Source organism: Arundinibacter roseus, assembly GCF_004348825.1.
GTDB lineage: Bacteria > Bacteroidota > Bacteroidia > Cytophagales > Spirosomataceae > Arundinibacter > Arundinibacter roseus.
Window position 1 is genome coordinate 288,358 of sequence record NZ_SMJU01000007.1, and the last position, 57,671, is coordinate 346,028.

Genomic DNA, 57,671 nt, shown 5'->3' on the forward strand with positions numbered 1-57,671 from the left:
CGATTGCATCCACCACCGGTTTGGACGAAACCGAAGAGCCGTCTTCGATTACTAATACCTCAAAATTTCGGTACGTTTGTCGAGTCAGGCTTGAAAGAAGTTCGGATAATTCGTCGGGGCGGTTGTAAACAGGAACAATCACCGAAAAAAATAGCATATCGGGGATAATTTTTCTTAATTAAAAGACCTTCGTTCAGGCCAGAATTTCATTTAGCGCATCGTCATTGGCCTGAATGACCTGTTCCAGAAGCGCATCGTTAAGAGCGGTGGACAGAAACATACTTTCAAATTGGGAAGGTCCCAAATAAACACCCCTTCGGAGCATCGCATGGAAATATCGGCCGTATAGCGAAAGATCAGAAGTTTTGGCCGAAGTAAAATTGTAAACTTTTTCATTGGTAAAAAACAAAGTGTACATCGATCCAATTTGATTGATACTGTATTCGACCCCCAGCTTTTCCATACTTTTTCGGAAACCCTGCGTGAGTTTTACGCCTGAGTTGTCCAGTGTCAGGTACACCTCCGCATGATCGTGGAGGTATTCGAGCATCGCGAGGCCGGCAGACATGGCAATCGGATTGCCCGAAAGCGTTCCGGCCTGATAGACAGGCCCGGCCGGCGACACACAGTTCATGATTTCTTCTTTCCCGCCATATGCACCTACGGGCATTCCTCCTCCGATAATTTTCCCAAGCGTCGTCATGTCCGGAATGACACCGAAGCGTTCCTGAGCACCACCTTTTGAAAGCCGGAAACCCGTCATTACTTCGTCAAAAATCAAGACGATGCCCTCCTTGTCGCAAAGCGAACGAAGCCCTTCCAAGAATCCGGGTTCGGGCAAAACGCAGCCCATGTTGCCGACAACGGGCTCAATAATGAGCGCAGCAATTTGTTTCGGGTTAGCATCCACCAGCTGTTGTACTGCTTCCAGGTCGTTATACGGAGCCGTGAGCGTATCTTGTGCAACGCCTTTAGTAACACCGGGACTATCGGGCGCTCCAAAGGTGGCAGCACCGCTTCCAGCGGCAATCAGGAAGCTATCGCCGTGGCCGTGGTAGCACCCTTCAAATTTGATGATCTTGTCTCGGCCTGTAAAGCCGCGTGCCACCCGAATAGCCGACATCGTGGCCTCAGTTCCCGAATTTACCATCCGTACTTTTTCGACCGAAGGCACCATCGACACAATACGCTCGGCCATTTCTACTTCCTTGCGCGTAGGTGCACCAAATGAAAATGAGTGTTGTAGAGCATCAGAAACTGCTTTTTCAATGAGTTCATTGCAGTGTCCAAGGATCATCGGCCCCCAGGAGTTGATTAGCTCAATGTATTGATTATCATCCTCATCGTAAATGTATGGCCCGCGGGCAGACTTAATAAAAAGCGGCGTACCGCCTACTGCCTTAAAGGCCCGTACGGGGGAATTTACGCCGCCGGGAATAAATTGATTGGCTTTTTCAAATAAAGCTTCGCTCGAATGTATATTCATACGTTTTTATGTACAGAGAAATCGGTTATTGGGAAGTAAGAATTCTTGAAAAAAGTTTAATCACTAAAATTGTACCGGAACCCACCTTGAATCTTCATAGTGAAGAATGCAGGAAACCGAATTTTCCCGGGATTTTGTGTAGTCAAAGCCTGAAAGCAGGTAATCTTCATCGTACTTACGCATCGTGATTCCCGTTTGGACGCGTTCGTTGTATTTTGCTATCATTCGTCCAAAAAACAGGAGCTGATCATACCCCTGATACGAATACACCGAGGGTAAGGTATTTGTTTTATCGTAGTACGTTTTCTGAAATTCCCGAATGGACTCTTTGGTAAGTTCAATAAAATCCGGCTCAATCAGGTAGAGTTTCCCGCCATAACCCGATGGGCGAAACCGATTAAAATCAAAACTATTGGCAACTGCGAATACCGGAATATCGGTGAGTTTTCGCCCGGCCACTACATTCATCAGTCCCGGTCCGGACTTGGCATCGTTTGAGAACAGGACAATATGAGATGGTTTCGCACCTTCAAAGAGCGAGACTCTTGCGTTAATTTCAGCGGCTCCTCCACTTACTTTTTTTATTTCAACAACTTTGCCACCACTGCTAAGCAAATTCCGGCGGTAAGTTGCTGCCATAAGTGAATCTTTGGGAGAAGTTCCATAGTAAATAGCTGCCGAAAGGCTACGATCTTTGGCCTTGGCAAGTTTTAGCGTTTCGCTGATTTGTAAATCAATGGAAGGATGTGCCAGAAAAATGGATTCGCCCGATTGTAGCAAACTCCCATCCGTTGCCAACGGATTAATTAACGGAATAGCGTTTTCGTTGGCGTAGGCAGAAATCAAATCAAAGGTTTTGGAATACAGAGGTCCAAAAATAAGGTCACTTTGCCGAAAAAGGCCATTATTCAACATTTCCAGCACTTTATCTTCTTCGTTACTTACATCGTAGGCCTGAATGTTAACCAAAACTCCTTCTGACTTCAATCGCTGACGTGCCAGTTGCATGCCTTCGAAGTAATCATATGCAAACTGATTCGGTAAGTTCCGCTTGGAAGCTCTTGCGTCTTCCAGTCGGTAGGGAAACAAAACAGCCACATTGTAAAACCCTTTTGTCCATTTCCTGTCATTTGGATTTGGGGTAGTAGATTTTTTGGTTTCCCTTTTGGGCGAATCAGCTGTTGCCTGTATGCCAAATTGATTGGTCAATCGGTCCGATAACTCCAAATCAGCTTTATTGGTCGATTTGCTCTGAATAGCAGCCACAAGCATCTCGGCCACGATTCGGTCGTTGCGAAACTCAGCATTCAACGTTTTCAATTGCTGTATATCGGTCAGATTTGCCAGATAATGCTGCTTTAATCCCTGAATGTCTTTTCCCAAAGCAGGATCTCCTACCCGATTCAAAAAGTCCAGCCCTGCCCGATAATCACTCAGTGAAAAATAATTGGCTCCTAACAAATAGTAGGCTTCATCCTTATGATTCCAGGTTGAAAAGCGAGTCAGCAGTTGTTTGAGCATCAAATTACTCTCATTAAACTTTTTGAGTTTATGAGCTGATAGCGCATGATAATAGTGGGCAACAGGTGAAAAGCCCGGATCAGCATTGGCTGTTGTCAGGCTCGACATCGCCTCCATAGCCAACTGATATTTTCCCTGATTATATAGGTTAACCCCTTCTTTAAATTTCCTCTCTGTTTGTTCAAATAGCTGAGCATGACCCGCCTGCGCAGTTATCATTAGAAGAATTATTAACACATATTTAGAGGATTGCATACGTTTTGTTTTGGTTAAAAATCCGGGGACAAAATACAAAAAGCCTTCCATTCTAAAAAAAGAAGGGTAACGTTTCACAAAGAAAACGTTACCCTTGCTCAGGGATTGTTTACGCAAACGCCTTCTTATTTCCGTTTTCCCTGTTTCTTTTCCAATTCAGCCTGTTTTTTACGAGCTTCTTCTCCTGCCTGCAAGGTCTTTTCGAGGTATTGCTGAAACTTATTTTGCTTCTTGGGGGCCGTGGCATTTTTCACTCTGTTTTCATCCAAAATCCGCTTGATCTTGTCCTCATCCACAAATCGGCGAATGATTTGCTGTTGAAGAATCGTCGCAATATTGGATACAAAGTAATAGAAAGTCAGACCTGCCGGGAAATTATTTAATACAAACATAAACATAACAGGCATCAGATAGCTCAGAAACTTCATGTTTACAGGACCCGGCTGAGTGGGCGTCATCTGATTATTGAAATAGGCATATCCAATACTTGAAATCGTCATCAGAACCGTAAACAAACTGACGTGGTCGCCATAGAATGGAATCGTGAACGGTAATTTCAGGAAGGAATCGTACGTAGAAAGGTCGTTTGCCCACAAAAATGACTGCTGCCGAAGTTCAATCAGGTTTGGAAAAAGAAAGAACAGCGAAAACAGAATTGGCATCGTGGCTAATACAGGAACACAACCGCTCAGGGGACTTACGCCTACTTGTTGGTAAAGCTTCATCTGATCCTGTTGTTGCTTGGCCATATCGTCAGGATTCTTCTTTTTGAGTTCTTCCAATTCCGGCGCCAAAACCCGCATTTTTGCCATACTTACGTACGATTTGTAGGTAAGTGGTGTCAATAATAGTTTAACGATAAACACCAGGCAAATAATCAATAAACCGTAGTTGGTAAATAGCTTTTCAAGCTGATTAAACAGCGGCACCAAAAAGAATTCATTGATTGGTTTCAGGAAAGCATACCCCAAATATACGTTATCATCAAAATGTTCGGCAGCTACTTCCCGAACAATATGGTAGTCGTTAGGACCCATAAAGTACTGAAAACGAGCCGTTCCATTTTGTAAGGCAGCAGATGGAATTGTTCCTTCTACCGAAAGTGTTTTGACAATAGTCGAGTCGGCAGGGTTAACTTCTGCGACAAACTTCATGCCTTGAAGCGGTGAATTCCCGGCAATCAAACCCGCCAGAAAATATTTATGCTTCATCGTAAACCATTTCACAGGGTTTTCGGCAGTTTCTTCCACGTTGCTATCCGTGGCCGGTGAAAGACTGAGCATTTCGTCGGTATAATAGTTAATGGTAACCACTTTACGGTTTTCCATCATATCATTCTCCAATTGCAACAGCTCGTTTTTCCAGCCGTAGGCAAGTGGTTTGTTGGGAACGCCTACACCCTGAGTTTGAATGCCGTAGTCAATCACAAAACCCGAGCCTCTAACTACATATGTTTGCTCAACGAACTGATTTTCAGCGACAGAAAGACGATACGTAATCACGGCGGAGTCTTTTTCGCTCAGGGTTTTACTTGTAGCTGAGGTAGAAAAGTACAGATTGGCCAGATTTATCGTCCCTTTCTGCGTGGGGAGATCCAGCTGAAAACGGCTGTGCTCTTCTGAAATCAGATAGAGGGGTTTTTGATCGTAGGTTTTATAATTTTTCAACAAAACCTCCTTCATAAGTCCTCCTTTATTGGAGAAAGTGATGCTGATATCTTTTGTATCAATGGTAATATCCTGAGATTCACCGGTAGCAGCTGCGGCAAAATCGCCATAAAGAGCGGCAGTTTGAGCCGAATCCGGAACTACCTCAGCGGGAGTTTCCGGGCTTGTTGTTGAAGAAGGTTTAACTTGTTCCTGAGCAACAGGCGTAGGTTCTTCGGGCTGTGGAACCAACACCTGATACCCTATCAGCATGAGTAAAATAAGTACTAAGCCGATGACTTGATTTCTTTCCATTAGGTAGCAAAGTAGTAAAAAATGTAGCCCCAAATTTTGGAAGACAGGAATAATTTGTTTTTGAAAAACCAAACAAAAAATGGCAAAAACAGCCTGGATTGCTCAGAATGGCCAAAAATCAAAAATCTATCTTGTCAAATTTGGGACTGCAAAGGTAATGAAGATTTATTTGGATTGAGATTATTCTTAGTAATGATTCATTCGGGTTACTGCATTACCTCTCGTTTTTGCAGCGAATGTGCCAGCGCTGATTTAACAAAATGCACAAAAAGCGGATGCGGGTTCATCACCGTACTCTTTAATTCGGGGTGAAACTGAACTCCAATAAAATAGGGATGATTGGGCAGTTCCATCATTTCCACGAGGTTATTTTCCGGGTTAATTCCAGTGGCTTTCATACCTCCGTCTTCAAAAGATTTAAGGTAAGCGCTATTGAACTCGTACCGATGCCGGTGACGTTCTGAAATAGTAGTTTTGCCGTAAATCCGGTGTGCCATTGATTCTTTTTTGATCTTGCACGCATATGCCCCCAACCGCATCGTACCTCCCTTATTCGTAACATCTTTTTGATCCTGCATGAGGTGAATCACCGGATGCGGCGTGTCACGATCCATCTCGAACGAGTGCGCGCCTTCAAGCCCCAATACATTCCGGGCGTATTCAATGACAGCCATCTGCATCCCCAGACAAATTCCGAAGAAAGGAATTCCATTTTCGCGTACGTACCGAATCGCTTCAATTTTACCTTCGATGCCGCGCTCACCAAATCCGGGTGCCACGAGCACGCCATCCAAATCTGCGAGTTTGTCGATTGCATTGTCAGGGGTTAGTGATTCTGAGTGGATCCATTCGATGTGAACTTTACACTCATTGACAGCACCGGCATGAATAAAGGATTCCACAATTGATTTGTAGGCATCGTGTAATTCCACATATTTTCCTACCAAACCAATCCGAACAGAGTCTTTTGGGTTTTTAAGTTTGGTCAAAAATCCTTTCCAGGCGTCTAAATCTGCATCCTGATCATTGTAGATATCGAGCATGTAAAGTGCCCGCTGATCGAGTCGTTCCTTACGCATGAGCAAAGGTACATCGTAGATAGTCTCAGCGTCCATCGCCTCAATGACCGAATTGACCTGCACGTTGCAAAACAGCGCAATTTTTTTCCGAAGATCGTTCGGGAGCGGATGTTCGGTGCGGCACACCAAAATATCCGGCTGAATGCCCGCTTCCTGCAACATCCGGACGGAGTGCTGCGTAGGTTTGGTTTTTAATTCACCAGCCGAGGTAAGGTAAGGAATGAGCGTAAGGTGAATGATGAGTGTATCGTTTTCGCCTTGCTCAAATTTGATCTGACGAACCGCTTCAATGAAAGGCAGCGATTCTATGTCACCAACACACCCACCGATTTCAGTAATCACCACGTCATACTCGCCGGACTCACCCAACAACAACATGTTTTTCTTGATTTCATCGGTAATGTGCGGTACAACCTGAACGGTACGACCCAAAAAGTCGCCTCGTCGCTCCCGCATGATTACGTTGTAGTAAATCCGACCTGTTGTTACGTTGTTGGCCTGAGAGGTACGGACATTCAGGAATCGTTCGTAGTGTCCCAAATCCAAATCCGTTTCGGCACCATCATCCGTGACGTAGCACTCACCGTGCTCGTAGGGATTAAGCGTACCAGGATCAACATTGATATAGGGATCGAATTTTTGAATCGTCACTGACAGCCCTCGGGATTGCAGTAATTTTGCTAATGAGGAGGCAATGATTCCTTTGCCTAATGAAGATGTAACGCCGCCCGTAACGAATATGTACTTAGCGGTCTTTTGCCCTGTAGAAGCCATAAGACGTATGCTTTTTTTCTATGATTACGGGATACAAAGGTACAGAAAAGGCCGGACAGTTTGGGACGAGTGGCCTTTATTTTATGTAAATACTTATAGGGCAACTTTCAGCTAAAACCTGGTAAAAACCTGAATATTAACCAAAACGAGCTAAATTTGAGTCACTATTTTCAGTCAATTAATTGGCTTTTAACCAGAATCGCATTTTTTACTTTTTTTCAATTTCTTTATCAATACAATAATGGCCAAAAAAGCTTTTTATCAAATGAAAATTTTGTACATGATTCTACTAGCCCTGCCATTATTTACTTTACCAACACTTGCTCAGAATAATCTGCTGATCTTTCAATCAGATTTTGGAAGTAAAGATGGTGCCGTTTCAGCCATGAAAGGGGTAGCGATGAGTGTTTCACCGGAGCTAAAAATTTTTGATTTAACCCACGAAATACCACCCTATAATGTTTGGGAGGCTGCGTATCGGCTCGTCCAAACGGTCCCTTATTGGCCACCGGGAACCGTTTTTGTTTCGGTTTGTGACCCGGGCGTAGGCACAGATCGCAAATCCGTCGTGCTTCGAACACGCTCCGGTCATTTATTGGTAAGCCCTGACAATGGTACGCTCACCCTGGTGGCAGAAGCGTTGGGAATTGATCAGGTGTATGAAATTGACGAAGCACGTCACCGCCGAGCCAATTCAGAACAATCCTATACCTTTCACGGCAGAGATGTGTACGCGTACACAGGTGCTAAATTGGCCGCAGCATTGGTTTCTTTGGAGCAAGTTGGACCAAGATTGCCAGATGTCGTGGTAGAAATTGCCTATCAAAAACCCGAGTTCCAAAATGGTATTATTTCGGGAAACATTCCCATTTTGGATGTTCAATACGGGAACGTGTGGACGTCGATTCCAAAAGCGCTGTTTGACCGTTTGAACGTAAAACCCGGCGAACAGATTTTGGTCGAGATTTATCAAGGCAATAATCGTCACTTTCAGGGCGATGTACCTTACACACAAACGTTTGGCGAGGTGGGAATTGGCAAAGAACTGGCTTATTTTAACAGCCTTCTTTACTTCTCACTTGCACTTAATCAGGACAATTTTGCCCAAAAATACCACATCGAAAGTGGCCCAAGCTGGCACATAAAAATAAAGAAACCATAAAATTCTTCCAGCTCAGGACAAACGATCCTTGTAACTCTCGTACCCAAAACTTCTGATCAGGAGGAAATTACCATCCGTTTGAATCATGCCGATGGAAGGCAGATTTACACCGTTAAAAGTAGTCGTCTTCACCATCGTGTAGTGAATCATATCCTCAAACACGAGCTGTTCGCCTACCTGCAATTCCTGCTCAAACGAATAATCACCCATAAAATCACCGGCAAGGCAGGTCATTCCACCCAACCGATAGGTAGGTTTTCCGAGCACAGGTTCCTGATATGCTCCCTGAATCCGCGGTTTATAAGGCATCTCGAGGGTATCGGGCATGTGTGCCGCAAAGGACACATCCAAAATCGCAACCTGAATACCCTGACTATCCATGACATCCAAAACGGTTGAAACCAACGTTCCGGTTTGCCACGCAATCGCCGAGCCCGGTTCCAGAATAACTTCCAGATTGTATTTTTCCTGAATGGCCTTCACGACCCGAATCAACCGTGGCAAGTCGTAGCCTTCGCGCGTCATGAGGTGCCCTCCACCCATATTCAGCCACTTGGCCTGATGCAGCAAATCTCCAAACCGCTCTTCGAGAACCGCAAGAGTACGTTCCAGTGTTTCGGAGCCATTTTCGCAAAGGGTATGAAAATGAAGCCCTTCGACTCCGTCAGGCAAGGTATCCGTAAATTTATCGCGGGTCTCACCCAAACGAGAGCCGGGTACGCAGGGATTATACATATCGGTTTCAACTTCCGAATACTGTGGATTGACCCGAACGCCAACCGAAACCGGCGCTTGCGGATTTCGTTCATTAAACTGCTGCACCCTTGACCGAAAACGATTTAATTGGCTTAACGTATTAAAGGTTAAGTGACTGCTTCGTTCCAGCACTTCTTCAAATTCGGCATCAACATAAGCCGGAATGTAGGTATGCGCTTTACAGCCCATAAAATCATTGATTAACTTCACCTCGTGCAGCGAACTCGCCGTAGCACCGCTAAGGTATTCGGCCACAATGGGAAACGCGCTGTACATGGAAAATGCCTTCAAGGCCAATATAATGGTACATCCGGCTTCCTTTTGAACCTCATTTATTAAGGTCAGATTCTTGCGGAGTAATTTTTCATCCAAAACAAAACAGGGTGATGGAATTTTGGTATTTTCGGAATGCATGGCAAAATGGTTTGTCTGGCGATGGTGTAACTTCAAGTCTTTATTCATTAATTTTGGCGCAAAAATACGCTTTCCTTTTTCAAAGCTTCTAACAAATTTTTAAACCAATTTGTCTACTCTATGCCTTTTCTTGTCCTTGATATTGAAATGACCGGCCCCGAACCCGGCTGGAATGAAATTATCCAAATTGGTGCTGAACTGTTTGATGATCAGTGGAAATCGCTCGGGACATATTTACAAAATGTGTATCCCGAAAATGTAGAAGCCTTTACCGCCAAATCAGAAGAAATTCATGGTCTGTCGCTCGATGACCTGGAAGAAGCACCGATGATTTATGAGGTAATCCCGGAATTTGAAAAATGGATAAAATCCAAAGCCCCCGCCGTGCCGCTATCCAAAGTCGTGATTTGTGGTCAAAGTGTTATATATGACATCAATTTTCTTCGCTTTGCCTACCGCAACGAAAAAATGAAATGGCCTTTCTCGAACAAAATGATCGATTTGCATACGATTTCGTACTTGTTTTTTATGATTTTGGAGAAAAATGGCAAAACTGCCCCGCGCTCTCTTAGCCTTGGAGCAATCTCGGGCTATTTTGGGTTTGAGCGAGAGGACCAAACACACAATGCGCTGGAAGATGCTCAACTTACGGCACGTTGTTTTAAGGAGTTTTTTAAACTTACGGGTCAACTGAATTTTGTTGAAAAGTAAGTTTCAACAAAAAAATCAAAAAAAACGGGAGGACCAACCTAAGTTCTCCTACTCAACTGCATGGTAGACTATAATCCCAAAGAATGGTTTCGCTTTATTTTTTACTTTCATAAAGCCGACACGGTCCGAAAATTGATGCCTTGGCTGCTCTCAATCGGCGCCTACTCTACGATTTTGGCTTTTTTAATTATTGAGTATTGGAAAATTGGGGAAGATGCCGATGTTCGAAACATCTCGCTTATGCACTCGTTACTCGGTTTTGTAATATCTATGTTGCTGGTTTTCAGAACAAATACAGCCTATGATCGATGGTGGGAAGGGCGCAAACTGTGGGGATCACTCGTTAATAATAGTCGTAATTTGGCTTTAAAAATCGATTCATTAGTCCCCGTTGAGGATCATCAAAGTCGAGCTTTTTTTAAGGCAATGATTCCCAATTTTGCGTACGCCTTAAAAAATCACCTCCGCAAATCTCACAAACCAAATGAGCTGACAGATCTCGAAGAATTTCCAATTTCAGAGTTGCAACAGAATGAACATATCCCCTTACAATACGCCACGGCAATTTTTGCCCGGGTTTTGGCTTTACAAAAAAAAGGGATTCTGTTTCCTGAGCATCTGCTCCTTCTGAACACAGAATTGGATTCTTTTATGAATATCTGCGGTGCATGTGAACGAATCAAAAATACTCCGATCCCCTTCTCTTACAGTTCATTTCTAAAAAAATTCATTTTTGTATATTGCATCACACTACCTATCGGCTACATATTTAGCCTGCATTATCTCGTCATTCCGTTTGTGGTTTTTGTGTTCTATATTTTGGGAAGCTTGGAGGTTATTGCCGAAGAGATTGAGGATCCTTTCGGAAAGGACGCCAATGATCTTCCAACCGATAGCATTTGCAATACCATCCGAACGTCGGTAGGACAGGTTTTTAACTAAATCTATTGGATTTATCTAGCGCTGTGCAGAGGCGTCTTTCCCAAAATAGGTACGCAAGACGTGTTCGGCAGCTTTATGTTGAGGAGAAAATGGATCGCGGGCCCGGTTGCCCGGTTGTAACATGGGAAACCACTTCCAGACAAATCCGCCGGCCATCCATTCTTCGGTCCAAACTTCCTCAAAAACAGCAGTATAGGCTGCTGCCTGCAAAGCTTCGTTTTCGGGCAGTGAACGATCATTTTCCCAAGGTTTTTTGGCGGCGAAGTCAGTGCTTACATACCCAAATTCAGTAAAAAGAATTGGTTTTTGAAGGGTACCTGACAATTTTTCAAGGCCGGCTTTGTGGGCTTTCCAGCCTTTTCGCAACTCCGTTACAGTAGGCGCCCGGCCCTCAGAAAGTGGGAAATAGGCATCTACACCTACGTAATCAAGTTCTTTCCAGAACGGTACGTCCGCATAGGCGTCCCAGTTTTCAGCATAAGTTAGTTTTCCTTTATAGATCGTCTTTATTTCCTTGATTATCCGCGACCAAAATTCCGGGCGTTTTTTTACAAATGTCTGCATTTCGGTAGCAATGCAGTACAGTTCGACGTCCGTACTGTCCGCAATTCGGGCAAAATCAAGCAGGTAATCGCCATATCTTTTTTCAAAAATTTGCCAATCCTGTTCCGATTTCAAATCAAAATGTCCGGTAAAAACTCCGTGACCAATCCAAAGGTGTGGTTTTAGCATCACTTTTAACCCTTTGGCGTGCGCCATTTCCACGCAGTGCGCAACACCTTTAGGCGACTCGCCCCACCATTTCCATTGATTGTCTCTGCCATATACAAAATTCGGACTTTCAGCTTCGCAAAAACCATATGGCATAAGCGATACCCATTCAGCATTCAGCAGCCTCACAGGTACGTAGCAGCTGTCTGAAAGAGAATCGCGTGGTGCCACAAAAGACACGCCTTTCATCTTTGTACCGTCGTATACAAACTTTTTGTCTGCCCGAAATGAACAGGAGGCTAACAAAGAAGCCACAATTATTAATAGCAAAGCCTTGCTGAATGTGTTCATTTTTCAGGTAGTAACAGGTTTCAAAAAAATATTTGAAAAAAGATAAAATTACATTTTTGAGAAAAATAGTATCAGAAAATCATCAGTTTTTCGAGTTTTTATGCATTTATGGGGAAAACAGGTTTCAGTTTCAAGGTTTTTTGTGGAAAACAATACATAATTCTATTTTTTTTATTAATTCATTGACAATATACTGCATTACCAAATTTCATTTCCCATGAAACAAATTTTATGGAGGTTTCGTTATATTTGTACAGAACGCAATTAACGTTTTGAACAGTAACAAATTTAAATGAAACCAAAATGAAAAAGATCACATATAGTATTATCGCACTTGCCGGTTTGTTTTTTATTTCACAAGCGGCTAACGCCCAAAGTAACAAGGTAACGGTTGATCCGGGTATCTCCGTAAATAACTATAAGCATCCCAACAAAGCTCGTCAGGCAAAAGCTATGACAGCTGAAACTGAGGGCACGACTGCAAACGCAATCGTAGAACCAAGAAAAGGAAATCGTTTTAACGGTACTCCAAAGTATGCTAACCGCCCAGGTTCCAAAGTATTTTTGGGAACTGAGCCCGGAAAAGATTTTCACCTGAATCCTTTGAATGCACCAGGTCACTATAAGACTCCCTCAAACGGTGCCAGAAACGAGGAAGCAGAGATTCGTCTCGCGGGTAAGAATCAGTCAAAAATGACGGATGATTCTATTCGGGTAGACTAACCCTCCTATTATAGTTTGAAAACGCCCGGCTCTTTCGAGAGTCGGGCGTTTTTTATGGTGTTTATCCCAAAAACTGACGCAAATAATTTCGGCTGGTCAAAATTGCCGATTTCACATCCGTAATTGAGCCTTCGTAGGCTTTATCTTCTACCTCAATCACCACTGGACCGCGGTAACGCACATCGGTGAGTGCCGCAAAAAAGCCCCGCCAATTCACATCACCCAGGCCGGGGAGTTTGGGCGAGTGGTATTCGAGGGGGTTGGCCATAATTCCTACCTGATCCAGTTTGTCGCGGTAAAGTTTTACGTCTTTCAAATGAATATGGTGCAGGCGATCTTTAAATTGATAGATCGGTTTTATCTCATCCATCATTTGCCAGATCATGTGCGAAGGATCGTAATTGAGCCCCAAAGCCCGGCTTGGAATGAGTTCAAACATGCGGTTCCAGACGGATGGGCTGATTGCCAGATTTTTTCCACCCGGCCATTCGTCATTGGTAAAGAACATCGGGCAATTTTCGATGCCAATTTTTACATTGTTTTCTTCGGCAACTTTCACAATTCCCGGCCACACATCGGCAAATAGCGCAAGATTGTCCGTAATATTTTTGGAAGTATCCCGACCGACAAACGTATTGACCACAGGCACTCCCAACTTTGCAGCGCCACGAATCACTTCCTTGATATGCTCAATGTAAAACTCAGCTTTTTCCTGATCAGGATCCAGTGGATTGGGGTAGTAACCCAAGGCCGAAATACTGACCCCTGCACTTCGCAGTTGATATTTTACATCGGCTATTTTTTGGGGCGTCAGCGACGATACATCCAAATGCGTAACACCTGCATAGCGGCGGGAATCGGAATTATTGGTTGGCCAACACATCACTTCGACACACGAGAACCCGTGTTCAGAAGCAAAGTTAAGTACGTGTTCAAATCCAAAATCAGCCAGTATAGCACTTACAAAACCTAGTTTCAACATAAGAATAATGTATTTTTTGTCAGATAACAGGACGTCTTTTTAAGAAGACTTTTGTTTAAAAGGAACTCAAAAGCCAAATATCACAAAAATATCGTCCAATTTTTCCAAGGTGTTATCCCTACCCGCAACCGTTCATCCAAATCCGATACTATAAAATCGTCCGGGGTTTAGTAATATTGATGTACCAAGCCGGTGATCCGATGGAATTTACCAGTACTAAACCGACACAACTCATGGCAGAACCTGACAAAAGTTTTGGAAAGAAAATTTTAGGCTTTTTCATTAAGGAAGAGGAAAACGCTGTGAAACAACCTGTTACTCAGGCATCTATTCCAGCATCACCTCCTACTCCACCAACACCCGCAGTTGTTTCCAACTCCTCGGGTACAGCAACCGTCGAGCGTAAATTTGTCGATCATTTTGTAGCGCTCATGGAAAAAGCCAACCTTCCCGGGCCGGATTATTTTGAGTATAAACAGGCGCTCAAAAGCATGGAAGGACTTGGATTGACGGAAGAAAAGCAGTTTCAGGCCTCATGGGGTAGTTTTAAGGCTATGGGCGGCGTGGTTGACCCAACGGTATTGACTACCTCTGCTAATCAATATGTGAATATCCTGACAAATGACCGCACAAACTTTTTGAAGGATGTAGAAAAGGCCATTCAGGATCGGGTGGGTAGTTTAAGTCAGGAACACAAAAAACTGGAAGACGACAACAAGGCTTTTGCTGAACAGATTTTGGCTTTACAGAAAAAAATTGAAACCAATAGTACTCGTCTCAACCAAATTAAGGAGGAAATTGACGTGCAAAGCGCTAAAATAACTGAGAATCGGGATAGTTATGAAGTCACCTACAAAAGCTTTGTAGAGCAAATCCAATCTGATTTGAATAAGATAAAAACGTATTTAAAATAAAGTCCTTTTATACACGCGTTCAACCTAAACAATTATACAATGGCCACAACTGATTTCTCACAAATTGGCGGTTCGCAAGACGATCCCAAGCGATCCTATTGGTCTAAGCCAGAAGGAATTACATCGCTGCTTTTCCTGGGGGCAGCCGGGGCTTTTATCCTGTATTATTGGAATATAATTGCCCTGTTTCTGATTGAAGTAACAAAAAACACGCTCTATCTCGGAATTTTGATGGCTGCTTTGGCCGGACTTATTTTCCTCTTTACGAGCCGCGATGTACGCACGGCGGTGTTCTTTTTGTTCAAAACTTTCATGCGCAAAATAACGGGCACTATCATCAAACTTGATCCGATTGCGATCATGAAAATTTATATCAGCGATCTGAAAGACAAACGCGAAAAAATGCAGGGACAGATCAATTTGCTCGCGGGACAATTGGTGAAATTGAACAAAAAAATAAATGATAATAATGCACAAATCAAGCAAAAATTTGCGGAAGCCAACAAAGCCTCCGAGCTTTCGCATAAGCCCGGCATGCGCGAAACTGCCCAACTCGCTACGATTGAAGGTGCAGGTTTGCAGGAAATGAACGAAAAGCTCTTTCCCTTGCAGCGAAATATGAAGACGATTCTGGAATTTATGGAAAAGGTCAACAAGAGCGCTGATTATATTATTAAGGAAACTGAAATTAAGGTAAAACTAAAAGAAGCTGAATATCAAATTGTTAAAGAAAGCTCGAATGCTTTACGTACTGCAATCAGCATCTTCAAAGGCAATCCTGACAAGAAGTTTTACTTTGATGAATCCATGGAATATATTCAGGATGACATGAGCCGCAAGCTGGGAGAAATGAAACGCGCCATGGATTTATCGATGGACTTTATAAACGGTGTAGACGTACAAAATGGGATTTTGTCGGACAAAGGGCAAAAAATGCTCGAAGCGTATAATCAGGGACAATTTACACTGGTAAATCTTGACGCACCCGAACCCGTTTCAAATACCATTCCACTTAATCCGCCGAAAGATTCCAACTACCGCGGACTTTTAGAATAACTGTCTTTTAAAATTTCCTCTATTATTTCACTAAATACCAATCAAAATTCATGAAAAGACTAACCGTTGCCGGACGCCTGCTGATCACCGCCCTGATCCTGGCTGCTTTATATTTCGGTTTCAAACAATTTGGCGGACAGCAGGCGCTGGAATCCATGGCTGCAAAAAGTCAGGAAGAAACCTCTAACACATCAGCCTACAAAACACCTGAGCCGGGCCAAACTGAACCTTCGTCGTCGTCCGAAGACAACTACGCTACCGACACTGCCGTTCCGGCATTTAACTATCAGGCACCTGAGCCCGTCAACGGAACATTGAAAGGAGTGGTGGAACTAGGCGCAAGTGGCTTCAACTCGTTCATAATTAAGGTAGATCCTGAAAAACGATGGAAACTTGAAAAAGCAGAGTTTGGTAATAGCCTTGTGCTCGAAAACATGGCCACGGATGAAGATATTCGGATTGGTCTGAAAAAATACATTGGCAGTATGCTTGATTATGGAGTTGATGGAAAAAACATTCACTTTGTGGTAAGTTCTGGCGCGGCTAAGGCGGATGTGACACAGAAGATTACACGGGTTTTGAAATCACTGAATTATCAGGTGAATCAGGTAACACCAGAAAAAGAAGGACAACTGGCGCTGAAATCGGTTTTGCCGGCAGAATTCACACAAAAGGCATTCGTTACGGATATTGGCTCAGGAAATACAAAAATTTCCTGGATGGAAAGTGGGCAAACCAAAGCACTGGAAACCTACGGTGCCAAGTACTTTCAGGAAGGAGTAGACAATGAAAAAGTGTACAGTGCTGTTTCCGGAATGGCCAGGCAAATTCCATCAAACTTGCGCAAAACCTGTTTTATCATTGGCGGTGTGCCTTTTGAAATGGCCAAAGAAGTACGAAAAGGCAAAGAACGCTATACCGTTTTGCACGCTCCTGATGCATATAAACTTGATAACGCAAAATCAAAGGCAGGCATAAATATTTATAAAGCAATTGCTGACGCCACCGGTACGGAGCAATTCGTATTCGACTGGGACGCCAATTTTACCATTGGATTTCTGCTCGGATTACCCTGATTTTCAATAGTATAAATAATGAACGGGTGAAAAGTAGTCCTACTTTTCACCCGTTCATTTTATTTACTTCCAACAAATTTTACCCTCTCTCCATCAATGACTCTTTCCGATTTATTTGAAAGTATTGCCCAAAATCCTCTTCCATTGTTCCTGTTTTTCATTGCACTTCCGCTCATTGCCTGGACCCTCGGCGGGCTTGCTACGGGAAGTCGCGCAGTAGAAAGCTGGGGCATGGTCTTTGCAGTACTTGTGTATGCGGCGTGTATTCCGGGAATTTTTGCAGTTACGTTAAATGTATACTTATTTTTGTTTGAACGTCAAAGCATCTGGCACGCCAACCTTCTTTTACAGGTGGTACCCGTTATTTCTATGGTGATTACACTCCTGCTGATCCGAAAAAAAATCCCGTTTGATCTCATTCCGGGCTTTGGAAAATTGTCAGGATTTATGACGCTTATTGCGGCACTGATAGGAATCATGTGGTTTCTGGACCGGCTTCGGCTGATTGCGTTTACATATGTTCCTTTTTCTGCACTGTTGATCGGTTTTGTACTGATGCTGGTACTAATTCGGTTTGCGTGGAGTAAATTATTTTAACAATTCGATGAATAAAATCCTGATTTTCTGTTGCCTGGTAATCGCTTTGGGTAGTTGTAAACCCAAAAATCCACTAATTGGCAGCTGGAAAATCGTTCGGATCAGCTACACGCCGAGTAGTCGGGCAACTCCCGAATCACACGCTCTTGGCGAACAGCTGTTAGCTCGAAGTACGTCAGCTTTACAAAACTCAACTTTTGCGCTTTATGAGGAAGAAAAATGTTCGTTTTTCTCCACCAAAACGCCTTTTCGACAGGGCAATTGGGTAGTAGAAAACTCAATTTTATCCCTATTCCTGGGACCGATGACCTCACCTTATGAATTTGATATTGGTGATATCGATGATCAATTAATGGTACTTACTTTACTTGATAATAGCACTACTAATGGAGAAATTACCCTGATTTGTCAGAAAAGTAAGCAATACCAACTCGACGATATTGATTTGCTTGCACCCGACCAAAACGAATGGAGAAAAAAACCTGAGAAAAAAGAAACCAAAGCCCAAATTCGAACCCGTGTACTGACTCACCTCGACTACATGATCAATTACTTTCGATGTGTTGAAAAAAACAAGCAAACGTACTTTGAAACCGGATTGGTCAGTTCACCTTTTACGTTTTACGCCCACGGTCTTGGACTATCCAAAGAAAGTACACTTTCCAGGCGATGGCAGGAGTCTTTTTATGACAAGAGCGACGCTAAGGTTGGGATAGATGAGTTAAGGTCTGCTATGCGTACGATTAAAAAATTCCCCAAAGCTGAAACATTTTCAAAAGAATATCTGCTGGCTTTTGAACAGATGCGCCCATACTTTGAAGACTAAGCATTACATACAACTTTTGGTTACTGATGAGCAAAAAGCCTACGCCCGACAACTCGTTGAGCATTCGTTGGCGCATCATCAGGTTGCTAATGTATGGGACCGTGCCGCCGACAAAAGAAATCAAACCCGGCTGTTGCGCTTTACTGGTACCCTTGGCGAAATCGTTTTTGCGGATTTATACGCTCTTCCTCGCCCAATACGCTCCTTTGGGGCCGTCAACGGACAGGATTGGGGGCAGGATTTTATTCTTAAAACAGGAACTCATTCTTTTTCGTTGGATATAAAATCCATGAAACGAATGACCGGAATTTTGAACGAAGACTACGTGCTTAACATTCCGGCTTCGCAGCTACATAAACCAAATTCGCGCACCACGCACTATTTTTGCCTTTCTTTTCATCAATCTAAAACCCATCAAACCATCGTCTCACTGTTGGGTTTTATTGATAAAAATGAAGTAGAAAGTAAACAAATAGGCAACTTTTATTCAGCCGGTACGCAGCGCACCCGACGGGATGGAACGGTATTTACATTTCAGGAAAATACCTACGAGATTTCTTTTAAAGATATTCATCCGCTCATTCCAACAGACCGTATTCGGGCAATGGAAGGCTTTCGGTTGTGTCAGTTAAGGCGACCTCCTCTTGAAATCAGGTAAAACACTCCTCATTCAAATAAATAATTCATGGCTTCTTTAACCCGCTCCTACGACCAACGGAAACTCCTCGGACAAGTATATACACCGATGCCGATTGTTACAAAAATTTTGGACGAAACTGGTTTTACTACTTCTGGTCTTTTAGGTAAAAAAATACTTGATCCGGCTTGTGGAGATGGACGCTTCCTGGTCGAAATTGCCCGACGGATATTACAGTTTTCTACCCCGGAAAACGTTGTGGATCATCTACATCAAATTTATGGCTGGGATATTGATTATGAAGCACTTGAACTTTGCAGAGAAGCGTTGGACGAGCTCGTTTCGCCTCTGGGCTTACACATTAACTGGAATCTGGAAAAGAAAGATGCCCTGCGGCAACGCTATTCAAAAGAAAAATTTGACTACATCATTGGCAACCCACCCTACATTCGGATTCAGCATTTAGAACCTCGGCAAAGGCTTTATTTACAGAATAACTATACCTTTTGCAGCTCCGGCTCAACAGATAGCTTTGTTGCTTTTTTTGAACTGGCCAATGCACTGCTGAGCTCGGACGGAATTTGCGGGTTTATCACGCCAAATTCTTATTTTTTCTCCGAAACCGCCCGTCCTTTGCGGCATTTTTTTCAGGAAAAAAGAAACCTCCAACTCATTACAAATTACGGTTCGGTACCTGTTTTTGACAAAACCGGTACTTACGCAGCAATTACCGTATTTGGCAAAACTGAACAAACAGATTTCCGGTACGAACTCAGTGATTCCTCCTATCAGTTTCAAACCCGAATGATTAGTTTTGAAGAACTGGCAACGCATGAATTATGGCAGCTTTCAATTTCCCGCTCGGCAGATAAAAGTGGGGTCCGGCTGGGTGATATTTGTAAAATTTCCGTAGGACTTACGACATTATGTGACCGAATTTTTATTTTTTCAAATCTAACCCCCCTTTCTGAAACAATAGTCGAGGTACAAACAAAATCCGGTACTAAAATTCAATTGGAAGCTGCTTTGCTAAAACCGATTATCAAAGCTTCCCGATTAAAAAAAGGCGGAACAGAAATACATGAATACATTCTTTTTCCATACCAAAAAGATAAAAAAGGAAAACACAAAATCCTGAGCGAGACTTTTTTGCAAGAATATTTTCCATTGAGTTACACGTATTTACTAAGTCAAAAAAAAGCTTTAAACCAACGTGACAACGGAAAACCAAACCCGGTGGCCTGGTATGCTTTTGGGCGTTCTCAAAGTCTGGATAGTGCTTTTGGGAAAAAGATTATTTTTTCTCCCATGAATAAATCGCCGCTTTTCCTACTTTCAGAACATACAAATGCCACGCTATATTCCGGGTATTTTATCAAGTATGAAGGAGATTATACCAAACTTTTAGCTGTACTTAATTCTCCGCAAATGGCAGACTACATGGCCGTGGCGGGTCGCGACTTTCGGGGTGGATGGAAAGGTTATAGCAAAAAAATTGTGGAGAATTTCCGGTTTGATCCCGAAGCCTTGCGTTGAATTCCATTTTTTCAATGATTCTTTCCGACCTTTGCCTAAAAGCTTGTACTACCTGACAAAAGCATGTGAATGAAAAAAGTATTATTTATTGACCGTGACGGCACAATTATCGTGGAACCTCCCACGGATTTTCAGGTTGATTCACTTGAAAAACTGGAATTTTTACCCAAAGTCATTTCCAACCTTCGCCGCATTGCGGAAGAAACTGATTTTGAGCTAGTAATGGTTACAAATCAGGATGGATTGGGTACCGAATCGTTTCCGGAAGATACCTTTTGGCCCGCCCAAAATAAGATGCTGCGTGTGCTTGCCGGAGAGAATATTCACTTTTCCGCCATTCACATTGACCGTACCTTTCCGCACGAGCAAGCCCCTACCCGTAAACCCGGCACCGCTTTGCTTACTGAGTACCTTGATGGCAGTGTAGATTTAGCCAATAGTTTTGTAATCGGCGACCGTCTTACGGATGTGCAACTGGCAGTCAACCTTGGCACCAAAGCCATTTTCATTGCTAATGCAAGTCCGGCAGAACCACTGTCCGAAGAAGTAAACAAAGCCATTTCGTTTATATCCAATGATTGGGACGCAATTTATGAACATCTGAAATTGCCCAATCGAACGGCCAACATTCAGCGCAATACCAAAGAAACCGAAATCAGTATTTCGCTCAATTTGGACGGAAGCGGGCGGTCATCCATGCATACCGGACTTGGTTTTTTTGACCACATGCTCGACCAACTCGCCAAACACTCAGGCGCCGATATTTCCATTGAGGTCAAGGGTGACCTTCATATTGACGAGCATCACACCATAGAAGATACGGCATTGGCGCTCGGGGAAGCTTATCGGCAAGCCATTGGAGATAAGCGGGGAATCAGTCGATACGGCTACTTATTACCTATGGATGAAGCACTTGCACAGGTAGCCATTGATTTTTCCGGCCGTCCGTGGCTCGTTTGGGATGCAGAGTTTAAACGGGAGAAAATTGGAGAAATGCCGACCGAAATGTTCTACCATTTTTTCAAATCTTTTTCGGATACTTCGCTGTGTAATTTAAATATTAAAGTAGAAGGTCAAAACGAACATCATAAAATCGAGGCCATATTCAAAGCCTTTGCCAAAGCCATCAAAATGGCCCTGCGGCGGGATTTAAAAGCATTGGACGAACTGCCTTCCACCAAAGGAGTTTTGTAATTTTTCGAGAAACATTCGTCCATGTTCGTTACAGTTTTGTATTTTTGTCCAGTATTGAACCATTTAAAAGTGCCTTTACTATGTTCATGACCATCGTTGCCCTCGTGTTTTATGCTGTTTTACTTTCCGCCTCCTTTATGGTGGGTCGTTGGCTCGAAAGACACGAAAAGAGCTATAAGCGCTAAAATACAAACCGGAGAAAGCAACTAATTTGTACTTTCTCCGGTTAATTGAACCACACAACCTTGTACACATCGTAATGAAATACGCATTTTACATACTTTTTTTAAGTATATGCGTCATTAGCAACATTGCGAATGGCAAGAAGTTCGTGTACGAAAAAGATACCATTGAAATTCAAAACTGCGAGTCCACCGACTCCAATGAGTCCGATGTACAGACCTTACACTCGCTGCTCAACCAATCATTGGCCGATTCAGGTCATTCTGATTTAAATTCTTTACGTATTAATCATTATCTCTACCTGACCAATGCTCCTACTGATCAGGTAATCAATTGCTTTTCGCCTCCCCCGGAGGTCTAACGTCTTTCTTGCCAGTAATTTTGATTTAGCCTGTATAACCAAATAGGTAAAAAATTTAAGGATTTCTCCTTTTTGGAATGCTGGTGAATTTTTCCAATGTTAATTTTTCTTTACAGATTTTTGGTAATTTCAGTCCTGGAACACTTCGTTCTAATTGCTTGACTATTACTTATTATCCAGATAAATTTTAACTTTCTTTCACACAATCAAATAATTTAATTATCCAATAATTTAGAAACAAAATGGCAGAGTCATATTTGAAATTGTTCAAGAATAATCAGGAGTGGGTTGCTAAAATGAATGAGCAGGAGCCTGAATTTTTTCATAAGTTAGCCAACGGCCAAAGCCCTGAATTTCTTTGGATTGGATGCTCAGATAGCCGTGTACCAGCCAATGAAATAACCGGTACGCTTCCTGGCGAGATATTTGTACACCGTAATATTGCCAACATGGTCATTCATACCGACATGAGTATGCTCAGCGTGTTGGATTACTCCGTAAACGTACTAAAAGTAAAACACATCATCGTGTGTGGCCACTATGGTTGCGGAGGGGTAAATGCCGCAATGGGCAACAAATCCGTAGGGCTGATTGACAATTGGCTGCGGCACATCAAAGATGTGTATCGTTTTCATAAAGATGAACTCGACAGTATTCAGGATTCACGCGAACGTAGCAACAGGTTTGTAGAGCTAAATGTGATGGAACAGGTTTTGGATTTATCCAAAACTTCAATTGTCCAAAGTGCCTGGGCGCATGGACAATTTCTCCAAATTCATGGTGTTGTATATGATGTAGCGAATGGGATTTTAAAAGACCTCAACCTCATCACGAATGGCACTGAAAACCTGGAAGCAATGTATGTTCTTGATTCATCTCCACTTGCCTGATTTTAGTTGCCCCTGCTAATCAAGAAAAAATTCATACAACCTATTAAATATGTCAGCTAAAAAGCTTAATCTTTTTGCCAACCTTAAAAACGATTTCCCGGCGGGTCTCGTAGTATACCTGGTAGCCTTGCCTTTATGTTTGGGTGTGGCACTGGCATCTACCGGTCGGCCGGACCTCCTCTTTTCCGGGATTATTGCCGGTGTGGTAGGCGGTGTTGTCATCGGGATTCTGAGCGGTTCCGCCCTTGGAGTTTCGGGCCCTGCTGCTGGACTGGTGGTTATTGTTTTGGGAGCTTTGGAAACTCTTGGAAGTTTTGAAGCTTTTTTATTGGCGCTGGTCCTCGCCGGAATCATTCAGCTCGTGGCTGGTTTCCTGAATGCGGGGATTATTGGCTACTATTTCCCATCTTCGGTTATTAAGGGAATGTTGGCAGCTATTGGTATTACCCTGATCCTGAAAGAAATTCCGCATGCTTTTGGGTACGACAAAGACTTCATTGGAGATGAGGCTTTCATGCAAACCGACGGACATAATACGTTCACTGAACTGTACTACTCCGTTCGTTATAGCAGCGTCGGCGCTATCATAATCTCCCTGGTATCACTCGGCATTCTGATCCTCTTTGATCGACCCTTTATGAAACGCATTCAGCTTTTCCGTTTTTTACCGGGTGCTCTTTTTGTGGTCGTATTAGGGGTGGTCATGAACGGACTTTTTCAGGCTTTTAGCCCTGACTTAGCCATGAAGGGTGAACACCTGGTTCAGTTGCCGGTAGCATCAAGCGCAAGCGAGTTTTTGAGTTTCTTCACCTTTCCGGATTTTTCGTTTATTTCCAATTTTGACGTTTATACAGTGGCGTTTACACTCGCCATAGTGGCAAGCTTGGAAACTCTTCTTTCGGTAGAGGCCACAGATAAACTTGACCCTTTCAAGCGAAGCACCCCTACAAACCGTGAACTAAAAGCGCAGGGCGTAGGTAACATCGTTTCGGGACTTATCGGTGGTTTACCAATCACGCAGGTAATTGTGCGTAGTTCCGCAAATATTGATTCTGGTGGAAAAACCAAGATGTCGACCATTATTCACGGTATTATTTTGCTGTTGTCGGCAATTTTTATTCCGTTCTTCCTTAATCAGATTCCCCTGGCTTCGCTTGCAGCAATTTTATTATTGGTAGGCTACAAACTATCCAAACTGTCGCTGTACCGCGCCATGTATCGCCTGGGATGGGATCAGTTCATCCCTTTCGTCGTGACTATTGTAGCGATACTTTTTACGGATTTACTGAAAGGAATTGCGATAGGAATGGTCGTTGCGATCTACTTTATTCTCCGCAAAAACTACAAGCATTCGTACCATTACAAAAAGGAGAACAATCAGCATGGCGAAGTGATTACTATTCAGCTCTCCGAAGAGGTTACTTTCCTTAATAAAGGCAGTATTGGCTATACGCTGGACCAACTTCCCGAAGGTTCAACGGTCATCATTGACGGGTCAAAATCAGTAGACATTGATTATGATGTACTGGAAATTATTCAGGATTTTAAGAACCACGCGGCACCGCTGAAAAACATAAAAGTGGAAACCCGGGGAATAAAAGGTGTGCAATCTGTCGGAGGCCACTGACAAGTACAATTTCCCAAAAGATAAGCCCCGCTTCAAAGAACGTAGTATCTTCTGAGCGGGGCTTTTTGTATTTTAGTTGAGGCTACTAATCAATTTTAATCGATTCATAAAAGCACATTTAGTTACATTTAAAATGAAGGCTCAGCATTGAATCAATTCTATTTTCAAATAATTCTGATCGAAAATTGACTTTACAAACAATTAGGCGTATTTTACACCAATGTTAGACAGTCAAAAAAAGCTATAATCAGTTTCATAAATTGAATATTTCTTTTTCTCGACACTAGCTACCTCAATCGTATCCTTTTGTATTTTGACAAAAAAATGCGAAATTAAATCAAAGTAAACCCAATCAAAAACGACTACAAATGGCCTGCTTTTTGATATACACTCTATAAAAACTTTACACTCACTAATGAACTATGGCTGATTCTACTAATGGCCCCAAATCTTCCGATAAAATCCGGGATAATCCGAAAATTAAACTTCTTAAAAAGAACGCGCGTCCGAGAAGTTTACTGGAAAACCTGGGTTCAGATGCTGCATTTCAGGATTTGGACAGGATCATGGAAAAAGCGAGTGAAAATACCCTGCTGGAAGAGCGTAAAGATATTCGGCATCTACGGGGTAAATACGAAAGGTATTGGCTGGATCGGGCCAAAAACACCATTCATAAGGACATACTGATCATTCAACCCAGCGGCAAAGTTGTAATCAGGTCGGTCAATAACATTTACTATGGAGACAGTCGGTACCTGTTGAATTCACTTTTGCAGTTAAACATAAATTCCCAAAATGAAGAGATCGAAGTAGCCATCAATTTATTGGCTTACGTGGGACTTTATGACATTTCAGACATCAAGTGCCTGCACGTGCTAACTTTACTTTCTGGTCCAGATCATACGCCAATGACGCGCTATGAAGTGTTGGTTCCAATTATTCAGAATGACCTCATTACAATTCCTCAAATAATTGAAAATGACAGCCTTGAATATGTAAAATTGAAGCACCGCCATCCAGAATTACTGGTCAATCTGGAAAGGAGAATTACCACTCCTCCCTCACGGGTTGAATGGTAATCGACCTTATCTGAGGCGTTGAAGCAGCATTTCGTTAAAAGACCGTTCGGCTTTGTAAAGTTCTACGAGTTGCTTGGCCGAAATAACCGTCAGAAATTTTGCCTGATATTCTTTTTCCAATTCAAGCTCTTTCTGTTTAAGTGCCTGTACTTCTTTCAAATTGCTCATCACCTGATCGTCCGAACGGCCATCTTCGCGGGTATTGATCAACTGCCGCATTTCGCGGTGCATGCTCCGTTTCTGTTTGGAAAATTCGTTATAAATCGGCCAGAAATCTTTGGCTTGTTCAGGAGTAAGATTTACCCGATTGGTAATGATTGCGATTTTAGCATCCTGAATCTTCCGAATTTCTTCTTCACTTTTACGTTGCGCAAATGAATCCGAGACGGCCACTACACTCAGAAGGAAGAACAACAACCCGGCAATCCTTAATTTTTTATGTTTTGTACTCATTTTCGTAGGGTATAATAAAGCGTAAATCACAAAATACTTTCTTCCAGCAATAGTGCGTCATCCAGTTGATTCATCAACGTGGCATCATCGAGGCCGTCCAGGTAGTGAATAACCGTAGAGTCGGTACCAAAGGCTTTTTGAACCACTCCATTTTCACTCAGGTCATAGTAGCTAATATCTTCTGATTCCAGATATTCCAGAATTGCTTCGTCGCTGACCTGACTCAACGTATCCTGACCAATCGGGCCTTGCTGTTGCGGATAGGTAATCCAGATCAGGGCAATAAACAGACTCAACGCACCAGCAAGCGCAACCGACCGCTGCCACGACCAACTGATTAGGGGGCTTTCCTGCGATTTCTCCGGTATTCGTGCCTGAATAATGGAAGGCAACTCTTCGAAGTATCCTTCGGGCACCTTAAAAGGAACTTCCCGTTTCAGGTCTTCTAATCGTATTTGCTTGTTTTTCATTGTTTTGTTATATTCTCATTCCGGTAACTTTGACATCTCCACCCATAGAAAGTTTAATCGGTTGCTTGTAAAAAGTCCTCAATCTTTTTGGTAGCCCAGTGATAAGACGCTTTGAGCGCTCCAACGGAAGTGCCTGTTATTTCGGCAATCTCTTCGTAGGGTAGTTCTTCAAAATATTTCAGGTTAAACACAAGTCGCTGTTTTTCGGGTAATTTCAGCAAGGCTTTTTGCAACTTCAATTGGATCTCATCGCCGCCCATCAGGGGGTCACTTTCGAGTTTATCCGCCAATTCTCCTTCGACATCATGAATAGGAACAAAAAATCGGCGGCGTTTTTTCTTTAAAAAATTCACTGATTCGTTATGCGCCACCCGAAACAGCCAGGTATACAGGCGGGAGTCCCCACGGAAATTTTCAAGGCCACTCCATGCCTTTATAAAAACCTCCTGTGTAATGTCGTTTGCGTCGTCATGATCAATAACGATCTTCCTTACCATCCAATACACTTTCTGCTGATACGTTCGCACCAGTTGATTAAAAGCGTTTCGCCGTGTGTCAAGATTTCGGTAAAGAATCAGGAGTTCCTCGTCAGACATGCCATTGTACTAGTTAGACTGCTAAGATGCGGTATTTGGTTGAAAGTTTAAAATCTATTTGTTTCTCCCTGAAAAATCAGAATGAACAAATGCTGAAAATTTTTATTTTTCATCGTGATAATTGCTTGCCATTCATCTCATTTGAAAACAGAAAAGAGTCGTTTCGGTGCTGAAACGACTCTTTAATTTAACTCATTCAAAAAAAATTACTTGCGGGCAATTGCTCGTTTGGCAGCAGCCACAATGTCCTTAGCAGTAAGTCCGTATTTTTCCATGAGCTGCGCAGGCGTACCGCTTTCGCCAAAGCTATCATCAACGGCTACATATTCTTGTGGAACAAGTGTATTTTTCACCAAAACCTGCGCAATGCTATCGCCCAACCCACCAAGACGGTTATGTTCTTCTGCCGAAACGGCACAACCGGTTTTTGCCACCGATTTCAGAATGGCTTCTTCGTCCAAAGGTTTAATTGTATGAATATTCACAACCTCCGCACTGATTCCTTCGGCTTCAAGAATTTCTCCTGCCTGAATGGCCTCCCAAACCAGGTGGCCGGTGGCAAAAATGCTGACGTCGGTACCTTCGCTCACCATCCATGCTTTGCCAATTTCAAACTTTTGATCGTCAGCAGTAAAAATGGGAACTACCGGACGACCAAAGCGCAGGTAAACCGGACCATCGTACTCCGCAATTGCGATAGTTGCGGCTTTGGTTTGGTTATAATCGCAGGGATTTATGACGGTCATGCCGGGCAGCATTTTCATCATACCCAAATCTTCCAGAATCTGATGCGTTGCGCCATCTTCGCCCAAAGTAAGACCTGCATGTGACGCACAAATTTTTACGTTTTTGTGCGAATAAGCTACACTCTGACGAATCTGATCGTACACCCGACCGGTTGCGAAATTGGCGAATGTAGTAGCAAAAGGGATTTTTCCACCAATGGCTAATCCTGCCGAAACACCAATCATATTGGCCTCAGAAATACCACATTGGATAAAACGATCAGGATTTTCTTTGATAAAAGCATCCAGTTTCAACGAACCTACAAGGTCAGCACAAAGCGCTACAACGTTTTCGTTTTGCTGACCCAGCTGTTGCATACCTGCTCCAAATCCGGAACGGGTATCTTTTTTTTCAGTAAATGTATATTTTTTCATGATTTCAGGTTGAGGTATGTTTCCCGCAAGGGCCACATACGGTTTAATAATCGCCCATTGTTTCTTCCAACTGCCCCAATGCGGCGGCAAGCTGCTCATCGTTGGGGGCTACGCCGTGCCATTTGTGGCTTCCCATCATGAAATCAACTCCGTAACCCATTCCGGTTTCGAGCAGCACCATCACAGGCTTTCCGTGTCCGGCTTTTCCTTTGGCTTCCTGCAATCCTTTGACAATAGCGGCCATGTCGTTGCCATGAGTAATGTGTAGCACTTCCCAGCCAAACGCTTCGTATTTGGCGCCCAAATCGCGGTTGTTCATAACCTTTACTGTGGGTCCGTCAATCTGCTGTCCGTTCAAGTCAATAAACGCAATCAGATTGTCTACCTGATGATGCGGAGCAAAAGTTGCTGCTTCCCATACCTGGCCTTCCTGCTGCTCGCCATCGCCCATGAGGCAGTACACAAAATGATCGTCGCCGTCAAGTTTCTTGGCCATTGCTACACCCAAAGCAACCGACAGGCCCTGTCCAAGGGAACCGGAAGCAATGCGTACACCGGGCAGATCTTCGTGCGTAGTAGGATGCCCTTGTAGCCGGCTGTTGAGTTTTCGGAATGTAGCCATTTCGGGCACAGGAAAATATCCGCGACGCCCCAGCACGCTGTACCATACGGGCGAAATGTGGCCATTAGACAGGAAAAATACATCTTCGCCTGCTCCGCTCATGTCGAAAATCGGCTGCGAATCGTCTGATTCTTTCAGTTCCATTTGGTGAAAATACAACGCCACCAGCAGATCAGTACAGCCTAATGATCCACCCGGGTGTCCCGATTGGCACCCGTGAACCATCCTGACGATGTCGCGCCGAACTTGTGAGGCTATACGTTCTAATTGTTCAATTTCCATTCGTAAACTAAGGATTATTGGTAGGTAATTATAAAAAAACGTTCCCGATTGAAAGGCCGGGAGTAAGGCTATTTACTAGCTGTCTGCAAGACTTGTTGTGCATGATTTTTGGTATCGACCTTCTGAATTATTTCCAGAATGATTCCATGTTCATCCAACACGAAGGTCGTCCGGGCCGTACCCATGTAGGTACGACCGTACATACTTTTTTCAACCCACACCCCAAATGCCTTCACAACCGCATGATCGGTATCCGCCAGAAGTGAAAAAGGCAGTTCAAATTTTTCGATGAACTTTCGGTGCGATTTCTCGTCGTCAACGCTTACACCCAGCACAACGTAGCCTTGTTTCAAGAGTGCGTCGTAGTTATCCCGTAAATTGCATGCCTGCGTGGTACAACCGGGGGTGCTGTCTTTTGGATAAAAATAAAGGATTACTTTTTTGCCTTTAAAATCCTGCAAAGAAACTACATTTCCGTGCTGATCTTTGGCAGTAAAGTCCGGAGCCGGATCGCCAATTTGTAGTGTCATTTTCGTTTCGGTTTTCGGTAGGTTGGTTTAGTAACCGGTTCTTTAATTTCAACCTGCAAGATAGTACTATTTCCCGCCCGATCTGTTACTTCCAGGGTCAATTCTCCTTCAAAAAGCTGGCTTTCATCTAATTTTTCGGACCAGATATAGCGGTTTTTATATTCATAATTCATCAAAACCCATTCTCCATTTACCCTAGCCCGAAACGTATCTATGCCCGACAAATCGTCCTGAATGTACCCTCGAATGTGTTTACTGCTATGTTCGATCAGTCTGACTTTTGGTGGAATGCTGTCCGTCATTGCCACAAATTGTCCCAATTCCCGGGTTTTGAAGGCCAGAAAATCACCGGTCCAGTTTCCGCCCAAATACCGATAGTCATTTTTGTAGTAGCGGTATACACCCGTTCGCTCTTTGCGGGTAAATGTCCCCTCGGGTTTGAACCGTACCTGCACCGAACCGCGAAGTGCAAGTGTAGGTTCATTGACCGAAATTGTGTTAAATCGTTGTATAACAGACAAATGCAACGTATCAAACAAACTCGTGGAGTCGAATCGTATGCCCCAATTTGGCGTCAGGAACTCCATTTCCTTAGCAGGTGGGATACTTTTACGGTAGTTGAGTGGAAGTACTTTGCTTCCTACCTGTACTGAATCAGGCAGTAGGGTACGAAGGTCGGTCAAAAAAACAGCGGTTGTTCCTCTGATATAAGATGGATCTTGCTGTACCCGACGGCGATCGGTAAAAAAAGTAGCAAATGTCCCAGGTGAAGCATTTCCGGCAGCCTCAATTTTTAGTGTATTTTCATCACTATCTGCGGAAAGACTTCCTGCAAAAATTGGCGCTTCGGTAGAGTCTGCGTCACGAATTTCGGCGGCGTTTAGTTCACCCTTCATCGTAAACGTCAACTGCGAGGAGTTTTCGTAGGCATCAAATATTTTGATACTGATTTGATGTGTAAGCGTATCATTCAGCACGAGCCGGCCACTAAATCCGTCGGTTTTAAAGAGTTCAAAGCTGTTGCCATCAGGATTATAGCACTTGTAAAATCGCGCACCTGTTTCCTGATCGGTTCGGTAGTCAATCAAATTATTGTAATCCCGGGTGGCTGTGACGGGGAATTTTTCCATGTTAAAGGTAAAAATTTCCTGTCCATCCATTCGTATTTCGATGCAATGAAGCCCATACCGAAAGCCAGTGCCCGTCATGTAATCGTAGGCCTGCAACTCAATCCCGATTTGTCCCGTACCACGAATCGTCGAAGGAATTACATAAGTCCCATTTTTTTGTTTGATGGGTTTAAAAACCTGCCGATCAAACTGACCATTGACCCGCGAATTCAAGGTCGAAGGCCGCAGCGCCACATTCCAGAAAGCCGGTGGCGTCGTATCCTTAATTTCATCAAAATTAAAATAGAGCGGGTTCAGATAATTGTCACGCGAATCTCGAACTTCAAAGTGCAGATGCGGGCCGGCCGAGCCTCCCGTGTTGCCGGAAGCAGCCATTACCTGCCCTTTTTTGAACACAAATTGACCGGGTGCCGGATACAACTCTACATAAAAATCCTGCTTTTTATATTGTTCTGAGCGCACGTATCGGGCAAGTGTATCCGAGAAGGTTTTCAAATGCCCGTAAACGGTCGTCAAACCATTGGGATGTTTCAGGTAAATAACATTGCCGTAGCCCGTTCCCTGCACAGCCACTTTGTACACGTAGCCGTCTGCTGCCGCATGCACCGGCAAGCCTTCGCGCTGCTGCGTGCGGATGTCCAATCCACCGTGGTAATGATTGGTCCGCAAATCGCCCAATACACCTGCCAGGGTGTTGGTTTGACCAGGATTGATAGGAAAAATGAAATAATTTTTAGGGTAAGACTCCCGCTGAGCTCTGACGACCAAACTTATAAATACTAAAAAAAAAGTCCACGCTATTCTGTTCACAAACCGCCTGTTTTATGCATGAAAAATAACAATGATGAGTACTTGTATAGCTACTTAACGAACAAAGTCATCATTTTTTTGCCTTCTATGGAAGCCTCTAACTCATCCCCTACTTTTACCGCCGACACCCCTTTGGGCGTTCCGGTAAAAATCAGATCGCCTTTTTTGAGTAAAAAATATCGGGAGACAAACGATATAAGATAGTCAATCCGGTAAAGCATCATCGACGTGTTACCCTGTTGCCGGGTTTCGCCATTGACATCAAGACTAAAATTCAGATTTTGCAAATCAGGGAAATCGGTTTTAGGCACAAAATTCGAGATTGGTGCAGAACCATTGAATGCCTTGGCTAATTCCCAGGGCAAGCCTTTACTTTTTAGCTTTGATTGCAAGTCGCGGGCCGTGAAGTCAATCCCGATTCCGATTTCGTCGTAGTATGTATGGGCAAATTTTTCCTCAATAAATTTTCCCACCTTACTAATCTTGACTACTATCTCCACCTCATGATGAATATCCTGTGAGAATTCGGGGTGATAAAAATCTTCTCCGGGGCGTAAAACGGCCGTATCAGGCTTCATAAATATTACCGGCGCATCGGGCCGCTCATTGTTAAGTTCTTCAATGTGATCGGCATAATTGCGACCTACACAAATAATTTTCATACAAATACTGGTTTTTTCTGAATAGATAAAGGGGAATTAAACGGCCTATTCCTGGAAGACAAAACTACTTACAATCCGTTGGGTGGCATAATATTTTTTATATTTTCCCACAGCCTCTCCCCATTTTATGGGCTTTTGCAGGCTACACAAAATCAATAAAACTTATTAAGCCTTTCCCATGAAAAAAGTGAGCATAGCCTTTTTGGCACTTTTCTTAGCCTTTACCGCCTGTCAGCGGGTGCCGTTGTCAAACCGCAACCAATTGATGCTCGTGAATAGCAGCGAACTATTGCCCATGAGTTTTAAGAGTTATCGCGAATTTTTGGATACAAGCAAAGTCGATCGCTCAGGTTCTGATGTTGAAATGGTTCGTCGGGTTGGTCGAAAAATCCAGAAGTCGGTTGAAGACTACCTCCGCGAAACCAATAACAGCGATCTGATTAAAGGTTTTCAATGGGAATTTAATCTCGTTGAAAGTAAAGATATTAACGCATTTTGTATGCCCGGTGGCAAAGTTGTCTTCTACTCGGGGATTTTGCCAATTTGCAAAGATGAAGCAGGAGTTGCCGTTGTGATGGGACATGAAGTTGCGCATGCCATTGCGAGTCATGGTGCCGAGCGCATGAGTCAGGGAATGCTTTCTCAGGGGATTTTGACAGCCGGACAAGTGGGCTTAGGCGTAGCAATGTCCAGTAAACCGCAACAAACCCAACAGCTCTATAACAGCGTATACGGTATGGTAGCACCCGCAGCAACACAAGTGGGGTATCTGCTGCCTAACAGTCGTCGTCAAGAGTCCGAAGCGGACGAACTTGGCTTGACTTTTATTGCCAAAGCGGGTTACGATCCACAAAATGCGGTTGGTTTCTGGCAACGCATGGCGGCAGCATCCAACGGTCAAAAACCACCTCAGTTTTTGTCTACGCACCCGGCTGATAATACCCGAATCCGAGATATAAAATCACACCTACCGAAAGCTCAGAAGGTATTTCAGGCCTCGCGCTAAGAGAAACTATATCCACCCAAAAAAGGTCAATTCACATCGAATTGGCCTTTTTTACTAACTAAAAAGACCATTCGTCCGGGTTCATTCGTTACTTTTGGAAGATTAATTAATGAAGAATCCGTATGAATTTTCCCTACACTTCCGGTCGCACTTTGCTCTGTATTTGTATTGCCGCCTTGTTGTTGCAGGCTTGTGAAACCCTGAAAAGAAGTCCGGCGTCGCTACACACAAGCACGACCAAAGGCCGGACGAGTCCACCACCGCGAGCTACAACTAATTCCAAACCTGCGCCAAAACCTTCCGGGCCGTACGATCGGCATGTCCGTACAGTTATTCAGGAAGCCCGAAGCTATACCGGAACGCCCTACCGGGCAGGCGGAAACGACAAACGAGGAATCGACTGCTCGGGCCTTATATGTTCCGTATATACGCAGGTTGGCTACTCGGTTCCCAGGGTTTCATGGCAGCAGTCAGAATTTGGCCGCGAAGTTGAACGAATTGAAGATATTCGTCCCGGCGACTGGATTTTTTTCGTTCCCGATGCTGGTAAAGAAGGCTACGTATCACACGCCGGCATCGTAACCGAAGTTCATGGCAAATCCGATATTCGATTCATTCACGCATCATCGTCCCGGGGTGTACGCGAAGACAATCTTTTTTCCAGCTATTTCAAAAATCGTTTTGTTAAAGCCCTACGGCCATTTTGAGTAACTATTTAATATTTCCAGAACTAAAATAGGGGTAATACCTGTCTGAACTGTCTTTTCCTGCATATATTTGATTTAATTATGTCAAAAATTGTATGATGGAAAAAACTCTTCACTCAACGCCAGCATTTTCGTCTCCACCGCTGGCAGTCAGAGCTTTACCTGCACCCGGCATTCCGGCATACGTCTATGCCGTTGTGTTTTCTTCCTTTTGCGTCATCACCGGCCTCATTTGGGACATTTGCTGGCACATCAGCATTGGCCGCGACGGTCTGCTTTCTCCTCCGCACCTCGTGATTTATCTGGGAGCGGTTGTGTCCGGACTTTTTTCCGGCTATGAAGTTTTGAGAAATACCTTTGGCGGCTCGCCGGAAGAGAAAAGCCGGCGGGTTAAAATTTGGGGTTTCTTTTACAGCTCCCTTGGTGCGCTTTTTTGTATTTGGGGGGCATTTGCTATGCTCACCTCTGCTCCTTTTGACGATTGGTGGCACAACACCTACGGACTGGATGTAACTATACTTTCTCCACCACATACTGTTTTAGCGTTGGGCATTATTGGCGTACAGTTTGGGGCAATCGTAAGCGTGCTTTCCATTCGGAATCAATCGTGGGGCCAAAAATCTACGAGGCATCAGAAAACGTTATTCATACTTTTTGCTTTGTCCGCTGGTTTTCTACTCACCATGTGGTTTACACTTCTTTCAGAAGAAATCCACCGCATGGCGTCACATTCTTCGGGCTACTACAAAATTTCGGCAGTTGCCTTTCCCGTATTTTTACTGGCTTTTGGCCGCGCATTTCCCGGAAAATGGACCATTACGGCGGTTACGCTGGTGTATACGCTCATTATGTTATTAACACTTTGGATCATTCCGCTGTTTCCGGCAGAACCCAAGCTTGGTCCCATCCTGAATCATATTGACCACTATCAGGGATTTGAATTTCCGTTGCTTCTTGTCATTCCGGCGCTGGTTATGGATGTACTTCGTCATCGATTTGCCTACAAAAACGACTGGCTGCTTTCTTTGATTCTGGGAGGCGCATTTCTTCTTGTATTCTTTGTGGTTCAATGGTTTTTTGGTGGTTTTTTACTGGAATCTCCCTATGCCCGCAACTGGTTTTTTGGCAGCCATTACTGGTACTTTGGCAATAGCCCTGACTGGGAATACCGCTATGCCTTCGCTCCCTGGAACCTCGAAAGTACTCCTAAACTTTTGACTGGCCTTGGGCTGGCACTTGTATTCAGTATTGCCTCCGCCCGTCTCGGATTGGTGTGGGGTTCATGGATGAAAAATATTCAGCGATGAAACAGTTCCTTCTATTTATTTCCGCTTTATTACTAAGTCTACCATCGGCTTTTGGTCATGTGGGTAGTTCCGGGGTGCTTTTTCAAGGTCAGGCTGGCGACTATCGGGTCCTTGTGAGCGTGCAGCCACCAGATGTAATTCCTGGTACTGCCCAAATAACTGTATATGTAGAATCAGGCAGGGTTTCAAACATGTACGCCCGACCAATTTATTTCAGTTCCGGTGACGAGGGAGCGCCATCTCCTGACGAACTTTTACCCGTAGACGCACAGAAAAATCAGTATCAGGGCATAGTTTGGCTGATGGAAGGCGGTTCATCTAGCGTGCAAATTGACCTCGATGGTACGCAGGGAAAGGCCGAATTGATCGTACCCATTGCGGCTGTTTCTACGGCAGAACGCGATATGCCCGCCGGACTTGGCTGGACGCTCTCGGCCCTTGGACTTTTGCTCGTGGTTCTGATGGTCACGATCATCGGTGCAAGTGTCAGCGATGGACTTCTGCGACCCGGCCAGCAGTTGAGCGCCAAACAACGCCGTAAGCGACTGATTAATATGGGAATAGCCTTTGGCGTTTGTGTATTGATTTTATACGGAGGCAGCAGTTGGTGGGACAGCTGGGCAAGCGATTACAAGCAGTATTTATACAAACCTTTACAGGCCAAAGCATCCATTATTCAGGAAGATGGACAATGGATTTTTGAATTTAAGGCGGATACCGCAAGTCTTCGGGCTAACAATCGAAAAAATGCACTCAATTACCTCATTCCGGATCATGGCAAATTGATGCATCTTTTTCTGGTGCGGGTACCCGGCCTTGATGCCTTCGCTCACCTTCACCCCGAACGAGCAGATTCCACGACCTTTCGGGCATTTCTGCCAGCTTTGCCCGCCGGGAAATATCTGGCTTACGGTGATATTGTCCATTACTCTGGTTTTACCGAAACCATCACGGACACCATTGACATTCCAGCCGCCCCTGCTTCGTCGCTCCTCCAAAAAAGGACGGATCCAGAAGATACCTACGTCGTGACTGACCCGCTCAACAATCCAAAAAATATTCCTTTGGATGAAAATGTAGTCATTTGTGGACAGCCCGGCACTAAAACCAAACTAAAAGATGGCTCGTATGTGATATGGGAAGGAAAAGCCAGTCAGACCTTTGAAGCGGGGAAACCGTACTCGCTGCGCTTTGAAGTCTTTGCTCCCGATGGCACCCCTGCTGAGCTGCAATCGTATTTGGGCATGCCCGGCCACGCTGCAATTGTCCGTTCCGACGGATCGGTTTACATTCACCTGCATCCCGTTGGAACCTACGCAATGGCCGCTGAACTCACCCTTAAAAATCGGATTGCCGATACTTCCCGAACCTATCAACGCGCAGCTGCCGCGGTTTTTAGGGATAGTATCGATCGTCAAATTGCGTTTTTAAAAACTCTTTCAACTGAGGATCGGGAAACGTATTTAATGAAAGAAATGGGAATGTCTTCCGGTCAAACGGACGATTCGCAGCATACTGCAGCCATGAATCACGGCAGTTCACTATCGTTTCCCTACGCCTTTCCAAAAGCCGGATCTTACCGCATTTTTTTACAAATTAAACGAAACGGTACCATCCTTACCGGCGTTTTCGATGCCAAAGTGATTGATTCCACTACCTTCTAACGGGGACCTGTTTATCTGATTCAGGAAAAGCTCACAGGCCGGGAAATAAGTATATCCCGGCCTGTTTTTATTTTTGTATAAAATTTTTCTTTCGTAGCCTTACCCCATTCATTTCATGTCAAAAATTTCGTTCGGTCTATTTTCGGCCTTCGTTCTATTTCTATTAAATCCTTTTTCACCCGAAAAAAAGGAAACCGAAGACCTATTGGTACCTGTTCATGCCGGGACTGATTCGCTGTCAAACGCAGCCAAATGGCCTTCTGAATTATCTGTTACTCATTTTGTCGGCCCTGACGTCACACCAAGTCCTGCCTGCCTCGCCGTGGCCGCCACCGGAGAGGTTTTTGTAGGAGTAGATATGATCGGTTCGCTTGGCAAAAAACCAGGCAACGGAAAAATCGTACGATTGGTTGATACTAACAATGACGGCAAACCCGATCAGATCACAACTTTTGCAATGGTTGACAACCCGCGGGGAATCATCGTCAACGGTGATCAGGTTTTCGTCCTGCACACCACATTCTCGACCCAAACCGGAATCGCATCCGGGATGGATTTGGTTGTATTTGAGGATAAAAATCAAGACGGCGTAGCCGATGGGCCTTCCAAACCTCTGATTCAGAATATCAGTTCTCCTAAATTTTTACAAAGCCGCGGCACCGACCACGCCACCAATGGTATCCGAATGGGTATTGATGGCTGGATTTACATTGCCGTTGGTGACTTCGGTTTTCATGATGCGGTAGATCGTACCGGCAAAAAAATGACCATGCTGGGTGGAGGGATTGTGCGCGTGCGACCCGACGGCACCGAAATGGAAGTGTATACACATGGAACCCGTAATATTTATGATGTAGCCATTGACCCTTTCATGAACATTTTTACACGGGGTAACACCAACGACGGCGGTGGTTGGAATATCCGGTTTATTCACCAAATCCAAACTGCCGAGTACGGCTATCCCGTTCTTTTTAAACACTTTACCGAAGAAATTTTACCTGCACTTGTGGATATTGGCGGTGGATCCGGCACAGGTTCCATTTTTATTGATGATGCCTCATGGCCCGCTGCCTACAACAAAGTTCCCATGATGGCCGATTGGGGTCGTAGCCAATTGTATATTCACCGGGTAAAACCCAATGGTGCCAGCTATACGCAGCAGGAGGAGGAATTTATTAAACTGGCTCAAATAACCGATGTCGATATGGATGCTTCGGGACGCATGTACTTGTCGGCCTGGGATGGAGCGGGCTATTCGGGCAATCCGGCCAAAGGATTTGTCGTTCGGGCTGTACCCAAAAACTGGAAACTTTCCCCCTATGTATCCCCTAAAAAGGCTTCCTGGAAACAGCTTGAAGCACAACTTACCTCCACAAGCGGAGTAGCCCGTTTGGCAGCGCAGCAGGAATTGCTCAAACGCCCCGCAAAGGAAGCAGGTGAATTGGCATGGAAAGTCGCTTCCAATCAATCGCTTAGTTCAGAAGTTCGGGTGGCAGGAATGTATACTTTTTCTCAACTTAGTGGTAAAAAAGGTCTGGAACGACTGATTCAGCTTGCCACAGATGCTTCGCTAAAAGAATACGCCCTGAGGGCATTGACCGACCGAAAAGAACTGCTCGCAGAGGTCCCTCTCAACCTATTTTTGCAAGCTTTGAATGACCCTTCCGAACGGGTACGCGCCGCTGCCATCATTGGACTTGGCAGATTGGGGCGTGCTGAGGCGGCTACGAGCTTGCTATCTGTAAAGGTGCCGGGTTCATTTGTTTCTCCCGCCGCAGGTACAGAAGGTCCACATGCCACACCAAATGCCGACATTATATTGCCTCACCTTGCCGTTCGGGCTCTTGTAAGCCTCCATGCAGTAGACGAAAGTGTGCAGAAAATTGGGTCAGAAAATTCAGCGATTGCCTTGTGGGCGCTGCGCTATATGCATGACCCTCGGGCGGTAAATGGCTTAATTTCCGCTTTTTCAAAAACATCCGATGTTCAGCTGAAACGAAATATACTGTCAACATTAGCTCGGTTGTATAAAAAAGAAGCACCCTACGACGGCTCGTGGTGGTGGAGTACCCGGCCCGATACGCACGGCCCGTACTACAAAGGCATTGAATGGGAATCTTCCGAAGTAATCAGGGATTTTCTACTAAATCAATGGGAAAAAGATACTGACAAAACCTTCTATACGGATTTGAATAGCCGCTTACGGATGGATATTCCGCAGTGGAACCTGACGCAGGAAGCAGTGGCCGTGAAAGAGGAAGTAAAGGTTGATCTCGAAAAAATCAAGAACAAAAAAGGTCAGGTTGGCGAAGCGTCCATTGAAGATGTAATGCTGGCGATGGACAAAATTCCCGGAAATCCGGCTTTGGGTAAAACGCTGTTTACCAAACAAGGGTGCATCGCCTGTCACAGCATCAACAAAGGCGAAGCCATGAAAGGACCGTTTATGGGTCAGATTGGCTCCATTATGACCCGAGAACAAATTGCGGAATCAATCCTGAAACCGAATGCATCTATTTCGCAGGGTTTTGCCTCGGTACTTATTACTGCCAAAGGCGACAAAAGTTATATGGGATTTGTGACCGAAGAATCGGCTAATCGACTTGTCCTGCGTGACATAACCGGCCAAGTGTATCAGATAAAAGTTTCGGATATTATTAAGCGTGAAGAACTCGAAACGTCTATGATGCCCGCAGGACTGGCCAATTCTCTTTCTTATGAAGAGTTTGCGTCATTGATTACGTTCCTTTCAAAGCAGAAGAAATAATACGCCCCGTTTTTGCAAAAATCTTAACCATTAAGGAGTTAAGTTTCATTAAGATTATTTAACTCCTTAATGGTTAAAAAAAACACTCAGAATAAATCTTCTAAATCGCGGTAAGAAATTTCTGCGTAATCCTGAATATACAAGTTACAGGGCGGAAGTTCGTCACGTGAATGCGACGAAAGCACCCCAACCACCCGCATTCCGGCGTTCAGGGCGGCTGTAACTCCTGAAAATGAATCCTCAAAAACCACGCATTGGTACGAATGCATACCCAATCGTTCGGCTGATTTTAGATAAACTTCCGGGTCTGGTTTGTGATTGGTAACGTCTTCACTTGCCATAAATGAATCCATGAAACGATCCAACCCCAGCTTTGCGGCAATCATTTCCAGATTTGCCAACGGTGCCGACGTAGCAACAGCCATTTTAACATCCTGCGTTTTCAGTTCTTCCACAAAGGGAAAAAATCCCTGAATTGGCTCGGCAAAAGGTTCGTAAATCTTACGGAATAAGCTCTCTTTTTCATCTTCCAGCCGGTTAAACTCATCGCCAACTATGTCACGCTGTAAAAAATGACGAAGAATGTAACTGTTGCTTTTCCCAAACATATGTTGTGCAAACTCTTCGTCAGTTGGGTTCAGATTGCGTTTTGAGAAAAATTCCCGAAACGCCATCGAATGGTACGGATTGGTATGACAAATAACCCCATCCATGTCAAATAATACGGCAAATTGTGTTTTCATACTATAAAGGTAGACCCTGTTCGGTCAGTTCTGCAAACGGGATAGCAACAAAAAGCATGCGACAGCAAGTTTACTCCCAGATTACCTCAATCGCCCGGTCTTTCAAATCTACGGTCGTAAAGGCTTCCCCATTTTGCTTTTTCAGCGTGATTTTGCCATCCTGTACTTTGGCAATCTGCTGCGAAATAACATCTTTTTTATTCTTTTTCCGGTAAATAACCAGCATCTGATCAGAAGTTACCACATCAATAGTACATGTCTTGCCCGATACCTTAACTGACGAACTATTTGATGGCAGATAAGGTGCTTTTACAAGAGCCAAAGCTTTTGAAGCAAGCGGTACGCCATAGCCCACAAAATTATTTCCATACGGATACAAATGCGCCGACTTCTCAATCAAATCCATCAGTTCTTTGTTCGTTAGTTTAGGATTAGCTTCCATCAAACATGCGGCAAAACCCGTAATGACCGGCGCTGAAAGGGAAGTGCCATACAACGAAAAACAGGATACATTGGGTTTTATATAGGGCAAAAACTCAGGCCCCATGCTGCTGTATCCGATCCGATTCCAGAGGCGCATATTCGTTGCTCCAACGGCCAAAACACCTTTGGCGTCAGCAGGCGTCGAAATGATTCGCCAGTTTTTATCTTCGCCTTCATTGCCTGCGGAAACAACCAGCAAGATTCCTTTTTTGTCAACTGCCAGCTGTGCCGCCCGACTGATTGCGCTCGTTTTACCGTCCATTTGTTTTGGCTCATAGTTTTCTTTGGGATCCGAAAATCCACGTGCATAGCCCAGAGAGGTATTAATCAACCGCACGCCCAGACTATCCATCCATTCCATTGCCGCAATCCAGTTATCTTCTTCTCCCCGCCATTCGCGCAACGAATAGTCTGTGCGGGCCAAATAAAATTTTGCGTTCAGAGCGGTACCATACTGCACCTGATCGTCAATATCAAACCCGGAAATTGCCGCCATAACCTCCGTTCCATGCATGTCCGAATACGACTCTGCGAGCGTATACAACCATTCAGCCGGTTGATTTGGCTTTACATAATCTCTAATTCCTAACACCCGTTTATTGGAAAAAACGTGCTGTAAGGAATGAGAAGAATCCGCTCCATAGAATCCGGCATCAATAACACCCACAGTTACACCTTTTCCCGTAAAGCCCTGACTTTTAAATGCCTCAGACTGTACTTGTGACATTACAGGTGCCAAAGCAGACCGGTCGGCAGGAGCCGTTCGGGCAATTACAAAATCTACGTCCATTGGGACTACGTCGGTCACAAAATTGAGGGAACGAAGGGTAGTTGCCTGCTGTGGAGTAAGGGCTGCCGAAATAGCATTCAGCCAGCGTGATGCATAAAGTGGGGTAATATTAAATTTTTGTATAGCCTGAAAATACTCCGATCGAACGGGTAAATCTGTTTCATCCCAAAGCACTAAACCAGCTTGTTTTCGATTTTCAAGCGTGGTTTCAGATAGTACAGGTGTGGCGTTTGGATCTTTATCAGACAAATAAATCCAGTATTTCGGTTGTGCAGATAAGGTAGAAGTGAGCAGCACAAAAAGTAGCTGCCAAGTTTTGATTCTCATGTTCTTTTTTACGATTAGGTCAGTTTTGTAAGCAAAAAAATAGCGCACACGTTCATTTTTACCCGACGCATGTCATGATTACTTTTACAAGATAAACGTAATTTTACAAAAATTGATCTGTAACCTCTAATTGCTTAAAAACACAAAAGAACGCTTTTTCTTACAAATCTTTACCTTATGCGCTACTTACCACTTGATTCTAAACTATTTATAGAAAATCGCCGCCGGCTTGCTACCCTGATGCAGCCCGGTTCGCTTGCCATTGTGCATGCCAACGACCTCATGCCAACCAATGCCGATGGCACGATGGGCTTTCGACAAAATTCTGATTTGTTTTATTTGTCAGGAGTTGATCAGGAAGAAACCGTTTTACTGATTTTCCCCGATCATCCCGATCCAAAATTTCGGGAGATTCTCTTTGTCCGCGAAACCAATGAGCATATTGCCGTTTGGGAAGGCGAAAAGCTAACCAAAGAACAAGCCCGACAACTCACTGGCATTCAGACTATTTACTGGACACACCAATGGGAAACCATCATGCGGGGAGTAATTTTCGAAGCTAAACTTGTGTATCTCAACACCAACGAACATACCCGCAACGAATCGCCCGTACAAACCCGGGAGTTTCGCTATATTCAGGAATTTCGTCAAAAATATCCGTTGCATTCCCTCGCCCGTTTGGCACCGCTGATGCATTCGGTGCGGGCTATTAAGCAGCCTCAGGAAATCGAGCTGCTCCAAACTGCCTGCGATATTACCAAACTTGGCTTTGAACGACTGCTTTCGTTTACCAAACCCGGTGTCATGGAATATGAACTGGAAGCCGAGCTCATTCACGAGTTTATCCGAAATCGATCGCGCGGATTTGCCTACACGCCCATCATTGCTTCCGGGGCAAACGCCTGCGTACTTCACTATATTCAGAACAATCAGCCTTGCAGGGATGGGGATGTACTGTTACTAGATGTAGCCGCCGAATACGCTAATTACGGAGCCGATTTGACGCGCTCTATTCCGGTGAACGGACGTTTTACTGCCCGGCAACGCGACGTGTATGATGCCGTATTGCGGGTGTTTAAATTTGCCAAAAGTTTGTTGGTTCCCGGAAATATTTGGGATGAATACCACGCCGAAATCGGAACATTTATGGAAAGTGAGCTTGTCGATTTAGGGCTTCTTTCCCGTCAGGATATTGCCAATCAGGATCCCGAGTGGCCTGCGTATAAAAAATATTTTCCCCATGGCACGTCACATTTTTTAGGACTTGATGTACATGACGTTGGAAATAAATACCGCCGTTTTGAACCGGGAATGGTATTTACCTGTGAGCCAGGAATTTACATTCGGGAAGAAGGCCTGGGAATCCGGTTAGAAAATGATATTCTGATCACGGCTGAGGGAAACCGGGATTTAATGGCGCACATTCCGATTGAAGCCGAAGAGATTGAGGAGTTGATGAATGCCTGATTCGATTCATGAAAAAAACTGTCGTGGCCAGGTTACTGTTGCCCCGTTACCAGAACCATCAAAAACGGCTCCTGAATGAAACGTTAGGTTATTTGACAGCGTTATCATTATAATAGGTTGAACTAACACTTTTACCTTTTAGCCCTTACTTTTTAAATCATGTTTTTACAAAATATACATACCTTACTTTTTTCAATTCTCCGAAATCATGTAACCCATCCGGAATGGGAGTGGATTGATCAAAAAAGTCAGGCTCCTGCCCTGGAATTGATGACTGCGTTTGTTGCGGCACCTCGTTTTCTATCAAAACAACCGCTGGAACTCACAACTGAGGAGACGCTCCAAATCAACGAAGTTTACCCCGGATTTTCACTGGAAAACTGGAATCCTATTCGCCTGGGTCGGGTTTGCCTGCTCATGAGTCTGGACACTTCTGAACAGGAAACGTACGTGCGGCATGTTGAAACCCTGTTTGACACCGCCGAAATGAACGAATTAGTAGCATTGTACTCGGCCCTGCCACTGCTGAGTTATCCGGAAAAATGGCTTTTTCGTGCAACAGAGGCGGTTCGGTCCAATGTAGGGGTGGTGTTTGATGCACTGGCTTTGCAAAACCCTTATCCGGCACGGCACTTTAACGAACTCGCCTGGAATCAATTGGTACTGAAAACAATTTTTAACGACAAACCTATTCACCTGATTTCCGGTTTGGAAGAACGGGTCAATGAAAAATTAGCCTTAACCCTGGCCGATTTTGCCAAAGAACGCTGGGCTGCCGGGCGCAGTGTGGCCGCCCAGGTCTGGCGTTTAATTCCCCCGTTTGTGAATGGCACACTTCTGGAAACAATGCAACAGTTGTTCCAGTCTACCAATACCTATGACCAAATGGCCGCAGCACTGGCATGTTTTCATTCAGAAAATGTAGAAGCAAAAAAATTACTGGCCAATTTTCCCGAACTGGAAAAACAAGTACATCATCAAAAAATATCCTGGGCTGATCTGGAATTTTCAAATTTAAATACCTATGTGTCAGAAAGATAAAGACTATTCACAAAATCCTTCCCACTTTGAAGAAATCCACGAAAGCGTTTCTCATCGGGATCTGAACTGGGAGCAATACCGGGGATATATTGAAGGCATGCGCTTTTTTGACCCGCACGTCCACATGACTTCCCGCACCACAGACGACTATCAGGCGATGTACGATGCCGGAATTGTGGCGCTCATTGAACCCGCCTTTTGGCTGGGACAACCCCGCACGGGGCTCGCTTCTTTTAAGGATTATTTCAGTAGCCTGGTCAATTGGGAACGGTTCCGTTCTTCGCAGTTTGGCATTAAGCATTATTGCACGATTGGACTTAACTCACGGGAGGCTAACAATGAACCTTTGGCCGAACAGGTGATGGAAATTCTTCCGTTATTTTTGTACAAAGAAGGCGTGGTTGGTGTAGGAGAAATTGGCTTTGACGATCAGACACCCGCCGAAGAAAAATACTACCGTGCGCAGCTTGAACTGGCCAAAGAAGCAAAACTTCCCGTACAGGTGCATACGCCTCACCGCGACAAAAAACAAGGTACAGAACGCAGCATGGCAATTGCCCTCGAACATGGTCTTGACCCGTCGTGGGTAGTCATTGACCATAACAATGAAGAAACTGTCAAAAGCGTACTTGATCAGGGCTTTTATGCCGCTTTTACAATTTATCCTTTTACAAAAATGGGCAATGAACGCATGGTGAAAGTGGTGCAACGCTACGGTTCCGAGCGCATCATGATTAACTGCGCCGCTGATTGGGGCATTTCTGACCCCCTGGCACTTCCCAAAACTGCGGCTCTGATGAAAATGCACGGGATTGATGACGAAACGATTCGGCAGGTAACCTACCAAAACGCCATTGATGCTTTTGGAAAAAGCGGGCAAATTGATGAAGCCGATTTTGCAAATGGAATAGCAATCGACCAAAGTCTCAAAATGAACGGCAATACCATTTTGAGAGGCGGGCAGCAGCCGCTTGTGCCACGGGAATCTTTGTTAATTAAGTGACAATGGCCTCGCTCAAACCGTATGTGCAACTCACGCGCCCGGCAAATCTTTTGACGGCCCTTGCCGACATTGTTGCCGGCATGGCCATATCGGGATTCCTGTTTTCGGAGTATCGCTTTGGATTATTACTTATTTCTACGCTGGGTTTGTACGGAGGCGGTGTGGTACTAAACGACGTTTTTGATGCCAAACTTGATGCCATTGAACGCCCCGAACGACCTATTCCAAGCGGGAAAGTACCTTTGCGGAAGGCAGCGTTTTTTGGAGTTTCCCTTCTTTTGATCGGGATTGCCGCCGCGGCACTGTATAGCACATTGAGCGGACTGATCGCCTTTTTAATTGCCCTTCTGGTCATTCTTTACGACAGCCTGGCGAAGCATAGCGGTCTGTTTGGTCCGTTGGTTATGGGCATGTGCCGGGGAGGAAATTTACTTTTGGGGATGAGTGTTTTACCCGAAGCCATATTCAGCAATCTTTGGGTCACGCTTTTGCCAATTATTTATATAGGAGCCATCACTCTTATTAGTCAGGACGAAGTACATGGCGGCAAACGCCGAACGCTTTACCTGGCCGGGTTATTTTATTCACTTGTACATGCAGCACAACTGTGGGTAGCTTTTCAACAAAACCAACTTTGGCTCACGGTGCCGTGGGTTTTGCTACATGCTTATTTGGTTTTTCGTCCGCTTATTGCGGCTATAAATAACCCGATTGGTCCAAAAATCGGCAAGGCTGTTAAGGCAGGCGTACTTTCTTTACTCGTGATGAACGCTGCCTGGTGCATGGCCTTTGGCTACATACCGCTGGCCATTTGTTTACTATTACTTTTACCTTTATCCATTCAGATAGCCCGGTTTTTTGCCGTGACCTGAGGAATTATTTATGCAAACCATTCAGCAACAGTTTCAGGTAGAATATTCCTATTCTATTCATTTTACAAGAGATTTATTTTCTCCGGCTAATACCACGCTCAGTCAATTTCTGCAATCGTTTCACGCCGTGGGTTTTCAGCGGAAGGCACTTTTTGTGCTGGATGAAGGCATGCTTCTGCATTTCCCAAAGCTGACCGAAACGATCCGTGCTTATTTTCAGACCAACGTCCCTTCTGTTCTGCTATCCCAAACCATACTGGTAATACCCGGCGGGGAAGCTGCAAAAAACGATCCTGTTTTGTTTGAATCCATTGTACAGGCAATTGATGATCAGGGCATCGACCGTCATTCGTTGGTGGTTGCCATTGGCGGAGGCGCTGTACTTGATCTCGTCGGTTATGCCGCTGCGGTGTCGCACCGGGGCATTCGGCACATTCGGATTCCAACCACGGTGCTTTCCCAAAATGACTCAGGAGTTGGGGTCAAAAACGGGATTAATTATCAGGGAAAGAAAAATTTCCTCGGCACTTTTGCCCCACCTGTGGCCGTCTTTAACGACAGTAGTTTCCTGACTACGCTCGACGATCGGGATTGGCGAAGCGGAATTTCGGAAGCTATAAAGGTGGCCTTAATCAAGGATAAAGCTTTTTTTGAATGGATTGAAGAACATGCCGTGGCGCTTTCACAACGGTCTATGTCTGAAATGGATTATCTGATTCATCGCTGTGCGTACCTGCATACCGAGCACATCCGGAGCGGCGATCCTTTTGAATTTGGTTCTTCCCGCCCGCTGGATTTTGGACATTGGGCTGCCCACAAACTCGAATACCTTACCAATTTTGAGGTTCGTCATGGAGAAGCAGTTGCCATCGGCATTGCCCTGGATAGTGTTTATTCCTTCAAAAATGGCCTATTGGAGGAAACAGCATTGAATCGAATCCTGTCTGTTTTTGAGGTGTTGGGGTTTGAACTTTACCACCCTATGCTGGCCGAAAATGACAATATCAACCTCCGAAATGGCCTGAATGAATTTAGGGAACATCTCGGTGGACGGCTTACCATTATGCTTCTGGATCAAATTGGCCACGGGCTGGAAGTCCACGAAATGGACGCTGATTTAATTGCTGAATCCGTTAATTTTCTGGAAAACAGGAATATTAGTGTCTAATCTATTTTCAAAAATAATCCTAAACCCGGCAACGCCAGAAAACTAGAAATGAAAACATCACTCGGTCATTTGACTTATTGCAGCAATATTCATCCGGGCGAAAAATGGCCGGAACATTTTCAGATTTTGCAGGATAATCTACCCGCAATTCGCCAACATCTGGCTCCTGATCAGCCTTTTGCCCTTGGGCTAAGGCTGGCGCATGAAGCCTCCCTTGATTTGAGTTCGCCTGAGCGCCTCCTTGAATTCAAAAATTGGCTCCGCGATAATAATCTCTACGTCTTTACAATGAATGGCTTTCCCTACGGTGGTTTTCATAATACCCACGTGAAAGATCAGGTACATGCACCCGACTGGACAACCACCGAACGGACGGAATATTCCAAACGGCTCTTTTCGATTTTGGCGCAACTACTGCCCGAAGGCATGGATGGCGGCGTTTCAACCTCGCCACTCTCCTACCGTTTTTGGTGGAATAGCGATGAAAAACTCAAAGAGGCTATTCAACAGGCTACACTGAATGTAATTGAGGTTGTAGATTATTTGATAGAAATCAGGAAAGAAACCGGTAAGGTTTTGCATCTCGACATTGAACCTGAACCTGATGGAGTTCTCGAAAATTCCGTGGAATTTGTGAATTGGTACCGCGATGTGCTCCTGCCAATGGGTGTACCCTATTTACAGGAAAAACATGGTTTTCCGGCCCCACACGCCAAAGAAGCCATTTTGAACCACATTCGGTTGTGCTTTGATGTGTGCCATGTTGCCGTCGCTTTTGAAGAACCCGAAGACGTCCTGAATCGGTTGGATACGGTCGGGATTAAGGTGGGAAAAATTCAGATAAGTTCGGCGATCAAACTTGATTTACAGGAAAATCAATCTCAAAAAATAAACGCAATTCGTACTTTTGATGAACCCGTATACCTGCATCAGGTGGTGGCGAAAAAGGTAGATGGTTCGCTGGAAAAATTTAAGGATTTGCCCGAGGCAATTAGTCAGTGGACGGAGGATTCTTCAGACGAATGGCGAGTACATTTTCACGTTCCGCTATTTATTGACACCTACGGCGAATTACAATCTACTCAAAATGAAATAGTTAAAACGCTTTCACTTCAAAAGCAACTTCCATTTACCAATCATCTTGAAATAGAAACCTACACCTGGGGCGTACTTCCGTCGGACATGCAAAAACCGATTGGCGATTCGATCATCCGGGAATTGGAATGGGTAATACAGACCATCAAAGGGGACAAATAATGAATAAAACAGTGGTGATTGACATCGTGGGGCTGAGTGCCAATCTGATTGGTGAGCACACGCCGTTTATTCAAAAATACCTCAAAAAACGTACGCTCACATCCGTACGTCCGGTACTTCCTGCCCTCACGACTACGTCTCAAAGTTGTTATGTGACAGGAAAATGGCCGTCTGAACACGGCATTGTGGGAAACGGCTGGTATGACCGCGCTGATGCTGAGGTCAAATTCTGGAAGCAATCAAATGGTTTGGTACAGGCCGAAAAAATTTGGGATGCGGCAAAAAAGCAAAATCCTGAATTTACCTGTTCCAAAATGTTCTGGTGGTATAATATGTATTCTACCGCTGATTTTTCGGCCACGCCGCGCCCGCAGTACCATGCGGATGGCGTAAAAGCACCCGACTGTTACACGCATCCGCCTGAGTTACGGGATCGCCTGCAAGAGGAATTGGGACAATTTCCGTTGTTTAATTTTTGGGGACCAAATGCCAATATTAAATCGTCGGACTGGATCGCTAAGGCCTCGATGCGGGTGGATGATTGGCACAATCCAACGCTGACGCTTATTTATCTGCCGCATCTGGACTATTGCCTGCAAAAATTTGGTCCTGATTTTTCAAAAATTCATAAAGAATTGCAGGAAATTGACGCCCTTGTTCAGGAGTTAGTTACGTTCTATGAAGCCAAAAATGCCCGAATTATTCTTCTGTCAGAATATGGAATCAATCCGGTGAATCAGCCTGTACACATTAATCGGATTTTGCGAGAAGAAGGCTGGATCACCGTTCGCAAAGAGCGCTGGTATGAACTGCTGGACGCCGGTGCATCCAAAGCATTTGCCACAGCCGATCATCAGATTGCTCACGTGTACGTGAAAGACCCTGGCATTCTGCAACAGGTCAAGAAAAAGCTGGAAAATACACCTGGTATTGCGCTCGTCCTCGACGAATCCGGCAAAAAATCCAATCATCTCGATCATGAGCGCTCGGGGGATTTGGTGGTAATAGCCAAACCCGACGCCTGGTTTACCTACTATTACTGGCTTGACGACGCCCTGGCGCCGGACTATGCCAAGCTGGTGGACATTCACCGAAAACCCGGCTATGACCCCGTAGAAATGTTTATGGACCCGGCCAACCCGTTGATAAAACTTCGGGCAGGCTATAAATTAGGTCGCAAACTGTTGGGGATGAGGTATTTAATGGATGTCATTCCGCTGGATGCCAGTCTGGTAAAAGGCTCCCACGGAAGCAGCATGGTTCCGCTTGAATACTACCCCATTTGCATTACGAATGAACCTTTACCCCAAAAACAACTGGAAGCCATCGATTTGTACGACGTTATCTGGAATCATATTTGGTCATAAAGTGCATAGCCTGCGTAGATAATCATAGCTACGCAAAGTACTACTTTCAGGAAAATTCCTGTGAGAAAGCCCACAAAGGAGCCTACTGCCGATTTGAGGGCTTTTTTTAGATCGGCTCCGCCAATGAGCTCACCTATGGCTGCGCCAATGAAAGTTCCGGCAAAAATGCCAATTCCAGGAATAAACAGCAATCCGGCCAAACCGCCCACGATGGCACCTACGTTGCCATAATTGGTGCCACCAAAACGCTTCATGCCCAAAATCGGAATGTAATAATCGAGCACGGCAATGATTAATGTAACGATTCCAAAGGTGACCAAAATAGACGTACTGAAATCGGCAAATCGGCTAAAATGCAGAAAAAGCAACCCGACAAAACTCAGCGGCGGTCCCGGCAAGGGCAACAGCGCCCCGGCAAGTCCAACAAGTAACGAAACGATTCCTAACACAAGCAAAACTATATCCATGAGTTGCAGCTAAATTATGAGTGAGTGAGCAAAAAAAGGTTTCGCCCTTCTATCTTTGCCCTAAATTTAACCAACTGAATTTGCACTTGTCGCATTTTTATGATTGGACATAGAACGATTTTTTTACTGAACCATTTATTTATTCAACTTTACAGACCATGTCCAAAGTATTGATTATTGGTGCCGGAGGCGTTGGGAGTGTAGTAGCGCACAAATGCGCTATGAATAGTCGTGTTTTTAGCGATATTATGCTCGCAAGTCGTACCAAAGCCAAATGCGATAAAATTGCGGCTGAAATTGAGGAAATGCACGGCGTGCGCATTCAAACGGCGCAGGTAGACGCCGACATAGTGGCCGAAACTGTGCTGCTAATCAAGCAGTTTCAACCGGTGCTACTCATTAATGTGGCCCTTCCCTATCAGGATCTAACGCTGATGGAAGCCTGCCTCGCCACGGGCGTACACTACCTTGATACGGCAAATTATGAACCCAAAGAAGTGGCCAAATTTGAGTATAGCTGGCAGTGGGCCTATCAGGAGCGATTTAAGGAAGCTGGCCTGATGGCACTATTGGGCTGTGGGTTTGATCCGGGCGTGACGCAGGTTTTTACGGCCTATGCCAATAAGCATCATTTTGATGAAATGCATTATCTCGATATTATTGACTGCAACGCCGGAGATCATGGAAAGGCATTTGCAACCAATTTTAATCCTGAGATAAATATTCGGGAAATCACCCAACCCGGCCGCTATTGGGAAGATGGCAAATGGATCGAAATTCCGGCGATGTCCATTCACAAACCAATTGACTATCCCGGAATCGGACCAAAAGAGAGTTATGTATTGTACCACGAAGAGCTAGAATCGCTCGTAAAGCATTTTCCAACGCTGAAACGGGCTCGTTTTTGGATGACCTTTGGGCAAGCGTACATCACGCACCTCAACGTGCTGCAAAATGTAGGCATGACGAGCATTGAACCGATCAAATTTAAAGGCGTGGACATTGTTCCTCTCGAATTTTTGAAGGCCGTTTTGCCCGCACCCGATTCTTTGGGAGAAAATTATCAAGGACAAACCTCTATCGGATGTCAGATTAAGGGGATTCAAAACGGAGAAGAAAAAACCTACTACGTCTGGAACAACTGCGACCATGCCGAGTGCTATCGGGAAGTGAAGGCTCAGGCTGTTAGCTACACCACGGGCGTGCCGGCTATGATTGGCGCTATGCTGATGCTGACTAACGAGGATTGGATGAAACCCGGCGTGTGGAACTGTGAGCAGCTAAATCCTGATCCGTTTATGGAGAAGCTAAACCACCATGGTTTACCCTGGAATGAATTGATAAATAGTGAGTTACCTCACGAATATCCGGCTTAAATTGTTGTCAGGAGTCAGCTCAGATTTTTTGAGCTGACTCCTGACATTCTGTATTAGTATCCCTTTTTGCTGCCAAAACTTTTGAATATTTTGTAAAATACCCAAAAGTCGAAGAACTTTCAGTTATTCATAATTCAGGCTGAACCGGCCAATACTGCGCCATTTTTGAGCGTAAAAAAGCCACACTTCGTTCCAGCTGTTCCATTCCTTCAACTCCATCTTCGATGCTGATCCAGCCATCAAAACCTACGCGTTTGAGTTCGGTAAAAATGGCATCATAGTCATTTAATCCTTTACCAATTTCGCCGTGACGCAGCCGACGGGCATATCCAACGGCGCCATCTTCTTCCTTACGTAAATCCTCAATCGTACCTTCAATCAGGTAGCGGTCGCTTGCGTGAATGGTCACAATACGGTCAGAAATCCGATACAGCAGTTCGAGCGGATCCTCTCCCGCCAAAAATGCATTGCTGGGATCATAGTTGACGCCAAAATTGGGATGCCGCACCCGATCTACGAGTGCACAAAACACGTCCATTTTTTGGGCAAATTCGGGAAATTCCCAAAAATCATCTTTGTAATGATTTTCCAGAATCAGCGTAATGCCTTTTTCCTGAGCATAGGGCAAACAGGACTCAATGCACTGAGCAGCCAGTTCTACGCCTTCTTCAAGGGTAAGTTCAGGGCGACGCTGTCCCGACAACACCCGGCAATAAGAACCTCCAAGCTGATAGGTCATGTCAATCCAATGATGCTGTTTTTCAATTTCCCTCTGCCGGAAGTCTGCATCCGGATGCGTAAAATCAGGGGAACAGCACAGCATGGGAATCACTTTGTTATGCTGTTCTACCTGAGCTCTAAAACCAGCCCAGGTAGTTTCGTCGGCCATTTCCAGAAAACCAGCATACCATTCCAGGCCTTCAATATTCAGCTTTACGGCCAGTTCAATCCATTCGGAGACCTTCATAGTTCCTTCCCTGCAGAGTTCCTGCATGAAGGCTTTTGGAAAAGCAGCGAGTTTAGGCATTAGATATGTTTTTGATTGTGAATAACTTAAAACAAATTAGTGGATCAAATGAGCTTTGGAAGGATTTCGTCCCATGAATGGATATTGTTCCAGTTCGAGAATCTGCCCGCTCACCGGACCACAGGCATTGGACAATAGAAAAACAGCCGCCGCAGCAATTTCTTCAGGCAAAAACAAGCGACCGGAAGGGGCATAGAGTAGTGGCAAGTCTTCGTACCAATGTTCTTTAAGGCCCTGTTCCCGTTTATTTTGAATTTCTTTTTCCGTCAAAACCCAGCCGGGATTAATCTGATTGACCCGAACGCCGTGGGTACGGAAAAGAGCATCGCCCAAATTTCGCGTAAGCGTCTGCAACGCACCTTTCGACACACTATACGGCAAGAGTTCCGGTTCGCCGCACCAGGCATTGACCGAGCCGATATTCAGCACGCAGCCCTTATTCTGTTTCAAATAAGGCAAAGCTGCTTTAATTATGGCAAAAGGTGCCACCGTATTTACGGCTAGCATTCGCTCAAAGAGCGGCACATCAGTAGTTTCGAGAGTAGCAGCCACAATCATTGCCGCATTGTTTACTACGGCATCCAGCCTACCAAATGTATTCAGAGCTAAATCTACCAGCTTTTTGGGTACATGAGGTTCGGTAATGTCTCCAATTAAAAGTACGGTTTGATCTTCTCCCAGCTCATTTTGCAGGATATGCCCTTCGGTTTTTTCCAAACCATTTATCACTACGCGCGCACCTTCTGCCACACATTTTTTTGCAATTGCCCTTCCAATACCGGTGCAACCACCAGTTATTAAAATTACTTTTGTAGCAAGTTGCATGGTTATTCGGGTTTCAAAATACTCTTCACAACCCTGCCGCTATGCATGTTTTCAAACGCTTCGTGCCATTCAGTAACGGGCCAAACGCCTCCAATGATTGGTTTTACATCCAGCCTTCCTGAGGAAAGCAGCGAAAGAACTTTTTCCCACATAGGCCAATTGTGGCTAAAACTACCCTGCAAAGTCACATTTTTCTGCACCAGTTGATCCAGCGAAAACCCTAACGGCTGCGGACCCCAGCCTACTTTGGTAATCTGTCCCTTGGGTCGAACCCATTGTAAAGCCAAGCTCAGTGAAATGCTTGCTCCTGCCGCATCAATAACACAGTCAGCGCCCAAACCATCCCAGCGGTTTGCCCATTCTGTGGCATCACCGACAATACCTTCGCAGCCATACTGAGCCGCAATTTCGAGCCGTTTTCGGTCATGCTCGAGGCCAACCACTGCTACCTCTGCCCCACACAGGCGAGCCATGGCGGCGCACAAAATACCGATCGTCCCGGGACCTAAAACAATCACCCGGTCACCCGGTTTTATTCGAGAGTTTTCCACCACGGCATTATAGGCAACCGAGCAGGGTTCCGTCAGACACGCTTGTTCAAAAGGCAATGCATCCGGCACACGGTGCAGGAGGCGGGCAGGAACTTTCACATAGCGGGTCATCGCTCCGTTTACTCCATATCCAAATCCTTTGCGGGTGGGGTCAAGATTATAGAGCCCCTGTCGCGAGAGCGGACTTGTGGGGTCTATGACTGCGGCTGTTTCGCTAACTACGCGGTCGCCTTCCTGCCAGCCAACCACTCGCCTGCCGGTAGCGACTATATGTCCGCCAAATTCATGACCCAGCACCACGGGATAATTCACCGGCCAACTGTGATTGGCATTCCATTGGTGCAAGTCACTACCACAAACGCCCACATTTGCCACTTCCAGCAGGACATCATCTTCACCAATTTCCGGAACATCCACTTCCCGTAATTCGACGCTCCCTGTTTGGGGAGCAAAATTGACAACAGCGGGTGATTTCATCGCTAATTTTATTAAAAAATATTTTATAAAATACTTATTTTCAACTAATTATAAATAAATCATCTAAAAACTTCTCCGTAGGCATGCACCTTTTGACAAATGAGTCGCAGCGAACTTTCGAGATCTCCATCCGCAGTTTTGAAGGAATCGGCATCAATCGTCAGAGGCGCCCCCAGCACGACCAATGGAGCGCCAAACGCCGGACATTGAACGGCCTGTTCGAGTGAAAGACCGCCCACTGCCTGCACGGGTACCCGCACCGCCTGCACAACGTCCCGCAGTTGATCCAACGGACTAGGCATGCGTATTCCCTGCGCGGCAATTCCCCGTCTTTCATCGTAGCCAATGTGGTGAATCACAAAATCGCAGCCGAGGTCTTCCAGCCATTTGGCACCTGCTACCATATCGGGACAGCCGAGGTTGTCGCCCATCACCTGCACGCCAAAATCCCGTCCGGCCTGTACCACAACTTTAATAGTTTCGGCATGCGCACGAGCCATAACGACCACATGGGTTGCTCCGGCCTTAGCCATCATTTCGGTTTCGAGGTAGCCGCCATCCATGGTTTTCAAATCAGCCACAATCGGGATTCCGGGAAAAGCTTCCCGTAGCTTTTTTACACCGTGCAACCCTTCGGCCAACAGCAGCGGCGTTCCCGCTTCGAGCCAGTCGACTCCGGCTCGCAAAGCCATGGCGGCAGTTTCAAGCGCTTCATCGATCGTCGTGAGGTCAAGCGAAATTTGAACGATTGGTTTCATTCGTTTCTGTAAATAGGTTGGTTCAGGAAAGGAATTAATCTTTGAAGGATAATACCAGAAACCATAATGATTGTACTACTGATACTTTCCAAAATCAGTTTTTCAAAACCTTTTTCTCCATTTTTGGGTAATTTTTGGATTAAATAAAATTCATCCATGAAATGCCCTATTGACAGATATTGCGGGGATTCAACTGCCTTCATTCATTCGTATAGAGCTTTCCTGATATTTTTTAAAATGCTTTAAAAATGTTCGTATTTTTAAAGCAATTATTATTCTACTAATTATTTTCTATAACCAAACCTGTACTTTACATGAGAAAATTGGTTTGGACGTTGGTGGGTTTACTGGCATTTTCTACGCTCAGTATGGCTCAGCAGACGTTCCCCCGCAACGGTGCGTACGATGAACGCCCCGGACGCTATGCGTTTATCAACGCTACCGTGGTTGTTGATCCTCAAACAACTTTGGAAAAAGGTACCCTACTGATCGAAAATGGCAAAATCGTGGAAGTTGGTCCCTCCGTACGAATCCCAAAAGGTACGTTCACGATTGATCTGCAAGGGAAATTTATCTATCCCTCTCTTCTGGAACTTGACTCGGATTATGGCATGCCCGAAACCAAGTCAGAAGCACGAGGCCGGGGCCGCTCAGCCCAGCAAATGGAATCTTCCAAAAAGGGTGCTTTTGGCTGGAATCAGGCCATTCAGCCCGAAATGCAGGCTGCTATTTTATTTACACCTGATACAAAAAAATCAGCTGATCTGCGCAAAAACGGCTGGGGAACTGCCCTTGTGCATCCGCACGATGGAATTGTCCGCGGAACGGGCGCGGTGGTAACGCTCGCCGATGAGCCTGCCAATGCCGTGCTGTTGCGGGCACAAGCTTCGGCTCACTTTTCGCTTGATAAAGGTACGTCCACCCAAACCTACCCCGGCTCGCTAATGGGCAGCGTGGCGCTGCTGCGTCAGGCATATTATGATGCTGAATGGTTTGCCAAAGGCGGAAAAGCGATAGAAACCAATTTGTCGCTTGAAGCCTTCAATCAGATCAAAAGTCTGCCTTCGTTTTTTGAAACAACTGATAAGCTCGGAATTCTGCGTGCGGCAGATATCGGAAAAGAATTTGGAGTAAAGTACATCATCAAAAGTGGTGGCGATGAATTTCAGCGAATTGAGGAAGTCAAGGCGACCGGCGCTTCGTTGATTGTCCCGCTAGTTTTTCCGGCAACACCCGATGTGGAAGATCCGTGGGATGCTGAACTGGTAACCGTGGCCGAACTCAAACGCTGGGAAATGGCACCCGGAAATCCGGCTGCTTTGGCCAAGGCCGGAATTCCCTTTGCGCTAACCTCGCAGGGACTCAAAAACAAAGCCGATTTCTGGACAAATCTCCGCAAGGCAATCGACTATGGTTTATCCAAAGAAAAAGCACTCGAAGCCATCACGCTCACGCCCGCACGTTTTGCGGCAATGGAGGATCAGTTGGGTAGTTTGAAAAAAGGCAAACTGGCTAATTTCCTGATTACCTCAGGCGATTTGTTTAGCGCTGATAATATTATTTACGAAAACTGGATTCAGGGTAAAAAGCACGTGGTCAATGACCTGAATGCTCCTGACCTGCGCGGCACCTACGATTTTTCGGTAAAAGGTCTTTCCCCGATGAGCCTGAAAATTACCGGAAAACTCAACAAGCCGGAGTA

At 44.8% G+C, this 57,671-nt stretch carries 54 protein-coding genes (2 of these 54 only partly in view); 30 read left to right on the plus strand and 24 right to left on the minus strand.

Annotated features, from left to right (window positions below):
• The 5 genes from EZE20_RS13040 to EZE20_RS13060 all read right to left on the minus strand — a co-directional run.
• Nucleotides 1–157 carry the 5' end (the start) of a glycosyltransferase gene (locus EZE20_RS13040; RefSeq protein ID WP_132118291.1) on the minus strand. It extends 812 nt beyond the left edge of the window, so only the first 157 of its 969 coding nucleotides appear in the window; its start codon is at nt 155–157; its stop codon lies beyond the left edge, outside the window.
• A gap of 36 nt (nt 158–193) precedes the next feature.
• Nucleotides 194–1,486, minus strand: a complete 1,293-nt coding sequence (gene hemL, locus EZE20_RS13045) for a glutamate-1-semialdehyde 2,1-aminomutase (protein ID WP_132118293.1) — start codon at nt 1,484–1,486, stop codon at nt 194–196.
• A 63-nt stretch (nt 1,487–1,549) separates the two neighbouring features.
• A complete protein-coding gene (locus EZE20_RS13050; protein WP_165933472.1) occupies nt 1,550–3,262 on the minus strand; it encodes an ABC transporter substrate-binding protein in 1,713 nt (570 codons plus the stop codon).
• 125 nt (nt 3,263–3,387) lie between these two features.
• Nucleotides 3,388–5,223 (minus strand): membrane protein insertase YidC, encoded by a 1,836-nt coding sequence (gene yidC, locus EZE20_RS13055; protein WP_132118297.1) that lies wholly within the window; start codon nt 5,221–5,223, stop codon nt 3,388–3,390.
• Nucleotides 5,224–5,429: 206 nt separating this feature from the next.
• Nucleotides 5,430–7,076, minus strand: a complete 1,647-nt coding sequence (locus tag EZE20_RS13060) for a CTP synthase (RefSeq protein WP_132118299.1) — start codon at nt 7,074–7,076, stop codon at nt 5,430–5,432.
• A 280-nt stretch (nt 7,077–7,356) separates the two neighbouring features.
• Here EZE20_RS13060 and EZE20_RS13065 point away from each other — a divergent pair, with 280 nt between their 5' ends.
• Complete coding sequence (locus tag EZE20_RS13065; RefSeq protein ID WP_228713726.1) at nt 7,357–8,238, plus strand: SAM hydrolase/SAM-dependent halogenase family protein; 882 nt, start codon at nt 7,357–7,359, stop codon at nt 8,236–8,238.
• Between the two features lie 12 nt (nt 8,239–8,250).
• On the opposite strand, the gene nspC is transcribed toward EZE20_RS13065, so the two are convergent.
• Nucleotides 8,251–9,408: a carboxynorspermidine decarboxylase gene (nspC, locus tag EZE20_RS13070; RefSeq protein ID WP_132118303.1), complete on the minus strand. Its 1,158-nt coding sequence runs from the start codon at nt 9,406–9,408 to the stop codon at nt 8,251–8,253.
• 120 nt (nt 9,409–9,528) lie between these two features.
• Between nspC and EZE20_RS13075 the strand changes: the two genes are divergently transcribed.
• Complete coding sequence (locus EZE20_RS13075) at nt 9,529–10,119, plus strand: 3'-5' exonuclease (RefSeq protein WP_132118305.1); 591 nt, start codon at nt 9,529–9,531, stop codon at nt 10,117–10,119.
• A gap of 60 nt (nt 10,120–10,179) precedes the next feature.
• The gene (locus tag EZE20_RS13080; protein ID WP_132118307.1) at nt 10,180–11,061 is read left to right on the plus strand and encodes a bestrophin family protein; all 882 of its coding nucleotides are present in this window, start codon (nt 10,180–10,182) and stop codon (nt 11,059–11,061) included.
• Between the two features lie 15 nt (nt 11,062–11,076).
• Here EZE20_RS13080 and EZE20_RS13085 read toward each other — a convergent pair whose 3' ends face one another.
• A complete protein-coding gene (locus EZE20_RS13085) occupies nt 11,077–12,123 on the minus strand; it encodes a glycoside hydrolase family 113 (RefSeq protein ID WP_132118309.1) in 1,047 nt (348 codons plus the stop codon).
• Nucleotides 12,124–12,426: 303 nt separating this feature from the next.
• Between EZE20_RS13085 and EZE20_RS13090 the strand changes: the two genes are divergently transcribed.
• A complete protein-coding gene (locus EZE20_RS13090; protein ID WP_132118311.1) occupies nt 12,427–12,846 on the plus strand; it encodes a hypothetical protein in 420 nt (139 codons plus the stop codon).
• A 61-nt stretch (nt 12,847–12,907) separates the two neighbouring features.
• Here EZE20_RS13090 and EZE20_RS13095 read toward each other — a convergent pair whose 3' ends face one another.
• Complete coding sequence (locus EZE20_RS13095) at nt 12,908–13,828, minus strand: sugar phosphate isomerase/epimerase family protein (protein ID WP_132118313.1); 921 nt, start codon at nt 13,826–13,828, stop codon at nt 12,908–12,910.
• A gap of 233 nt (nt 13,829–14,061) precedes the next feature.
• Between EZE20_RS13095 and EZE20_RS13100 the strand changes: the two genes are divergently transcribed.
• The 12 genes from EZE20_RS13100 (at nt 14,062) to EZE20_RS13155 (ending at nt 25,804) form a co-directional block, all read left to right on the plus strand.
• On the plus strand, nt 14,062–14,742 hold the full coding sequence (locus tag EZE20_RS13100) for a hypothetical protein (protein ID WP_132118315.1): 681 nt from the start codon (nt 14,062–14,064) through the stop codon (nt 14,740–14,742).
• Nucleotides 14,743–14,781: 39 nt separating this feature from the next.
• Nucleotides 14,782–15,798, plus strand: coding sequence for a hypothetical protein (locus tag EZE20_RS13105; RefSeq protein WP_132118317.1), 1,017 nt, complete (start codon nt 14,782–14,784; stop codon nt 15,796–15,798).
• 50 nt (nt 15,799–15,848) lie between these two features.
• Entirely contained in the window at nt 15,849–16,874 is a 1,026-nt protein-coding gene (locus EZE20_RS13110) for an acetate and sugar kinases/Hsc70/actin family protein (RefSeq protein ID WP_132118319.1), read from the plus strand.
• A gap of 96 nt (nt 16,875–16,970) precedes the next feature.
• Nucleotides 16,971–17,471, plus strand: coding sequence for a hypothetical protein (locus EZE20_RS13115; protein ID WP_132118321.1), 501 nt, complete (start codon nt 16,971–16,973; stop codon nt 17,469–17,471).
• Nucleotides 17,472–17,478: 7 nt separating this feature from the next.
• Nucleotides 17,479–18,297, plus strand: a complete 819-nt coding sequence (locus EZE20_RS13120) for a hypothetical protein (RefSeq protein WP_132118323.1) — start codon at nt 17,479–17,481, stop codon at nt 18,295–18,297.
• Nucleotides 18,287–18,955 (plus strand): hypothetical protein, encoded by a 669-nt coding sequence (locus EZE20_RS13125; protein ID WP_132118325.1) that lies wholly within the window; start codon nt 18,287–18,289, stop codon nt 18,953–18,955. The genes EZE20_RS13120 and EZE20_RS13125 overlap by 11 nt, the downstream gene beginning before the upstream one ends.
• A 27-nt stretch (nt 18,956–18,982) precedes the next feature.
• On the plus strand, nt 18,983–20,470 hold the full coding sequence (locus EZE20_RS13130) for an Eco57I restriction-modification methylase domain-containing protein (protein ID WP_132118326.1): 1,488 nt from the start codon (nt 18,983–18,985) through the stop codon (nt 20,468–20,470).
• A 69-nt stretch (nt 20,471–20,539) separates the two neighbouring features.
• The gene (gene hisB, locus EZE20_RS13135; protein ID WP_132118327.1) at nt 20,540–21,664 is read left to right on the plus strand and encodes a bifunctional histidinol-phosphatase/imidazoleglycerol-phosphate dehydratase HisB; all 1,125 of its coding nucleotides are present in this window, start codon (nt 20,540–20,542) and stop codon (nt 21,662–21,664) included.
• Nucleotides 21,665–21,923: 259 nt separating this feature from the next.
• Entirely contained in the window at nt 21,924–22,208 is a 285-nt protein-coding gene (locus EZE20_RS13140) for a hypothetical protein (RefSeq protein ID WP_132118329.1), read from the plus strand.
• Between the two features lie 242 nt (nt 22,209–22,450).
• Nucleotides 22,451–23,098: a carbonate dehydratase gene (gene can / locus EZE20_RS13145; RefSeq protein ID WP_132118331.1), complete on the plus strand. Its 648-nt coding sequence runs from the start codon at nt 22,451–22,453 to the stop codon at nt 23,096–23,098.
• A gap of 49 nt (nt 23,099–23,147) precedes the next feature.
• Entirely contained in the window at nt 23,148–24,725 is a 1,578-nt protein-coding gene (locus tag EZE20_RS13150; RefSeq protein WP_132118333.1) for a SulP family inorganic anion transporter, read from the plus strand.
• A gap of 422 nt (nt 24,726–25,147) precedes the next feature.
• Nucleotides 25,148–25,804 carry a hypothetical protein gene (locus tag EZE20_RS13155; protein ID WP_132118335.1) on the plus strand — a complete coding sequence of 219 codons (657 nt, stop codon included), beginning with the start codon at nt 25,148–25,150 and terminating at the stop codon, nt 25,802–25,804.
• 6 nt (nt 25,805–25,810) lie between these two features.
• On the opposite strand, the gene EZE20_RS13160 is transcribed toward EZE20_RS13155, so the two are convergent.
• The 8 genes from EZE20_RS13160 to EZE20_RS13195 form a co-directional block, all read right to left on the minus strand.
• Nucleotides 25,811–26,257, minus strand: coding sequence for a hypothetical protein (locus EZE20_RS13160; RefSeq protein WP_132118337.1), 447 nt, complete (start codon nt 26,255–26,257; stop codon nt 25,811–25,813).
• A gap of 26 nt (nt 26,258–26,283) precedes the next feature.
• Nucleotides 26,284–26,727 carry a hypothetical protein gene (locus EZE20_RS13165; RefSeq protein WP_132118339.1) on the minus strand — a complete coding sequence of 148 codons (444 nt, stop codon included), beginning with the start codon at nt 26,725–26,727 and terminating at the stop codon, nt 26,284–26,286.
• Between the two features lie 53 nt (nt 26,728–26,780).
• The gene (locus EZE20_RS13170; protein WP_132118341.1) at nt 26,781–27,323 is read right to left on the minus strand and encodes an RNA polymerase sigma factor; all 543 of its coding nucleotides are present in this window, start codon (nt 27,321–27,323) and stop codon (nt 26,781–26,783) included.
• 206 nt (nt 27,324–27,529) lie between these two features.
• Nucleotides 27,530–28,483: a transketolase family protein gene (locus EZE20_RS13175; protein ID WP_132118343.1), complete on the minus strand. Its 954-nt coding sequence runs from the start codon at nt 28,481–28,483 to the stop codon at nt 27,530–27,532.
• Nucleotides 28,484–28,526: 43 nt separating this feature from the next.
• A complete protein-coding gene (locus tag EZE20_RS13180) occupies nt 28,527–29,387 on the minus strand; it encodes a transketolase (protein WP_132118345.1) in 861 nt (286 codons plus the stop codon).
• 68 nt (nt 29,388–29,455) lie between these two features.
• Complete coding sequence (gene bcp, locus EZE20_RS13185; RefSeq protein ID WP_132118347.1) at nt 29,456–29,917, minus strand: thioredoxin-dependent thiol peroxidase; 462 nt, start codon at nt 29,915–29,917, stop codon at nt 29,456–29,458.
• Entirely contained in the window at nt 29,914–31,857 is a 1,944-nt protein-coding gene (locus EZE20_RS13190) for a M23 family metallopeptidase (RefSeq protein WP_132118349.1), read from the minus strand. Before EZE20_RS13190 ends, bcp begins: the two co-directional genes overlap by 4 nt.
• A 50-nt stretch (nt 31,858–31,907) precedes the next feature.
• Complete coding sequence (locus tag EZE20_RS13195) at nt 31,908–32,519, minus strand: fumarylacetoacetate hydrolase family protein (RefSeq protein ID WP_132118351.1); 612 nt, start codon at nt 32,517–32,519, stop codon at nt 31,908–31,910.
• A 178-nt stretch (nt 32,520–32,697) separates the two neighbouring features.
• On the opposite strand from EZE20_RS13195, the gene EZE20_RS13200 reads away from it, so the two are divergent.
• The 5 genes from EZE20_RS13200 (at nt 32,698) to EZE20_RS13220 (ending at nt 39,970) form a co-directional block, all read left to right on the plus strand.
• Entirely contained in the window at nt 32,698–33,525 is an 828-nt protein-coding gene (locus EZE20_RS13200; RefSeq protein WP_132118353.1) for a M48 family metallopeptidase, read from the plus strand.
• Between the two features lie 122 nt (nt 33,526–33,647).
• On the plus strand, nt 33,648–34,232 hold the full coding sequence (locus tag EZE20_RS13205; RefSeq protein ID WP_132118355.1) for a C40 family peptidase: 585 nt from the start codon (nt 33,648–33,650) through the stop codon (nt 34,230–34,232).
• A gap of 98 nt (nt 34,233–34,330) precedes the next feature.
• Nucleotides 34,331–35,539, plus strand: coding sequence for a hypothetical protein (locus EZE20_RS13210; RefSeq protein WP_132118465.1), 1,209 nt, complete (start codon nt 34,331–34,333; stop codon nt 35,537–35,539).
• On the plus strand, nt 35,536–37,203 hold the full coding sequence (locus EZE20_RS13215; RefSeq protein WP_132118357.1) for a hypothetical protein: 1,668 nt from the start codon (nt 35,536–35,538) through the stop codon (nt 37,201–37,203). The genes EZE20_RS13210 and EZE20_RS13215 overlap by 4 nt, the downstream gene beginning before the upstream one ends.
• A 115-nt stretch (nt 37,204–37,318) precedes the next feature.
• Nucleotides 37,319–39,970, plus strand: coding sequence for a DUF7133 domain-containing protein (locus EZE20_RS13220; protein WP_132118359.1), 2,652 nt, complete (start codon nt 37,319–37,321; stop codon nt 39,968–39,970).
• 86 nt (nt 39,971–40,056) lie between these two features.
• Here EZE20_RS13220 and EZE20_RS13225 read toward each other — a convergent pair whose 3' ends face one another.
• Both EZE20_RS13225 and EZE20_RS13230 read right to left on the minus strand, forming a co-directional pair.
• Nucleotides 40,057–40,713: an HAD family hydrolase gene (locus EZE20_RS13225; protein ID WP_199879899.1), complete on the minus strand. Its 657-nt coding sequence runs from the start codon at nt 40,711–40,713 to the stop codon at nt 40,057–40,059.
• Nucleotides 40,714–40,783: 70 nt separating this feature from the next.
• Nucleotides 40,784–42,313 (minus strand): S8 family serine peptidase, encoded by a 1,530-nt coding sequence (locus EZE20_RS13230; RefSeq protein ID WP_132118361.1) that lies wholly within the window; start codon nt 42,311–42,313, stop codon nt 40,784–40,786.
• Between the two features lie 177 nt (nt 42,314–42,490).
• On the opposite strand from EZE20_RS13230, the gene EZE20_RS13235 reads away from it, so the two are divergent.
• The 7 genes from EZE20_RS13235 to EZE20_RS13265 all read left to right on the plus strand — a co-directional run bounded on the left by EZE20_RS13235 (nt 42,491) and on the right by EZE20_RS13265 (nt 50,488).
• The gene (locus EZE20_RS13235) at nt 42,491–43,780 is read left to right on the plus strand and encodes an aminopeptidase P family protein (protein ID WP_132118363.1); all 1,290 of its coding nucleotides are present in this window, start codon (nt 42,491–42,493) and stop codon (nt 43,778–43,780) included.
• A gap of 159 nt (nt 43,781–43,939) precedes the next feature.
• Nucleotides 43,940–44,821, plus strand: coding sequence for an EboA domain-containing protein (locus EZE20_RS13240; protein ID WP_132118365.1), 882 nt, complete (start codon nt 43,940–43,942; stop codon nt 44,819–44,821).
• Complete coding sequence (locus EZE20_RS13245; RefSeq protein WP_132118367.1) at nt 44,805–45,824, plus strand: TatD family hydrolase; 1,020 nt, start codon at nt 44,805–44,807, stop codon at nt 45,822–45,824. The genes EZE20_RS13240 and EZE20_RS13245 overlap by 17 nt, the downstream gene beginning before the upstream one ends.
• Before the next feature lie 2 nt (nt 45,825–45,826).
• Nucleotides 45,827–46,696, plus strand: a complete 870-nt coding sequence (gene eboC, locus EZE20_RS13250) for a UbiA-like protein EboC (RefSeq protein ID WP_132118369.1) — start codon at nt 45,827–45,829, stop codon at nt 46,694–46,696.
• A gap of 10 nt (nt 46,697–46,706) precedes the next feature.
• Complete coding sequence (locus EZE20_RS13255; RefSeq protein ID WP_132118371.1) at nt 46,707–47,864, plus strand: 3-dehydroquinate synthase; 1,158 nt, start codon at nt 46,707–46,709, stop codon at nt 47,862–47,864.
• A 48-nt stretch (nt 47,865–47,912) separates the two neighbouring features.
• Nucleotides 47,913–49,121, plus strand: coding sequence for a metabolite traffic protein EboE (eboE, locus tag EZE20_RS13260; protein WP_132118373.1), 1,209 nt, complete (start codon nt 47,913–47,915; stop codon nt 49,119–49,121).
• Entirely contained in the window at nt 49,121–50,488 is a 1,368-nt protein-coding gene (locus tag EZE20_RS13265) for an alkaline phosphatase family protein (RefSeq protein ID WP_132118375.1), read from the plus strand. The genes eboE and EZE20_RS13265 overlap by 1 nt, the downstream gene beginning before the upstream one ends.
• Here the strand turns inward: EZE20_RS13265 and EZE20_RS13270 are convergent.
• Nucleotides 50,473–50,955, minus strand: a complete 483-nt coding sequence (locus EZE20_RS13270; RefSeq protein WP_132118377.1) for a DUF456 domain-containing protein — start codon at nt 50,953–50,955, stop codon at nt 50,473–50,475. The genes EZE20_RS13265 and EZE20_RS13270 overlap by 16 nt on opposite strands.
• Nucleotides 50,956–51,113: 158 nt before the next feature.
• Here EZE20_RS13270 and EZE20_RS13275 point away from each other — a divergent pair, with 158 nt between their 5' ends.
• Complete coding sequence (locus tag EZE20_RS13275) at nt 51,114–52,331, plus strand: saccharopine dehydrogenase family protein (RefSeq protein ID WP_132118379.1); 1,218 nt, start codon at nt 51,114–51,116, stop codon at nt 52,329–52,331.
• A gap of 127 nt (nt 52,332–52,458) precedes the next feature.
• Here EZE20_RS13275 and EZE20_RS13280 read toward each other — a convergent pair whose 3' ends face one another.
• Genes EZE20_RS13280 through EZE20_RS13300 form a run of 5 tightly spaced genes read right to left on the minus strand, consistent with a single transcriptional unit; the run spans nt 52,459 to nt 56,172 of the window.
• Nucleotides 52,459–53,358, minus strand: coding sequence for a sugar phosphate isomerase/epimerase family protein (locus EZE20_RS13280; protein WP_132118381.1), 900 nt, complete (start codon nt 53,356–53,358; stop codon nt 52,459–52,461).
• A gap of 36 nt (nt 53,359–53,394) precedes the next feature.
• The gene (locus EZE20_RS13285; protein ID WP_132118383.1) at nt 53,395–54,183 is read right to left on the minus strand and encodes an SDR family NAD(P)-dependent oxidoreductase; all 789 of its coding nucleotides are present in this window, start codon (nt 54,181–54,183) and stop codon (nt 53,395–53,397) included.
• Between the two features lie 2 nt (nt 54,184–54,185).
• Nucleotides 54,186–55,211, minus strand: coding sequence for a zinc-binding dehydrogenase (locus EZE20_RS13290; RefSeq protein ID WP_132118385.1), 1,026 nt, complete (start codon nt 55,209–55,211; stop codon nt 54,186–54,188).
• Between the two features lie 59 nt (nt 55,212–55,270).
• Nucleotides 55,271–55,969 carry an orotidine 5'-phosphate decarboxylase / HUMPS family protein gene (locus EZE20_RS13295; RefSeq protein ID WP_132118387.1) on the minus strand — a complete coding sequence of 233 codons (699 nt, stop codon included), beginning with the start codon at nt 55,967–55,969 and terminating at the stop codon, nt 55,271–55,273.
• Complete coding sequence (locus EZE20_RS13300; protein WP_132118389.1) at nt 55,966–56,172, minus strand: hypothetical protein; 207 nt, start codon at nt 56,170–56,172, stop codon at nt 55,966–55,968. The genes EZE20_RS13295 and EZE20_RS13300 overlap by 4 nt, the downstream gene beginning before the upstream one ends.
• 111 nt (nt 56,173–56,283) lie before the next feature.
• On the opposite strand from EZE20_RS13300, the gene EZE20_RS13305 reads away from it, so the two are divergent.
• Nucleotides 56,284–57,671 carry the 5' end (the start) of an amidohydrolase family protein gene (locus tag EZE20_RS13305; RefSeq protein WP_132118392.1) on the plus strand. It continues 1,639 nt past the right edge of the window, so 1,388 of the gene's 3,027 nt are visible here — the first part of the coding sequence; the start codon lies at nt 56,284–56,286; its stop codon lies off the right edge, out of view.

What these genes read in the sequence shown, in the direction of transcription:
- EZE20_RS13175 (WP_132118343.1), bottom strand. Translation starts at nt 28,483, where the DNA reads ATGAAAAAATATACATTTACTGAAAAAAAAGATACCCGTTCCGGATTT.
- EZE20_RS13290 (WP_132118385.1), bottom strand. Translation starts at nt 55,211, where the DNA reads ATGAAATCACCCGCTGTTGTCAATTTTGCTCCCCAAACAGGGAGCGTC.
- eboC (WP_132118369.1), top strand. Translation starts at nt 45,827, where the DNA reads ATGGCCTCGCTCAAACCGTATGTGCAACTCACGCGCCCGGCAAATCTT.
- EZE20_RS13160 (WP_132118337.1), bottom strand. Translation starts at nt 26,257, where the DNA reads ATGAGTACAAAACATAAAAAATTAAGGATTGCCGGGTTGTTGTTCTTC.
- EZE20_RS13085 (WP_132118309.1), bottom strand. Translation starts at nt 12,123, where the DNA reads ATGAACACATTCAGCAAGGCTTTGCTATTAATAATTGTGGCTTCTTTG.
- yidC (WP_132118297.1), bottom strand. Translation starts at nt 5,223, where the DNA reads ATGGAAAGAAATCAAGTCATCGGCTTAGTACTTATTTTACTCATGCTG.
- EZE20_RS13275 (WP_132118379.1), top strand. Translation starts at nt 51,114, where the DNA reads ATGTCCAAAGTATTGATTATTGGTGCCGGAGGCGTTGGGAGTGTAGTA.
- EZE20_RS13120 (WP_132118323.1), top strand. Translation starts at nt 17,479, where the DNA reads ATGAATAAAATCCTGATTTTCTGTTGCCTGGTAATCGCTTTGGGTAGT.
- EZE20_RS13065 (WP_228713726.1), top strand. Translation starts at nt 7,357, where the DNA reads ATGATTCTACTAGCCCTGCCATTATTTACTTTACCAACACTTGCTCAG.
- EZE20_RS13255 (WP_132118371.1), top strand. Translation starts at nt 46,707, where the DNA reads ATGCAAACCATTCAGCAACAGTTTCAGGTAGAATATTCCTATTCTATT.
- EZE20_RS13245 (WP_132118367.1), top strand. Translation starts at nt 44,805, where the DNA reads ATGTGTCAGAAAGATAAAGACTATTCACAAAATCCTTCCCACTTTGAA.
- EZE20_RS13285 (WP_132118383.1), bottom strand. Translation starts at nt 54,183, where the DNA reads ATGCAACTTGCTACAAAAGTAATTTTAATAACTGGTGGTTGCACCGGT.
- EZE20_RS13075 (WP_132118305.1), top strand. Translation starts at nt 9,529, where the DNA reads ATGCCTTTTCTTGTCCTTGATATTGAAATGACCGGCCCCGAACCCGGC.
- EZE20_RS13100 (WP_132118315.1), top strand. Translation starts at nt 14,062, where the DNA reads ATGGCAGAACCTGACAAAAGTTTTGGAAAGAAAATTTTAGGCTTTTTC.
- EZE20_RS13210 (WP_132118465.1), top strand. Translation starts at nt 34,331, where the DNA reads ATGGAAAAAACTCTTCACTCAACGCCAGCATTTTCGTCTCCACCGCTG.
- EZE20_RS13225 (WP_199879899.1), bottom strand. Translation starts at nt 40,713, where the DNA reads ATGAAAACACAATTTGCCGTATTATTTGACATGGATGGGGTTATTTGT.
- nspC (WP_132118303.1), bottom strand. Translation starts at nt 9,408, where the DNA reads ATGCATTCCGAAAATACCAAAATTCCATCACCCTGTTTTGTTTTGGAT.
- eboE (WP_132118373.1), top strand. Translation starts at nt 47,913, where the DNA reads ATGAAAACATCACTCGGTCATTTGACTTATTGCAGCAATATTCATCCG.
- EZE20_RS13230 (WP_132118361.1), bottom strand. Translation starts at nt 42,313, where the DNA reads ATGAGAATCAAAACTTGGCAGCTACTTTTTGTGCTGCTCACTTCTACC.
- hemL (WP_132118293.1), bottom strand. Translation starts at nt 1,486, where the DNA reads ATGAATATACATTCGAGCGAAGCTTTATTTGAAAAAGCCAATCAATTT.
- EZE20_RS13110 (WP_132118319.1), top strand. Translation starts at nt 15,849, where the DNA reads ATGAAAAGACTAACCGTTGCCGGACGCCTGCTGATCACCGCCCTGATC.
- EZE20_RS13080 (WP_132118307.1), top strand. Translation starts at nt 10,180, where the DNA reads ATGGTAGACTATAATCCCAAAGAATGGTTTCGCTTTATTTTTTACTTT.
- EZE20_RS13150 (WP_132118333.1), top strand. Translation starts at nt 23,148, where the DNA reads ATGTCAGCTAAAAAGCTTAATCTTTTTGCCAACCTTAAAAACGATTTC.
- EZE20_RS13240 (WP_132118365.1), top strand. Translation starts at nt 43,940, where the DNA reads ATGTTTTTACAAAATATACATACCTTACTTTTTTCAATTCTCCGAAAT.
- EZE20_RS13300 (WP_132118389.1), bottom strand. Translation starts at nt 56,172, where the DNA reads ATGAAGGCAGTTGAATCCCCGCAATATCTGTCAATAGGGCATTTCATG.
- EZE20_RS13235 (WP_132118363.1), top strand. Translation starts at nt 42,491, where the DNA reads ATGCGCTACTTACCACTTGATTCTAAACTATTTATAGAAAATCGCCGC.
- EZE20_RS13195 (WP_132118351.1), bottom strand. Translation starts at nt 32,519, where the DNA reads ATGAAAATTATTTGTGTAGGTCGCAATTATGCCGATCACATTGAAGAA.
- bcp (WP_132118347.1), bottom strand. Translation starts at nt 29,917, where the DNA reads ATGACACTACAAATTGGCGATCCGGCTCCGGACTTTACTGCCAAAGAT.
- EZE20_RS13090 (WP_132118311.1), top strand. Translation starts at nt 12,427, where the DNA reads ATGAAAAAGATCACATATAGTATTATCGCACTTGCCGGTTTGTTTTTT.
- EZE20_RS13220 (WP_132118359.1), top strand. Translation starts at nt 37,319, where the DNA reads ATGTCAAAAATTTCGTTCGGTCTATTTTCGGCCTTCGTTCTATTTCTA.
- EZE20_RS13095 (WP_132118313.1), bottom strand. Translation starts at nt 13,828, where the DNA reads ATGTTGAAACTAGGTTTTGTAAGTGCTATACTGGCTGATTTTGGATTT.
- hisB (WP_132118327.1), top strand. Translation starts at nt 20,540, where the DNA reads ATGAAAAAAGTATTATTTATTGACCGTGACGGCACAATTATCGTGGAA.
- EZE20_RS13155 (WP_132118335.1), top strand. Translation starts at nt 25,148, where the DNA reads ATGGCTGATTCTACTAATGGCCCCAAATCTTCCGATAAAATCCGGGAT.
- EZE20_RS13270 (WP_132118377.1), bottom strand. Translation starts at nt 50,955, where the DNA reads ATGGATATAGTTTTGCTTGTGTTAGGAATCGTTTCGTTACTTGTTGGA.
- EZE20_RS13265 (WP_132118375.1), top strand. Translation starts at nt 49,121, where the DNA reads ATGAATAAAACAGTGGTGATTGACATCGTGGGGCTGAGTGCCAATCTG.
- EZE20_RS13200 (WP_132118353.1), top strand. Translation starts at nt 32,698, where the DNA reads ATGAAAAAAGTGAGCATAGCCTTTTTGGCACTTTTCTTAGCCTTTACC.
- EZE20_RS13140 (WP_132118329.1), top strand. Translation starts at nt 21,924, where the DNA reads ATGAAATACGCATTTTACATACTTTTTTTAAGTATATGCGTCATTAGC.
- EZE20_RS13205 (WP_132118355.1), top strand. Translation starts at nt 33,648, where the DNA reads ATGAATTTTCCCTACACTTCCGGTCGCACTTTGCTCTGTATTTGTATT.
- can (WP_132118331.1), top strand. Translation starts at nt 22,451, where the DNA reads ATGGCAGAGTCATATTTGAAATTGTTCAAGAATAATCAGGAGTGGGTT.
- EZE20_RS13280 (WP_132118381.1), bottom strand. Translation starts at nt 53,358, where the DNA reads ATGCCTAAACTCGCTGCTTTTCCAAAAGCCTTCATGCAGGAACTCTGC.
- EZE20_RS13170 (WP_132118341.1), bottom strand. Translation starts at nt 27,323, where the DNA reads ATGTCTGACGAGGAACTCCTGATTCTTTACCGAAATCTTGACACACGG.
- EZE20_RS13130 (WP_132118326.1), top strand. Translation starts at nt 18,983, where the DNA reads ATGGCTTCTTTAACCCGCTCCTACGACCAACGGAAACTCCTCGGACAA.
- EZE20_RS13115 (WP_132118321.1), top strand. Translation starts at nt 16,971, where the DNA reads ATGACTCTTTCCGATTTATTTGAAAGTATTGCCCAAAATCCTCTTCCA.
- EZE20_RS13165 (WP_132118339.1), bottom strand. Translation starts at nt 26,727, where the DNA reads ATGAAAAACAAGCAAATACGATTAGAAGACCTGAAACGGGAAGTTCCT.
- EZE20_RS13060 (WP_132118299.1), bottom strand. Translation starts at nt 7,076, where the DNA reads ATGGCTTCTACAGGGCAAAAGACCGCTAAGTACATATTCGTTACGGGC.
- EZE20_RS13105 (WP_132118317.1), top strand. Translation starts at nt 14,782, where the DNA reads ATGGCCACAACTGATTTCTCACAAATTGGCGGTTCGCAAGACGATCCC.
- EZE20_RS13215 (WP_132118357.1), top strand. Translation starts at nt 35,536, where the DNA reads ATGAAACAGTTCCTTCTATTTATTTCCGCTTTATTACTAAGTCTACCA.
- EZE20_RS13295 (WP_132118387.1), bottom strand. Translation starts at nt 55,969, where the DNA reads ATGAAACCAATCGTTCAAATTTCGCTTGACCTCACGACGATCGATGAA.
- EZE20_RS13050 (WP_165933472.1), bottom strand. Translation starts at nt 3,262, where the DNA reads ATGCAATCCTCTAAATATGTGTTAATAATTCTTCTAATGATAACTGCG.
- EZE20_RS13180 (WP_132118345.1), bottom strand. Translation starts at nt 29,387, where the DNA reads ATGGAAATTGAACAATTAGAACGTATAGCCTCACAAGTTCGGCGCGAC.